This window comes from Bacillus sp. MYb209 (assembly GCF_002975175.1).
Taxonomy (GTDB): domain Bacteria; phylum Bacillota; class Bacilli; order Bacillales; family Bacillaceae_G; genus Bacillus_A.
This window is the reverse complement of sequence record NZ_PCNZ01000005.1, coordinates 1-55,807: the sequence shown is the minus strand read 5'-3', so window position 1 is coordinate 55,807 and position 55,807 is coordinate 1. Positions and strand designations below refer to the sequence as shown.

63 protein-coding genes and 4 pseudogenes (1 of these 67 cut by a window edge) are annotated in these 55,807 nt (G+C 36.1%); 37 read left to right on the top strand and 30 right to left on the bottom strand.

The annotated features are described in order from the left end of the window. Nucleotides 1-142: the start of an NAD(P)H-dependent oxidoreductase gene (locus tag CQZ94_RS11440; protein WP_105585492.1), read on the bottom strand. It extends 440 nt beyond the left edge of the window; 142 of the gene's 582 nt are visible here — the first part of the coding sequence; the start codon lies at nt 140-142; the stop codon falls past the left edge of the window. A gap of 288 nt (nt 143-430) precedes the next feature. On the opposite strand from CQZ94_RS11440, the gene CQZ94_RS11435 reads away from it, so the two are divergent. The 3 genes from CQZ94_RS11435 (at nt 431) to CQZ94_RS11420 (ending at nt 4,770) form a co-directional block, all read left to right on the top strand. Beyond that, on the top strand, nt 431-1,219 hold the full coding sequence (locus tag CQZ94_RS11435; RefSeq protein ID WP_105585491.1) for an ABC transporter ATP-binding protein: 789 nt from the start codon (nt 431-433) through the stop codon (nt 1,217-1,219). After that, nucleotides 1,203-3,776, top strand: coding sequence for an FtsX-like permease family protein (locus CQZ94_RS11430; protein ID WP_142395815.1), 2,574 nt, complete (start codon nt 1,203-1,205; stop codon nt 3,774-3,776). The genes CQZ94_RS11435 and CQZ94_RS11430 overlap by 17 nt, the downstream gene beginning before the upstream one ends. Nucleotides 3,777-4,290: 514 nt before the next feature. After that, nucleotides 4,291-4,770: a GNAT family N-acetyltransferase gene (locus CQZ94_RS11420; protein ID WP_105585489.1), complete on the top strand. Its 480-nt coding sequence runs from the start codon at nt 4,291-4,293 to the stop codon at nt 4,768-4,770. 19 nt (nt 4,771-4,789) lie between these two features. Here CQZ94_RS11420 and CQZ94_RS11415 read toward each other — a convergent pair whose 3' ends face one another. Beyond that, on the bottom strand, nt 4,790-5,281 hold the full coding sequence (locus CQZ94_RS11415; RefSeq protein WP_105585488.1) for a phosphatidylglycerophosphatase A family protein: 492 nt from the start codon (nt 5,279-5,281) through the stop codon (nt 4,790-4,792). Nucleotides 5,282-5,401: 120 nt separating this feature from the next. Here CQZ94_RS11415 and yutH point away from each other — a divergent pair, with 120 nt between their 5' ends. Then, nucleotides 5,402-6,403, top strand: coding sequence for a spore coat putative kinase YutH (gene yutH / locus CQZ94_RS11410; RefSeq protein ID WP_105585487.1), 1,002 nt, complete (start codon nt 5,402-5,404; stop codon nt 6,401-6,403). A 79-nt stretch (nt 6,404-6,482) separates the two neighbouring features. On the opposite strand, the gene CQZ94_RS11405 is transcribed toward yutH, so the two are convergent. Together CQZ94_RS11405 and CQZ94_RS11400 are read right to left on the bottom strand one after the other, a co-directional pair. After that, nucleotides 6,483-6,698 carry a carbonic anhydrase gene (locus CQZ94_RS11405; RefSeq protein WP_105585486.1) on the bottom strand — a complete coding sequence of 72 codons (216 nt, stop codon included), beginning with the start codon at nt 6,696-6,698 and terminating at the stop codon, nt 6,483-6,485. 325 nt (nt 6,699-7,023) lie between these two features. After that, on the bottom strand, nt 7,024-7,260 hold the full coding sequence (locus tag CQZ94_RS11400) for a NifU family protein (protein WP_000431179.1): 237 nt from the start codon (nt 7,258-7,260) through the stop codon (nt 7,024-7,026). 206 nt (nt 7,261-7,466) lie between these two features. Here CQZ94_RS11400 and CQZ94_RS11395 point away from each other — a divergent pair, with 206 nt between their 5' ends. From CQZ94_RS11395 to CQZ94_RS11385, 3 genes are all read left to right on the top strand, one after another. Beyond that, a complete protein-coding gene (locus tag CQZ94_RS11395) occupies nt 7,467-7,775 on the top strand; it encodes a YuzD family protein (protein WP_000248590.1) in 309 nt (102 codons plus the stop codon). A gap of 52 nt (nt 7,776-7,827) precedes the next feature. Next, nucleotides 7,828-8,622: a nucleotidyltransferase domain-containing protein gene (locus tag CQZ94_RS11390; protein ID WP_105585485.1), complete on the top strand. Its 795-nt coding sequence runs from the start codon at nt 7,828-7,830 to the stop codon at nt 8,620-8,622. Nucleotides 8,623-8,687: 65 nt separating this feature from the next. After that, the gene (locus CQZ94_RS11385; protein ID WP_105585484.1) at nt 8,688-9,356 is read left to right on the top strand and encodes a hypothetical protein; all 669 of its coding nucleotides are present in this window, start codon (nt 8,688-8,690) and stop codon (nt 9,354-9,356) included. Between the two features lie 68 nt (nt 9,357-9,424). Here CQZ94_RS11385 and CQZ94_RS30875 read toward each other — a convergent pair. Together CQZ94_RS30875 and CQZ94_RS11375 are read right to left on the bottom strand one after the other, a co-directional pair. Further along, nucleotides 9,425-9,793, bottom strand: a pseudogene (locus tag CQZ94_RS30875) (hypothetical protein). Next, a complete protein-coding gene (locus CQZ94_RS11375; RefSeq protein WP_105585482.1) occupies nt 9,780-10,250 on the bottom strand; it encodes an SMI1/KNR4 family protein in 471 nt (156 codons plus the stop codon). Before CQZ94_RS11375 ends, CQZ94_RS30875 begins: the two are co-directional and overlap by 14 nt. Before the next feature lie 89 nt (nt 10,251-10,339). Here CQZ94_RS11375 and CQZ94_RS11370 point away from each other — a divergent pair, with 89 nt between their 5' ends. The 4 genes from CQZ94_RS11370 (at nt 10,340) to phnA (ending at nt 12,892) form a co-directional block, all read left to right on the top strand. Beyond that, on the top strand, nt 10,340-10,567 hold the full coding sequence (locus CQZ94_RS11370) for a DUF7660 family protein (protein WP_105585481.1): 228 nt from the start codon (nt 10,340-10,342) through the stop codon (nt 10,565-10,567). Between the two features lie 214 nt (nt 10,568-10,781). Further along, nucleotides 10,782-11,168, top strand: a complete 387-nt coding sequence (locus CQZ94_RS11365; RefSeq protein WP_105585480.1) for a hypothetical protein — start codon at nt 10,782-10,784, stop codon at nt 11,166-11,168. Between the two features lie 339 nt (nt 11,169-11,507). Further along, nucleotides 11,508-12,302 (top strand): DUF2628 domain-containing protein, encoded by a 795-nt coding sequence (locus CQZ94_RS11360; RefSeq protein WP_105585479.1) that lies wholly within the window; start codon nt 11,508-11,510, stop codon nt 12,300-12,302. Between the two features lie 248 nt (nt 12,303-12,550). Next, a complete protein-coding gene (phnA, locus tag CQZ94_RS11355) occupies nt 12,551-12,892 on the top strand; it encodes an alkylphosphonate utilization operon protein PhnA (RefSeq protein WP_105585478.1) in 342 nt (113 codons plus the stop codon). A 114-nt stretch (nt 12,893-13,006) separates the two neighbouring features. Here phnA and CQZ94_RS11350 read toward each other — a convergent pair whose 3' ends face one another. The 4 genes from CQZ94_RS11350 to CQZ94_RS11335 form a co-directional block, all read right to left on the bottom strand. Continuing rightward, the gene (locus CQZ94_RS11350) at nt 13,007-13,801 is read right to left on the bottom strand and encodes an ABC transporter permease (protein WP_002089330.1); all 795 of its coding nucleotides are present in this window, start codon (nt 13,799-13,801) and stop codon (nt 13,007-13,009) included. Next, nucleotides 13,785-14,444, bottom strand: a complete 660-nt coding sequence (locus tag CQZ94_RS11345) for an ABC transporter ATP-binding protein (protein ID WP_105585477.1) — start codon at nt 14,442-14,444, stop codon at nt 13,785-13,787. Before CQZ94_RS11345 ends, CQZ94_RS11350 begins: the two co-directional genes overlap by 17 nt. Before the next feature lie 68 nt (nt 14,445-14,512). Further along, nucleotides 14,513-14,716, bottom strand: coding sequence for an aspartyl-phosphate phosphatase Spo0E family protein (locus CQZ94_RS11340; RefSeq protein WP_142395814.1), 204 nt, complete (start codon nt 14,714-14,716; stop codon nt 14,513-14,515). 237 nt (nt 14,717-14,953) lie between these two features. Continuing rightward, complete coding sequence (locus tag CQZ94_RS11335; RefSeq protein ID WP_105585476.1) at nt 14,954-16,024, bottom strand: NAD(P)/FAD-dependent oxidoreductase; 1,071 nt, start codon at nt 16,022-16,024, stop codon at nt 14,954-14,956. Between the two features lie 429 nt (nt 16,025-16,453). On the opposite strand from CQZ94_RS11335, the gene CQZ94_RS11330 reads away from it, so the two are divergent. The 3 genes from CQZ94_RS11330 (at nt 16,454) to CQZ94_RS11320 (ending at nt 18,331) form a co-directional block, all read left to right on the top strand. Further along, on the top strand, nt 16,454-16,693 hold the full coding sequence (locus CQZ94_RS11330) for a YuzB family protein (protein ID WP_000595025.1): 240 nt from the start codon (nt 16,454-16,456) through the stop codon (nt 16,691-16,693). Between the two features lie 376 nt (nt 16,694-17,069). After that, complete coding sequence (dapF, locus tag CQZ94_RS11325) at nt 17,070-17,936, top strand: diaminopimelate epimerase (RefSeq protein WP_002015893.1); 867 nt, start codon at nt 17,070-17,072, stop codon at nt 17,934-17,936. A gap of 41 nt (nt 17,937-17,977) precedes the next feature. Beyond that, on the top strand, nt 17,978-18,331 hold the full coding sequence (locus CQZ94_RS11320; RefSeq protein ID WP_105585475.1) for a HesB/IscA family protein: 354 nt from the start codon (nt 17,978-17,980) through the stop codon (nt 18,329-18,331). Between the two features lie 230 nt (nt 18,332-18,561). Here the strand turns inward: CQZ94_RS11320 and CQZ94_RS11315 are convergent. Both CQZ94_RS11315 and CQZ94_RS11310 read right to left on the bottom strand, forming a co-directional pair. Beyond that, nucleotides 18,562-18,648: pseudogene (locus CQZ94_RS11315) on the bottom strand (recombinase family protein); the annotation flags it as partial. Between the two features lie 141 nt (nt 18,649-18,789). Further along, nucleotides 18,790-19,353 carry a GNAT family N-acetyltransferase gene (locus CQZ94_RS11310; RefSeq protein WP_105585474.1) on the bottom strand — a complete coding sequence of 188 codons (564 nt, stop codon included), beginning with the start codon at nt 19,351-19,353 and terminating at the stop codon, nt 18,790-18,792. Between the two features lie 621 nt (nt 19,354-19,974). On the opposite strand from CQZ94_RS11310, the pseudogene CQZ94_RS31190 reads away from it, so the two are divergent. The 4 genes and pseudogenes from CQZ94_RS31190 to CQZ94_RS11295 all read left to right on the top strand — a co-directional run. Further along, nucleotides 19,975-20,060, top strand: a pseudogene (locus CQZ94_RS31190) (iron-sulfur cluster assembly accessory protein); the annotation flags it as partial. A 92-nt stretch (nt 20,061-20,152) separates the two neighbouring features. Continuing rightward, nucleotides 20,153-20,341 carry a hypothetical protein gene (locus tag CQZ94_RS31705; protein WP_105585473.1) on the top strand — a complete coding sequence of 63 codons (189 nt, stop codon included), beginning with the start codon at nt 20,153-20,155 and terminating at the stop codon, nt 20,339-20,341. Nucleotides 20,342-20,564: 223 nt separating this feature from the next. After that, nucleotides 20,565-20,648: pseudogene (locus CQZ94_RS32375) on the top strand (O-methyltransferase); the annotation flags it as partial. Between the two features lie 105 nt (nt 20,649-20,753). Then, nucleotides 20,754-21,107: a YxeA family protein gene (locus tag CQZ94_RS11295; RefSeq protein ID WP_002129712.1), complete on the top strand. Its 354-nt coding sequence runs from the start codon at nt 20,754-20,756 to the stop codon at nt 21,105-21,107. A gap of 30 nt (nt 21,108-21,137) precedes the next feature. Here CQZ94_RS11295 and CQZ94_RS11290 read toward each other — a convergent pair whose 3' ends face one another. Beyond that, entirely contained in the window at nt 21,138-21,599 is a 462-nt protein-coding gene (locus tag CQZ94_RS11290) for a 2-thiouracil desulfurase family protein (protein ID WP_105585472.1), read from the bottom strand. 80 nt (nt 21,600-21,679) lie between these two features. On the opposite strand from CQZ94_RS11290, the gene CQZ94_RS11285 reads away from it, so the two are divergent. Continuing rightward, nucleotides 21,680-22,561 (top strand): helix-turn-helix domain-containing protein, encoded by an 882-nt coding sequence (locus CQZ94_RS11285; RefSeq protein WP_105585471.1) that lies wholly within the window; start codon nt 21,680-21,682, stop codon nt 22,559-22,561. Nucleotides 22,562-22,577: 16 nt separating this feature from the next. Here CQZ94_RS11285 and CQZ94_RS11280 read toward each other — a convergent pair whose 3' ends face one another. The 3 genes from CQZ94_RS11280 to CQZ94_RS11265 all read right to left on the bottom strand — a co-directional run bounded on the left by CQZ94_RS11280 (nt 22,578) and on the right by CQZ94_RS11265 (nt 25,775). Then, nucleotides 22,578-23,825 carry an MFS transporter gene (locus CQZ94_RS11280; protein ID WP_105585470.1) on the bottom strand — a complete coding sequence of 416 codons (1,248 nt, stop codon included), beginning with the start codon at nt 23,823-23,825 and terminating at the stop codon, nt 22,578-22,580. Nucleotides 23,826-24,142: 317 nt separating this feature from the next. Next, nucleotides 24,143-24,619: a GyrI-like domain-containing protein gene (locus tag CQZ94_RS11270; protein WP_105585469.1), complete on the bottom strand. Its 477-nt coding sequence runs from the start codon at nt 24,617-24,619 to the stop codon at nt 24,143-24,145. Nucleotides 24,620-24,785: 166 nt separating this feature from the next. After that, nucleotides 24,786-25,775 (bottom strand): NAD(P)/FAD-dependent oxidoreductase, encoded by a 990-nt coding sequence (locus CQZ94_RS11265; protein ID WP_142395813.1) that lies wholly within the window; start codon nt 25,773-25,775, stop codon nt 24,786-24,788. A gap of 464 nt (nt 25,776-26,239) precedes the next feature. Between CQZ94_RS11265 and CQZ94_RS11260 the strand changes: the two genes are divergently transcribed. From CQZ94_RS11260 to CQZ94_RS11240, 5 genes are all read left to right on the top strand, one after another. Continuing rightward, entirely contained in the window at nt 26,240-27,448 is a 1,209-nt protein-coding gene (locus tag CQZ94_RS11260) for an NAD(P)/FAD-dependent oxidoreductase (protein WP_002112603.1), read from the top strand. Between the two features lie 119 nt (nt 27,449-27,567). After that, on the top strand, nt 27,568-28,074 hold the full coding sequence (locus CQZ94_RS11255) for an NUDIX hydrolase (RefSeq protein WP_105585467.1): 507 nt from the start codon (nt 27,568-27,570) through the stop codon (nt 28,072-28,074). Continuing rightward, the gene (locus tag CQZ94_RS11250) at nt 28,071-28,388 is read left to right on the top strand and encodes a YuiB family protein (protein ID WP_002089308.1); all 318 of its coding nucleotides are present in this window, start codon (nt 28,071-28,073) and stop codon (nt 28,386-28,388) included. Before CQZ94_RS11255 ends, CQZ94_RS11250 begins: the two co-directional genes overlap by 4 nt. A gap of 86 nt (nt 28,389-28,474) precedes the next feature. Beyond that, entirely contained in the window at nt 28,475-29,101 is a 627-nt protein-coding gene (locus CQZ94_RS11245; protein WP_142395812.1) for a 3D domain-containing protein, read from the top strand. Nucleotides 29,102-29,255: 154 nt separating this feature from the next. Beyond that, nucleotides 29,256-30,740, top strand: a complete 1,485-nt coding sequence (locus CQZ94_RS11240) for a leucyl aminopeptidase (protein WP_105585465.1) — start codon at nt 29,256-29,258, stop codon at nt 30,738-30,740. A 79-nt stretch (nt 30,741-30,819) separates the two neighbouring features. Here CQZ94_RS11240 and cdaS read toward each other — a convergent pair whose 3' ends face one another. After that, nucleotides 30,820-31,425, bottom strand: a complete 606-nt coding sequence (cdaS, locus tag CQZ94_RS11235) for a sporulation-specific diadenylate cyclase CdaS (RefSeq protein WP_105585464.1) — start codon at nt 31,423-31,425, stop codon at nt 30,820-30,822. Nucleotides 31,426-31,568: 143 nt separating this feature from the next. Here cdaS and CQZ94_RS11230 point away from each other — a divergent pair, with 143 nt between their 5' ends. Both CQZ94_RS11230 and galU read left to right on the top strand, forming a co-directional pair. Next, complete coding sequence (locus CQZ94_RS11230; protein ID WP_105585463.1) at nt 31,569-33,293, top strand: phospho-sugar mutase; 1,725 nt, start codon at nt 31,569-31,571, stop codon at nt 33,291-33,293. 152 nt (nt 33,294-33,445) lie between these two features. Further along, a complete protein-coding gene (gene galU, locus CQZ94_RS11225; RefSeq protein ID WP_105585462.1) occupies nt 33,446-34,333 on the top strand; it encodes a UTP--glucose-1-phosphate uridylyltransferase GalU in 888 nt (295 codons plus the stop codon). 137 nt (nt 34,334-34,470) lie between these two features. Here galU and CQZ94_RS11220 read toward each other — a convergent pair whose 3' ends face one another. The 3 genes from CQZ94_RS11220 to CQZ94_RS11210 form a co-directional block, all read right to left on the bottom strand. Beyond that, nucleotides 34,471-35,301 (bottom strand): MFS transporter, encoded by an 831-nt coding sequence (locus tag CQZ94_RS11220; protein ID WP_105585461.1) that lies wholly within the window; start codon nt 35,299-35,301, stop codon nt 34,471-34,473. 147 nt (nt 35,302-35,448) lie between these two features. After that, on the bottom strand, nt 35,449-36,042 hold the full coding sequence (locus CQZ94_RS11215) for a biotin transporter BioY (protein ID WP_105585460.1): 594 nt from the start codon (nt 36,040-36,042) through the stop codon (nt 35,449-35,451). A 50-nt stretch (nt 36,043-36,092) separates the two neighbouring features. Beyond that, a complete protein-coding gene (locus CQZ94_RS11210) occupies nt 36,093-36,836 on the bottom strand; it encodes a DUF3298 and DUF4163 domain-containing protein (RefSeq protein WP_105585459.1) in 744 nt (247 codons plus the stop codon). Between the two features lie 96 nt (nt 36,837-36,932). Between CQZ94_RS11210 and CQZ94_RS11205 the strand changes: the two genes are divergently transcribed. Beyond that, on the top strand, nt 36,933-37,316 hold the full coding sequence (locus tag CQZ94_RS11205; RefSeq protein ID WP_002145111.1) for a hotdog fold thioesterase: 384 nt from the start codon (nt 36,933-36,935) through the stop codon (nt 37,314-37,316). 191 nt (nt 37,317-37,507) lie between these two features. Here the strand turns inward: CQZ94_RS11205 and CQZ94_RS11195 are convergent, their stop codons facing one another. Together CQZ94_RS11195 and CQZ94_RS11185 are read right to left on the bottom strand one after the other, a co-directional pair. Further along, a complete protein-coding gene (locus CQZ94_RS11195; protein ID WP_105585458.1) occupies nt 37,508-38,884 on the bottom strand; it encodes a glycine--tRNA ligase in 1,377 nt (458 codons plus the stop codon). Between the two features lie 460 nt (nt 38,885-39,344). Further along, the gene (locus CQZ94_RS11185) at nt 39,345-40,058 is read right to left on the bottom strand and encodes a DNA alkylation repair protein (protein WP_105585457.1); all 714 of its coding nucleotides are present in this window, start codon (nt 40,056-40,058) and stop codon (nt 39,345-39,347) included. 118 nt (nt 40,059-40,176) lie between these two features. On the opposite strand from CQZ94_RS11185, the gene CQZ94_RS11180 reads away from it, so the two are divergent. Continuing rightward, a complete protein-coding gene (locus CQZ94_RS11180; RefSeq protein ID WP_105585456.1) occupies nt 40,177-40,644 on the top strand; it encodes a hypothetical protein in 468 nt (155 codons plus the stop codon). A gap of 66 nt (nt 40,645-40,710) precedes the next feature. Here CQZ94_RS11180 and CQZ94_RS11175 read toward each other — a convergent pair whose 3' ends face one another. Further along, nucleotides 40,711-42,036: an ArsB/NhaD family transporter gene (locus CQZ94_RS11175; protein ID WP_142395811.1), complete on the bottom strand. Its 1,326-nt coding sequence runs from the start codon at nt 42,034-42,036 to the stop codon at nt 40,711-40,713. A gap of 299 nt (nt 42,037-42,335) precedes the next feature. Here CQZ94_RS11175 and kapD point away from each other — a divergent pair, with 299 nt between their 5' ends. Next, nucleotides 42,336-42,959: a 3'-5' exonuclease KapD gene (gene kapD / locus CQZ94_RS11170; RefSeq protein WP_105585454.1), complete on the top strand. Its 624-nt coding sequence runs from the start codon at nt 42,336-42,338 to the stop codon at nt 42,957-42,959. Nucleotides 42,960-43,000: 41 nt separating this feature from the next. On the opposite strand, the gene kapB is transcribed toward kapD, so the two are convergent. Next, on the bottom strand, nt 43,001-43,384 hold the full coding sequence (kapB, locus tag CQZ94_RS11165; protein ID WP_105585453.1) for a kinase-associated lipoprotein KapB: 384 nt from the start codon (nt 43,382-43,384) through the stop codon (nt 43,001-43,003). A 171-nt stretch (nt 43,385-43,555) separates the two neighbouring features. Here kapB and CQZ94_RS31185 point away from each other — a divergent pair, with 171 nt between their 5' ends. Continuing rightward, complete coding sequence (locus CQZ94_RS31185; RefSeq protein WP_000982763.1) at nt 43,556-43,732, top strand: hypothetical protein; 177 nt, start codon at nt 43,556-43,558, stop codon at nt 43,730-43,732. A 68-nt stretch (nt 43,733-43,800) separates the two neighbouring features. Beyond that, nucleotides 43,801-44,340 carry a superoxide dismutase family protein gene (locus tag CQZ94_RS11160; protein ID WP_105585452.1) on the top strand — a complete coding sequence of 180 codons (540 nt, stop codon included), beginning with the start codon at nt 43,801-43,803 and terminating at the stop codon, nt 44,338-44,340. Between the two features lie 118 nt (nt 44,341-44,458). Here the strand turns inward: CQZ94_RS11160 and CQZ94_RS11155 are convergent, their stop codons facing one another. Then, nucleotides 44,459-45,610, bottom strand: coding sequence for a MalY/PatB family protein (locus CQZ94_RS11155; protein WP_105585451.1), 1,152 nt, complete (start codon nt 45,608-45,610; stop codon nt 44,459-44,461). 117 nt (nt 45,611-45,727) lie between these two features. Here CQZ94_RS11155 and CQZ94_RS11150 point away from each other — a divergent pair, with 117 nt between their 5' ends. Continuing rightward, nucleotides 45,728-45,979, top strand: a complete 252-nt coding sequence (locus CQZ94_RS11150; RefSeq protein WP_002015854.1) for a YugE family protein — start codon at nt 45,728-45,730, stop codon at nt 45,977-45,979. A 211-nt stretch (nt 45,980-46,190) separates the two neighbouring features. On the opposite strand, the gene CQZ94_RS11145 is transcribed toward CQZ94_RS11150, so the two are convergent. After that, the gene (locus CQZ94_RS11145) at nt 46,191-47,030 is read right to left on the bottom strand and encodes an alpha/beta fold hydrolase (protein ID WP_105585450.1); all 840 of its coding nucleotides are present in this window, start codon (nt 47,028-47,030) and stop codon (nt 46,191-46,193) included. A gap of 109 nt (nt 47,031-47,139) precedes the next feature. Beyond that, nucleotides 47,140-48,132, bottom strand: a complete 993-nt coding sequence (locus CQZ94_RS11140) for a 2-hydroxyacid dehydrogenase (protein ID WP_105585449.1) — start codon at nt 48,130-48,132, stop codon at nt 47,140-47,142. A 284-nt stretch (nt 48,133-48,416) separates the two neighbouring features. Here CQZ94_RS11140 and CQZ94_RS11135 point away from each other — a divergent pair, with 284 nt between their 5' ends. The 3 genes from CQZ94_RS11135 to yugI all read left to right on the top strand — a co-directional run bounded on the left by CQZ94_RS11135 (nt 48,417) and on the right by yugI (nt 50,698). Beyond that, nucleotides 48,417-48,914, top strand: a complete 498-nt coding sequence (locus CQZ94_RS11135) for an Lrp/AsnC family transcriptional regulator (protein WP_142395810.1) — start codon at nt 48,417-48,419, stop codon at nt 48,912-48,914. Beyond that, nucleotides 48,911-50,101 (top strand): aminotransferase, encoded by a 1,191-nt coding sequence (locus CQZ94_RS11130; protein ID WP_016096635.1) that lies wholly within the window; start codon nt 48,911-48,913, stop codon nt 50,099-50,101. Before CQZ94_RS11135 ends, CQZ94_RS11130 begins: the two co-directional genes overlap by 4 nt. 252 nt (nt 50,102-50,353) lie before the next feature. Continuing rightward, a complete protein-coding gene (yugI, locus tag CQZ94_RS11125; protein ID WP_105585447.1) occupies nt 50,354-50,698 on the top strand; it encodes a S1 domain-containing post-transcriptional regulator GSP13 in 345 nt (114 codons plus the stop codon). A 111-nt stretch (nt 50,699-50,809) separates the two neighbouring features. On the opposite strand, the gene CQZ94_RS11120 is transcribed toward yugI, so the two are convergent. Continuing rightward, nucleotides 50,810-51,043 carry a DUF378 domain-containing protein gene (locus CQZ94_RS11120; RefSeq protein WP_002034535.1) on the bottom strand — a complete coding sequence of 78 codons (234 nt, stop codon included), beginning with the start codon at nt 51,041-51,043 and terminating at the stop codon, nt 50,810-50,812. A 281-nt stretch (nt 51,044-51,324) separates the two neighbouring features. Here CQZ94_RS11120 and CQZ94_RS11110 point away from each other — a divergent pair, with 281 nt between their 5' ends. Together CQZ94_RS11110 and CQZ94_RS11105 are read left to right on the top strand one after the other, a co-directional pair. After that, nucleotides 51,325-52,677, top strand: a complete 1,353-nt coding sequence (locus CQZ94_RS11110) for a glucose-6-phosphate isomerase (protein WP_002015845.1) — start codon at nt 51,325-51,327, stop codon at nt 52,675-52,677. A 108-nt stretch (nt 52,678-52,785) separates the two neighbouring features. Further along, entirely contained in the window at nt 52,786-53,199 is a 414-nt protein-coding gene (locus tag CQZ94_RS11105) for a YugN-like family protein (protein ID WP_142395809.1), read from the top strand. On the opposite strand, the gene CQZ94_RS11100 is transcribed toward CQZ94_RS11105, so the two are convergent. Beyond that, nucleotides 53,186-54,181: an ion channel gene (locus CQZ94_RS11100; protein WP_105585445.1), complete on the bottom strand. Its 996-nt coding sequence runs from the start codon at nt 54,179-54,181 to the stop codon at nt 53,186-53,188. The genes CQZ94_RS11105 and CQZ94_RS11100 overlap by 14 nt on opposite strands. A gap of 379 nt (nt 54,182-54,560) precedes the next feature. After that, a complete protein-coding gene (locus CQZ94_RS11095; protein WP_105585444.1) occupies nt 54,561-55,241 on the bottom strand; it encodes an MgtC/SapB family protein in 681 nt (226 codons plus the stop codon). Nucleotides 55,242-55,807 lie beyond the last annotated feature (566 nt).

Below are 55,807 nucleotides of genomic sequence, written 5' to 3'. Positions count from 1 at the left end.
ATACTGGATTGAAGTTTAATTCATATAAGTCTCTAACGCGTACTTCATGCCCTTTTCCTTCTAATTCACTTTTTACAGTTTCTAAAATAGCATGGTTGAAGCTTTCTGTATTCGGATGTGCATAAACGATTACATGTTTCATTTTTCTTCCTCCTATTTGTGGATATGTGAATAGTTTTTATATATTTGTGTAACTATTATGGTTACTTTCGTTGCGAGAATCAACTTTTCTGACGTGAGAAATAAAGTGAAACTTTAATCGGTGGGGGTTTTGTCCATCCCGCACTGATTATTTGCTCACACTAATCGGGCACTTACTGCCGGTTAATATAAATGTTAGTATGTGACAAAAAAATACAAAATAGTAGGGATTTTGCATTTTCGAATAGAATATATAGATTGGCAAATAGAGAGAGAAGGGGATATCGGGATGAATATTATTGAAATTGAAAGGTTAGAAAAATCGTTTGATATTGGGGATAGCAAAGTAAAGATATTAAAAGGTATCAATCTTCAAATTCAAAAAGGGGATTTCGTTTGTATTATGGGGGCAAGTGGGTCGGGTAAAACGACCTTACTTCAGCTGTTAGGTGGATTAGATATTCCATCGTTAGGTAGTATTCGAGTTGATGGTACAGAGATTTCAACATTAAAAGAAAAAGAGCTCGCTTTGTTTAGAAGGCATAAAATCGGTTTTATTTTTCAACAGTTTAATTTGATTCCAGTGTTTAGTGCGGAGGAAAATGTAGGATTGCCTTTACTGTTAGATAATGTCTCGCAAAAGAAGGCGACTGTGACAGCAAATCGCTTATTAGATCTTGTTGGATTGAAGGGAAAAGAAAAGCATTTACCAGCACAGTTATCAGGTGGTCAACAGCAAAGGGTTGCAATTGCAAGGGCTTTTGCAAATGAGCCAGCTATTATATTAGCGGATGAACCAACAGGGGCATTAGATTCAGAAAATAGCAAAAATATAATCGCCGCCCTTCGCAATGCCTGTGATGAGTTAGGACAAACAGCTGTCATTGTAACGCATGATCCATTCGTAGCGGCCCATGCGGATAAAGTTGTTTTCTTATTAGATGGTGAAGTGATTTATGAACATGCTGAAAGTAAGGGATGGAAATTTCGAAATATCCCGCAGCAAGTAACTCACATTCAAGAAATTATGAATCATCACTTTAAAGTAGGAGGTAAAGGTGATGCGCTGGGTAATTAAGTATGCGGTGAAATCAATGAAACAAAATTGGTTAAGAAATATGTTGATTGCCCTTGGAGCAGCGTTAGGTGTTATGTTAGCGACTATGTTATTACTAGGGAATCAATCAGTTGAGCAAAGTGTGAAGGAACAAGTAGTAAGTCGTTATGGAGATTATAATTTGCAATTTGGATATATAAAGAATGATATGTATTTAAATAATGAAAGTTTAAAAGGGATAGATGGCTTAGAAAACGCTGAAAAAATATCAAAAGTACTTATACCGTATCCTTTACCACAGTATAAAGAGCTATCAGGGAAGCCGTCTTATTGGGGTGTTGAGCAAGATTCACCAGAAATGCGTTCTTATAAAGTTGCAGAAGGACGATATCCGAAAGAAGGTGCTGAAGTAGCACTGACAAAAGGGTATACAGACCGTGAAAATATACGTGTAGGAGATATGATCAAACTTCCGTTTCCACCGCATGGAGAAAAGACTGTTAAAGTTGTCGGGATTTTGAATCCACCTTTAATGGCGGCAATGGGGCATGGTTCTTATTTTCCAATTAATTGGCTTCAAAAAGAACTAAATCTACAAAATCAATTCAATCTCGTTCAAGTGAAAGCACTGGATGTAAATGTGAAAAGGGCAATTGCTCTTGATGTAAATAAGAAGATAGAAAATATAAAGGTAGATCAGCGTACTTATGTCGATAAGGCATTTGAACGACTAAATGTAATGAAGCCATTAATTTTTAGTTTAGGTGGTATTGCCTTATTTGTAGTAGCCCTTTTAATAATGGGAAGTTTCTTCTTATCTGTCAGAAGTCGATTTAAGCAATGGGCATTATTACGTGCACTTGGTAGTAATCCAAATCAAATTATATTAGTCGTTTTATTAGAGGCTTTATGTATTGGAGCAATTGGATCTCTAGCAGGAATTGTTCTTGGAGCGAGTACGCACACAATTGCGGCATCATTCATTAATAAATGGGTGAATATTGAGAGTGCAGGGAAAGAATCATTCTCGATTTCAGGTGAGATTTTACTCATTACGTTTTCACTAGGGATTGTTATGTCTGTCATAGGGGCTATTATACCAGCTTTCATGGTTAGAAAGATTCCCCCAGTTCAAGCACTTCGGCCCGGTCTTCCTAGTAATGAGAAAAAAGAAAAAAGATGGAGTACTTTTAGTTGTAGCATTTTAATTATTGGTACTGTTATTGGACTAGCAGGTAACGTATTAGAGGAGTATATCGGTTTTAATCCAAGTGCGATAGGAGCGCTGTTATTTGCAGTTGGTTTGTTATTTGCAATTCCGTTATTTATTCGTATGATAGCGCCATTTATTGCGAAACCTTTGCAAATGATATTTCGAATTGAAACGACGATTAGTAGCCGTAATGTAATTCGTTATCGGAATAAGGCAACGGTGTCAGTTGCTATACTAGCATTTGGTTTTATGTTAGCACTTGTTGGAACGATGTATGTAAACTCTATGTATGAAGGTACGAAGAAAGGATTACAAAAGCATTTACCAGCGGATTTAGTAATACGTGTACCGATGGAATCGCAAGAAATTGAAACTTTACCATTTAGTTGGATGGAGAAGGTTAAAAAAGTTGACGGTGTAGAAGCGAGTGTAGGGAATGCTGCTGATTTCACAGCAAAACTTGTAAATTATGACTTTAAGAAAGCAAATCAAGAATGGTATGAATATAGGAGGAAAAATAATTTTAATTATGACTCAATGGAAGTTGTAGGTAATGATATTGTAGCGTATCAGAAAGTAACAAAGGCAAAAGTGATTTCAGGACAAAATTTAAATAAGCCATTACAAGATGGTGAAGGAGTCGTTACGAAAGAAACGGCTAAAAATTTAGGGATTCAGTTACATGATACGATCGAAGTACAAGGGAAAGGAAAAGAAAAACAAACGATTAAAGTCGTTTCGATTATTGAGCAAGGATTAAGGCTAAGAGGATCAGATATTTTTGTAAATGAACAATGGGCCCGTGATAATTTTCACGTGCAAGGATATGAAGCGATTCAAATTATGACAAATTCTAATCAATCATTTGAAGCAATTAAGAAACAAGTAAAACAAATTACAAATAATAAAGAGAACGTAGAAGTTATTAATAGTTATGATCTATTGAAAGAGCAGGAGCAGTTATTATCGCAAATGATGATGTTAATTCGCTTGTTAGTTGTCATTATTTTCATTATTTCTGGTATAGGATTAATGAATGCGATTGTCGCAAGTTTACATGAAAGACGTGCTGAAATTAGTATGATTCGTGCGGTAGGAGCTATTCCGAAGCAAATGAGACGGATTGTTTTATTAGAGGGAACTTTACTCGGAGCGATAGCTGGTTGTATTGGCATTTTTGGCGGAATTTTGTTTAGTTATATTGTGTTATCAAGCTTAGAGTTAACGGTTATTATCGTTCCGTATAATCAAGTTTTCATATTGGCCCTAGCTAGTGTGATACTCGGAGCAGGTGCAGCAATGATTGCTTCATTACAATTAAGAAAGTTTAAATTGAGTGATACTTTAAAGGAGTTATCAGCATAAAAGATTACTATACCCCGCTCATACAAAGTACAAAGAAGACGAATAAAATGATAACAATACCGATACCAAAGTTAAATACAAGAGTACTATCCATATATGTAACCTCCTTGTTTGAAAGTAAAAAGCACTCTGGCTGGAGTGCTTTTTATTATCCGAATCTGTCGCAACGAACGCCGCAACGTATAGAAAGGGAATAATGTGTTTAAAGAGTTATATTAATTTATGCATTAACTTTGTAAATGAGCAGGTCCTGCTCAGGTATAGAAAAAAAGACACTCTTTCGAGTGTCTTTCATGATGACAAAATGTGCCAATTGCTTGAATTTGATAAGACGTTAATTTTCCGGTTAACGGTCTTTCTTAATCAAGAAGTGTAACAACAGCGATTCAAATAAATTTTAGCATTTTTTAAATGGGTGTGCGCATGCAATTATGCATATTGTAATTAGAGGGAAATTGAATGTGAAAAATGAATGAGTAAATATATATAGAATATTTGATGAGGAGCGAAAGGAATGGAAATTCATAAATTAACAGAAGAAGAAGCGAATGAGATAAATATGTGGACGTATGAGGAACCGTACAATTTATATAGTTTTTCAGGAGAGGCTGAAGTAATAGAAGAGTTACTAGATGGGACGTATTACGGTTGTTGCGGAGAGAATGGAGAATTCATCGGCTATTTTTGCTTTGGAGAAAATGCACAAGTGCCAGGGGGAAGAGATGCCAATTTATATGTGAGAGAAGATGTTGTAGATATCGGACTTGGAATGAAGCCGGATTTAACCGGGAAAGGGATGGGGGAAATATTTTTTCAAGCGGGAATAGCATTTGCTACTGAGGAATTGAATTCGAAAATGTTTCGACTGAGTGTAGCGACATTCAATAAGAGAGCGATTAGGCTATATAAAAACATTGGATTTCAAGTAGGACCTCTTTTTTTGAGCCGTGGAAGAGAGTTCATGCTTATGGAATATGAAAGGCCGTCAGTATGAAACTGACGGCCTAGATACGTTACTCTGAATGCTCAGCACGGTGCGCTAAACGGCTTGAAGCAGCGGCAGCGATTCCGCCAACGATATCATCAAGGAATGTGTGCACCTTTCCAGTTGATTTATCATTTAAGTATTCTAAAATACCTGGTTTTAATTTATCGATATATCCAAAGTTCGTGAAACCGATAGAACCGTACACGTTAACGATTGAAAGTGCGATGACTTCATCGATTCCATATAGTCCTTCATCGCGTTTTACGATATCTTGTAACGGCTCACTTAACATTCCTTTTTCAGCAAGGACATCAAGTTCAATGCCTGTAATAAGTGCGTTTTGTACTTCTCGTTTTGATAGTACACGCTCAACGTTATAGCGACATTCTGACATCTCTAAATTTGAATGGTATTTCTTTTGAAGAAAATGAACAAGTTCAGCAATATCGTCAATTGTTACACCGCGTTCTTGTAATAGTTGTAATGCTCTTTCTTGTAGTTGATTTGACTCTTTCATGTTTATCACCTTTTTTTCTTTTTAGTATTTGTATACGTTTCGTTGCTTTATCATGTGCATAGGAATGAAAGGCGAGCACAAGCTCATATATATAAAGAAAAACCATAGGTGGCGACTGCGATGATTCAGCATATTTATGAGCATTATCACATACATGTTAAAGAATTAATCCCCCTTGGCCCCTATAAAAGCTTTTGGATTCGCAATAAAATTTATGTACTTGTTCCAATTGGAGAAATGGAGGAAGAAGTACTTGTAGAGATGAAAAAGCTCAGTGATTATATGAATCAGCAAGGGGATATAACTGTTGCGACTTTCGTTCCGACTATACACGGCTACCATGTAAGTGAGATAGAAGAAAAAAATTACTGCTTATTAAAAGGTATGCGTATGTTAGAGCGACATGCTACATCATTAGGAAGCGAGCTTTCTATATTCCATAAACGTGGCGCATTCTTTCCAGAAGAAGTTGAGCAATTAAGCCGCATTGGTGAATGGAAAGCATTATGGGAAAAAAGGCTCGACCAATTAGAAAGGTTTTGGCAATCGCAAGTGATGAACCATCCTTCAGACGTATTCGATCAATTGTTTATTGAATCCTTCCCGTATTACTTAGGAGTTGCAGAAAATGCAATTCAATATGTTGTCGATACAGAAATGGATGATACACCGCAAATAACTGACGCAGCAACAATTTGCCAAGAACGATTTACACCTTTATTATGGCATCAAACGAAGCGCTTAAAACTTCCTTTTGATTGGGTATATGATCACCCAAGTAGGGATATAGCAGAATGTATTCGCTATATGATGATAGAAAAAAAGACAGATTGGGAGCAAACGGTAGTTCAATTCATTACAGATTATGAACGTAATTATTCGCTCTCTTCATTTGGTTGGCGCTTATTATTCGCAAGGCTTCTGTTCCCGCTTCACTACTTTGAAACGGTTGAACGATATTATCAAACAGGAAACGAAGAACAAAAAGGCATATATAGAGCTCGTTTAGAAATCATTTTACATGATGTGAAGCGCACTGAGCAATTTATGAATCATTTTTACGAGTCATTTCGTTTACCTATTGATAAGTTAGGCATTAGGAAATTAGATTGGCTATCTTAAAAGTATAAAAAAGAGGCCAATTGAGGTCTCTTTTTTATACCACAATAGATACCCGTGTCTATCTTTATATAATAAGAAGCTATGCTCCTACTTTTTGATCTGTACATATAGTTAAAATAATGTGGTGTCTTTCAATTTTTTCATTTACCTTTTTTAATAATTCTTGTTGTATTTCTTTAAATAAAAATTGATAGCTCGTATTCCATGTCGGTATAACGGGTGAAAGAATTAATAAATATTCTTTTTTCTGTTCTAATTCTTGAATTGTTACAAAAGTACTCCCTATTTTTGGCATACGTCGTCCCCCTATGTTTTTCGCTTTATATGTGTGAACGATTCACTATATATTAATTATTGCATTTCTTGAGAAGGATTTCCAATTTTGTTTTATGATGTTAATAGTGTAGGGGAGTATGTATTGTTTGCGTACAAAAAAAGAGACCAAATTTGGTCTCTTTTTTAGAAGTAGCTTTGAACGAGCCGCTTCTGCTTTTAGATAATGTTTAGCTCCAGCGGCTAGAACAGTCGGCCATTTCGCGCCTTCCTGTGAGGCAAAAAGCGCCTTCTATGCGAAAGAACCTTAGCCAATCAGAGCTGAACGAGCCACCGCCGCTTTTAATTTAAAATACTTGTTCTACTTCAATAACGCCTGGTACTTCTTCAAGTAGTGCGCGTTCGATACCAGCTTTTAGTGTGATTGTAGAACTTGGGCAGCTTCCACATGCACCCATAAGGCGTAGTTTTACGATACCTTCTTCAATATCTACTAATTCAACGTCACCGCCATCACGAAGTAAGAACGGACGTAATTTATCTAATACTTCTAGTACTTGTTCTTGCATATTTGGGTTTTCCATTTTTATCGACTCCTTTCATCAGTTTTATTATAATCAAGATAGAGGGGAAAATCTATTTTTTCTCTTCTTGTTTTATTGTCGAAATATTGTATCATGTTTACAACGTGTTTTTTCAGTATAGGGGTATAGAATAAATTTGTAAAATGATGTGCTTATGCAATAAGACATCTGAATATACTGTTAGAACGAGAAGTGGGGGAGAAAAAATGGTTAATGTTCAAGTGTATGGGACGAAAGTAATTTGTGCGAGCTGCGTTGGAATGCCATCTTCAACAGAAACGTTTGAGTGGTTACAAGCGGCGATTGGTCGTAAATATGAAGGACAAGAAAATAAATTTAATTTTGAGTATATTGATTTTCAAGAAGAACAAGAAGATGAGGATAAAAAAGCATTCGCAGAGCGAGTAGTGGAGGAAGATTTATTTTATCCAGTCGTTCTTGTGAATGGAGAAATTGTTGGAGAAGGAAATCCTCGTTTGAAGGATGTTTACGAAGAAATCGAGAAATATTTATAAAGCATGAAGCCTTTGCGAATTTGCAGAGGCTTTTTTTAATGGAGGGATAGATGTGGAGAGTGGAATAAAACATGCTTTACCAGAAGAAGTAAAGCAATTAATGGGGCAGTACATAGTAGAATTAAAAGAAATCTTCTTAGATAAAAAAATAGTCGGGGTATATATTTACGGATCAATCGCGCTAGGAGCATTTCATATAGAAACGAGCGATGTTGACTTTGTTACGGTAATAAGTGATTCCGTGAATGAAGTTGAAAAACAGCAAATTATAGAACTGCATAAAAAAATTAGGAAAAGTACGTTAGGTAAAAGAATGGACGGTATGTATATTCCGCTTGCTGACTTAGGGAAATACAATCATGAAATGAATGAGTACGTGTATTGTGCAGATGGTAAGGCTAATATTGGTCATTGGGATATTAACGCGGTCACATGGTGGACATTGAAAAACCAAGGCATTACAGTTATCGGGAAAGAAGCAGAAGACCTTCCCTTTCAAATAGAATGGGACGATGTAGTAAATACAATGAAATATAACGTAGAACATTACTGGAGTGAAAAAGTGAAGCGTCCCTATTTATTTTTCATAGAAGAATGGGTGGAATCAGCTGTCGTTACGATGGGACGTATTTTATATACGCTAGATTATAAAACAATCGTTTCAAAAGATAGAGGATTGCAATATATGTTGGAACTTTACTCTCATGAGTGGGAGCCTTTATTCAGAGAAGTAGAGCGAATGCGGCATAATCCAGAAGAAAAGCGAAGGCTCTCTAGTTGGAGACGGGCTGATATGACGAAGAGGTACTTACTTCATTTAATTGAGACGTGTAGAGAGAAATGGTAGAAAAGGCTTTACACGTACTGTGTAGGGGAAAGATAATAGAAAAAATATGTGCATAGGAGAAGAGAATGGGAAAATATAAATTACATATAGATAAAGAGCAACTATGGAAAGGATGCATTTTAAAGTCAATTGCAGATGCAATTTTTGTAGCACATGCTCCTGATTTTTTACATGAAAGTTCATGGGATGGATTTAACTATAGTATGCAAGATAGTCAAGGCGGACGAGGGACGATTACTTTTCATCCGAAATACACGATCGTATGTCTTCAAGATGTGAATAGTGAGAGAATTGAAGAGTGGATTGATGCGGCAAATTATTTTGAAGGGGCACCTTCGGAAGTGATAGAAATTGCTAAAGAAGAAGCACTTCAATACGTATTAGAAGAAGTAGAAGGCGAAACAGTTCCTTTCATTACAACAGCATTTTGGATTGATGATAACGGTGCATATTCAATCGATTCATTTGAAGAGATGGAAGAACACGGTGGATTCTTATTAGAAATCCCATTACTTGATACGGAATCAGCAATTGAAAGATTGGAAGAAGAGTATGAACTGACAGAGGAACAAATAGAGCTTTTACAATTAGTATATGAGAGAAAAATCCAAAATCCAAACGAGGAAATTATGTTGTCTAAAGAAGAGGTAGCGATGATTGGAACGGATGGTAGCGAAGGGTTGGAAGTGAGTAAGGAGTCATTTGAAGAAATGAATATTACTTGGGCGTTGTAGGAGAGGTATAAAAGGCGACTAAGTATATAGAACTGTGATAAAGGACTAGTAGAAAGCACAATGTAAAATTACATTGCGTTTTCTATTAGTTTTCTCATATACATATCAATTTCATGAAAGAATACTGTTTCTCTTTCCTCATTATTAAGATGCACAGAGCAATATAAATATTGCTGTAAGTAGTGATTAGCTTGTTCGTACTGTTTTAAGTTGTAGAGAGGTAATCTGGAATATGGATAGTTTCATGTGAAACATTATGCAATAGATTGTTCTTTTTGATGTTTATAGGTTCTATTCTTGTTTGTAGAATACAATCGAATATTGAAATGTATGTCTTTTTTTTCTTAAACCCAAGTGATTTTAAAGCAGCGTGTAAATTTATAATGAAATCTTGCACCAGTGTGTACTCCTTTAGAGAGAGGTTTACTCTTCATCATAATCGTACGTAGTTAAGTTTTGTAAGAAGCTTTCAAAGTTAGGTGCTAATTCAATAATTTCCTCCAATTCATTATCGATAAATATAACTGAAGGATTTTTAGCTACATTTCGATAATCTAATGCAATCCACGTATGTCCGTCACCAGATAAAAGCACGATATTCTCAGGCATGTCCCATTCCTGAATTAAATATTGGCTATCTAAAATGCTAGATTCATTTTCATTAAAAGAAATGCCATATAAGCCGGAAACATTAACGTGATCGTCTGCCCAAGAATTTGGCTCTGAAGTAGGGTGAGCATCTAATCGAAGAGTTCCTCCATTTTGTTCTTTTAGAAGATTTATGTACGATTCTGGGAGCTTTACGTTCAGTACTTCTTCTGCTTTTTTTATTAGTTCGTCGTTAATAGGGGCTAATTTTAAATAGTCATCTTCTGTCCAAACTGTAGACTTCATATTTGGTCACCTCAAGTAATAGTTTTAGGAATCTTATTTCATATATTATAGTTAGTTTAAATGACGAGCAATAGAAAGAGGAACAAAATATGGATATATCTGAATACCTTGATCACGTAAATTCTAAAGAAGACTTGTTGAAGTTTCTTGTATATCTTCAAAAGGATTTTAAAGAGAATAAAGATGAATGGGAGAATATAGAGGTAGAGACTTATTTAGAGGCATTAAATGGTTGGTTAGGTGATTGTGAAGGTGCTTATATAAATCAAGGGGAGAAGCTTCCAGAAAATATACCGTGGAAGTTTATCCCGCATTAACGGGCAGTAGGACTCCCACCTCAAAATTCGGCGAATGTGAGGGAGTTAGGTGGGAGATCAACTGCCCGTAAAAGCCCGATTGGTTCAACTAATAATCAGTGGGGATGAACAAAACCCCCACTGATTAAAGTTTCACTTTATTGCCCAAATGTTGCTTGCAGCAGCTTATTATGAATAAAGTTAGATTTTTTAAAGATAGAATGGAGAAAATATTATGATTAACCATAATAAAATTAAACAACTTTTAGTATATGTAGATCGTGCTGGGGATAATGAAATTGAGTTAGAGTATGAATTTGAACCAATGACAATAGAATTATTTAATAGTGAAGAAATAGAAGAAGGGCAACTTGGTTATAGTTTTGACAATGAAGGGCAAAGCTTAGTTGGGAATGAAGAAGGAGATTGGCAAGAAGGATGGATTGTAATTGGGATAGATTCGTATCTTGGGGACCCAATCTTTGTAGATAGTAATGATGAGAATTGTCCAGTTTATACCGCTATGCACGGTGAGGGAGATTGGGAGCCGGAATGTATAGCGGAACGTATAGAAGATGTTATTGAGAAAGTGAAGGGTAATTTGGAGCAGTTGTGTAAGTAGAAATATGTTTGAAATAGTAGAAAGCTAATTTGTGAAGTTTCCTAAGTCGAGATTTTAGGTTTGGTCATATCACAATAGTAATTTATATAATAGGAGGAGGGTGTGTCAAAATGATTTTGGGACATCCTTTTTTGCGAATACACAAGATGTTTAACATAGTGTATTAAATGCCTTATATATGAGTATTCTAATATATTTAATAGTAAAATGGAATAAGAAACGGGTAATTGTCGGAATGTATTCGATTTTCGTTCATTTTTATGAAATATAACTATTTTTTGTTAGATTCCTTCTTTTTATAGATATACAATAAAGTTATATAGAAATAAGAGAAGGATGATGTACGTGAGGGACACAGTTTTACAAGAAACAATTTCTCCACAAGAATTACATAAAGTTGTTCAAAAGAATACAGCTTATTATGACTTTAAATGGGGCAAAGTAAAAAATCCAGGAAAAGAGAATACATGGAATTGGGTAGCCTTTTTCTTCCCATCTTTTTGGTTAGCTCATCGTAAAATGTATAAGTTATTTATTATACTTACATTATTGTCGGTACCTAGTATATTGGTAACTCCTTTTATAGACATTCCAGATGGAATTTATTTATCATTTAGTTTAGTTCTTCAATTAGGAATTATGATATTTACTGGATGGCAAGGAAACCGTTTATATTATAAGCACGCTGTTCGTATTTTACATAAGGCAGAAGATATGCCTGATCATGAGAAGGCGTATTACTTACAATCAAAGGGTGGCGCTAGTTTTGTTGGTATGATTGGTTTACAAGTTATAGTGGGGATAGTGTTTGGCGGTGCTATGTTCGGACTCTCCCTTTTACCAACTGAGCCGAATATTAAAAATGTTGTTCGTTCAAGTGATGAAGGATTTACTTTAGAGGTTATGACTGATAATCCAACTTGGAAGTTTGTAAAGAAAGAAAAGGATTATGACGTAGTAGAGTTTACTGGTTATGACTATACAGAGAAGAAAAACGTAAAAATTAAATTTGCTGTTTATTTCAGTGAAGATTATTTTGAATGGCAAGAAGTATATGAAAATAATAAGAAGTTAAGTGAAGAAGAATTAGAAGAGTATCAAATTTACATTGAAGAAAATAGTTGGGGTTTCTAGAGAGAACTCGTTAATTTTGAAAAGAAGGACCTTGTGAAGGTTCTTCTTTTATTTATTGGGGAAGACATAAAAAACGGCATACTAATTGAAATTTTGTAAAATACAATAAAAAATGAGAATTTGAGGTAGGCTTGTCAATAACGTGAGACTATGGCAGTATAAAGAAATGCTATACAAATTTTATTTATCGACATGTAAAAATTCGATTTGATTTTTACGTATAAATAATGAACGGAGGAAATGAATTTATGGCTACTTTACCAAATTGTCCAAAATGTAATTCAGAATATGCGTATGAGGATGGCGTTCTTTTCGTATGTCCAGAATGTGCTCATGAGTGGGGCAAAGAAGCGGAAGCTGAAAATAATGACGGTGCAAAAGTTGTAAAAGATGCGAACGGAAACGTTCTTCAAGATGGCGATGCTGTTACTGTAATTAAAGATTTAAAAGTAAAAGGAACTTCTTCAGTTGTAAAGATTGGTACGAAAGTAAAGAGTATTCGTCTAGTCGAGGGAGATCACGATATTGATTGTAAAATTGACGGTTTCGGAGCTATGAAGTTAAAATCACAGTTCGTTAAGAAGGCGTAAGTAAAAGAGGAGGCGAGTAGCCTCCTCTTTTTATTGTCAATTTTTTTCGGTAAATCGATATTTCGTATAGAATCGTTGATATAATTTCATTTACCTCGGCGCGCAACACTTAGTTTATGATTGTACTTCAACTTCTTTCAACTGACACCTTTTATTAAAGAACGTTTTATACCCAAGCTGTAAGAAGATAATAACAGAGAAAGCTGTACTTCCAGAAATACCAAGTATAATCGCAATTTGATATTGAATAGCTGTAAATGGTGATACACCGGATAAAATTTGACCAGTCATCATGCCCGGAAGACTTATAATCCCCATTCCGACCATAGAATTGATTGTTGGTAAAATAGCAGAATCAAAAGCGTCCCGTATGAGCGGGGCAGCTGCTTGTTTTGGAGTTGCCCCGAGCATAAGTGCACCTTCGATATGATCTCTTTGTGATTTCATACTGTTTAAAAAGGTGTTTGCCCCGAGGCAAATACCTGTCATAGCATTACCGATTAACATGCCGGCAATAGGAACGATATATTGCGGAGCATACCAAGGATCGTGTCCGATAATGACAAAGATAAATAAGAGTAGTGGCCCAATTGACCCAGCAATCATGGAAATGGCAGCAACTCTTTTTAATTCTTTTGACATAGGAAGATTTATTCGTTTATAAATGTTGAAAATCGCAAATGTAGTAATAGAAGTAATGAGAGCTATTGTATAAAACGGATTACTATTTTCAAATATGTATGTAAGAACATATGCAACTAGTACAAGTTGAATCGTCATACGTAATGTAGCAATTGTAATTTGTTTCTCACGCGGTATTCCTTTTAATTTCACAAGCCCGATTAAAATAAGGATGAAAATATATGCAGCTGCAAGTTGCCAAATTTGTAGTTCAATAACGCCCTTCAATTGATAGCACTTCCTTTCTAGTTGCACCGTTTGTTTTACTAATTTCAATAATATCATCTGCAATTTCTTCTGGAAGTTGTTGTGAGTGTGTAATGAAGATAACTGTTTTTTTCTTTTCTCTTGCGAGTATAGTAAATTGTTTCATAACGCGGCGTTCTGTATCACCATCTAGTGCCGAAGTTGGTTCATCTAATAAATAGACGGGCGGATCCATTAGTATAATGCGAGCGAAAGCGAGTCTTTGTTTTTCACCACCTGATAAAGAGGAGGCGTTATCTTCTAATTTTTTATCTAGGCTAACAGTCGTTAATGCGTCCCGCAGGGCATCGTCATTTGGAAATGGCTTTTCAGAAAATCGAAGTCCCATTAATAAATTATCTTTAATTGTTCCATCAAAAATAGGCGGAGTTTGTCCGAGCATGACAACTTCACGGCGTAATTGAATGGGAGGATAATCTAAAATAGATTTTCCGTTATATTCAATTGTACCAGATGTTGGTGATTGTAAATCGTTTAACATACGAAGTAATGTGCTTTTTCCGCTACCACTTTCACCGATAATACAAGTTATTTTTTCTTGTTGAATTTGTAAGTAAGGAATGTGTAGAATATCCTTATATATGATGTCTTTTAATATAAACATAAATTGCTCCTTTCTGATTCTAGTTATATCGTATCAAAAAGAGAGAAAAATAGAAAAATAAAATCTATTTAGAAGGAACATCTTTTTTCTTTGTTTGCAGGATTAGATCGTCTTGAGACGGAAGTATTTAGCTTCGTTAATAAGTTTAGCAAACGATCTAAGTCTTGACTAAGAGAAATGACTTTATCGTGAGAAAATCCATATTTTTCAACGAGGTGGATTAATTCTTTCTTTTTCACTTCTATTCGATTATTTAGTTTTGTTAAGTTCATAAGTGAAATGAAATGCCTCCTATTATGTGTAGTATTTATAGCATAAAAAATAAGACCGAACGCATTCGGTCCTAAAGAAAATAATAAAATGAAATAACTCTTACATATAGCATACACTTTTCATCGGTAGTTTTTAATATTAAAATGGAAAAATTTTGTGAATCTATATTGAGAAAGTTATTTTTTAAAAAAATGAATAGAAAAAGGCTGTCTACTATGTAGACAGCCTTTAAAGTATTAACCGTTATGATATTTGTACATCCAAAGAAGACCGGATTTTAATAATCTCGGTACACGTCCCATTAATGGTTGGTTTGCTAGTAAACCAAATCCGTGTTTTTTGCCGAGAGAACCGAGAACACCTTTTAATTTAATAACAGGCAGTTCATCAGGAAGTGGTTCATTATTCCAACGTTTTAATAATATTTGGACAATTTGCTCTCCTTGACCTTCAGCAAGTTGAGCAGATGGTGCGTGTGGAAGTGCTGCACAATCTCCTACGACATAAACGTGCTCGTTATTTGGAATATTGTGATATTTTGTTAAAACAACCCGTCCGCTACCATCTTGTTCAACTGGAAGGTTTCGAACAATTTCATTTGCTTGAATACCAGCTGTCCATACGATTGCATCACATTCAAGTGGTTCATCATGGTTGTATACAATATTTGGTTCCACTTTGGTAATATTAGAGTTTCGTATAATGGTAACGTTATGTTTTATAAACCATTCTTCTACATATCTACTTAATTTCTCTGGATATGGGAATAAAATTCTATCTTTTCTATCAAATAAATAGATTTTTAAATCAGAACGGCTCTCACGAAGTTCACTTGCTACTTCAACGCCACTTAAGCCAGCTCCAACGACAGCTACTGTTGCATTTGGTTCTAAGCTATTTAATTGTTCATATGTCTTACGTGTTTGTTCAATTGATTGTAGGCTATGTGTATATTCCTTCGCCCCAGGAACGTTATGATATTTATCTTCACAGCCAAGTCCGATAATTAAATCATCATATTGGATTGTTTCACCTCCATCGAGATGAACGGCTTTCGTTTCAAGATCAATATTTGTGATTGTGCCGTATTGAATATTAAGACGTGGGTGCTCAGGAAACGGTATGCGAATATGTGTTTCTGAAATTGTACCCGCCACTAATGCATAATATTCAGTTTTGAAGCAATGATATGGTACTTTGTCGATTAATGTCACTTGTACATCATCTGGAAGTTGGTTGCTTGGAAGTAGCCGCTGCAGAATTCTCATTCCACCGTAGCCACCACCCAGTATTACGAGGTGTTTCATGATGGATTACCCCTTTTCTGTTGAAATATCCCCTAATCATACAATTTTATATTAATAAAATATTTCGACTTTACTCAATCAAATTATATCGAATTTGTGAACAAATAACAATGCATGAATGAATACTCTGTTGTACAATAAGAAGAAAAGTAAAGTAAACTGTTTTCATTTTCTAGTTACTATTTACTATTTCATTATGAGTAGAATGTTATATAAAGAAGACTATCTATTGTGAAGTGAAATAGTGAAGTAACTAAATAGTTTAGAATATATAACGAAAACAACAAGAAACAGCTTAGTTTTCTTCTTATAAATAAAGTGGAATGGTAACAAGTAGAGAGGGTTACTTATCCGTTTCGCAAATTAGGTATGCACTTCATACTTGCTAAAGTAAATGGTAAATTGTTTAGAGATACAGGGGGGAGAGTTTTGATTAAACCATTAATCGAATTTTGTGTAGGTAACCTTGCAAGCGGTTCGCAAGCGGCTTTAGAAAAATTAGAAAAAGATCCTAATTTAGACGTAATGGAATATGGTTGTTTAGGATATTGTGGTATCTGTTTTGAAGGTCCATTTGCACTTGTAAATGGTGAAGTTGTACAAGGTGCAACAGTAGAAGAACTTGTAAATAATGTATATGATTATTTGGATGAAAATCCAATGTTTTAAAGCGTTGCAAACAGGCAACGTTTTTCTTTTTTTCATTTATCCCGCTATTTGTGGGCAGTAAGACTCCCACCTCAAAATTCAGCTGAAGCAAAGAAGTTAGGTGGGAGTCGGGCTGCCCGTAAAAGCCCGATTGGTGAAGGCTAATAATCAGTGGGGGATGAACAACCCCCCCACTGATTAAAGTTTCACTTTATTAGGAGTGTTTATTTCGAAAAAAAAAGGCCCTTTTAGAAGGGCTTTTTTCTTACACGATTTGTGTAAGAACGGCTTATTGCCAAAACACTGTCAAATATGAGAAACGGGGGACATTCATATTGTGTTCTAAAAGCATGCATTTTATACTTGAAATAATAAATTATTTTTGGAGTGAATAAAAATGAGCCAATTTTCTTTTACAAAAATGCATGGTCTTGGAAATAGTTATATATATGTAAATATGTTTGAGGAACAAATTAGAGAAGAAGATTTAGCAATTGTAGCGGAAAAGGTTTCAAATATTAATACTGGTATTGGTGCAGATGGAATGATTTTAATTTGTCCTTCTGACGTGGCACCAGTAAAAATGCGCATGTTTAATAACGATGGTTCAGAAGGAAAGAGCTGTGGAAATGGTTTACGCTGCGTAGCGAAATATGCGTATGAGCATAAACTAGTAGAAGGTAAAGTTTTCACAATTGAAACGTTAGCTGGTATTGTTACGGCAGAAGTAACGGTAGAAGATGACAAAGTTACATTAGCGAAAATCGACATGGGAGCACCTCGTTTAACACGTGAAGAGATACCGATGCTTGGTGAAGGAGAAACACCGTTTATTCGTGAAAACTTCTTATACAATAATCACCGTTATGCATTTACAGCTGTTTCAATGGGGAATCCACATGCGGTTATTTTTGTTGATGATGTAGAAAAAGCGCCTCTTACAACGTTAGGACCAGTTCTTGAGACACATGAAATGTTCCCAGAGCGAGTGAATGTTGAATTCATCGAGATTTTGAATGATGAAGAGATGAATTTCCGCGTTTGGGAACGTGGATCTGGTGTAACACAAGCTTGCGGGACAGGAGCATGCGCAGCTGTCGTTGCGGCAATTTTAAATGGAAAAATGGAACACGGTAAAGAAATTACAGTTCACTTAGCAGGCGGCGACTTAATGATCGCATGGACAGAAGAAGGAAATGTATTAATGAAAGGACCTGCGGAAATAATTTGTCGCGGAGTGTATGAGTACAAGATAGAAGCGTAAAGATGTATAATAGAATGAGAACAGAAAGGATGGTGTATTTCATGATTGAAGTAACAGAACAAGCAGCTTTTCAAATTAAAGATATGTTAAAAGATGCTGAAGATGGAGAGAAGTACGTGCGCCTTGCTGTACATGGCGGCGGATGTAGTGGTCTTTCTTACGGCTTAGGTTTTGAAGTAGAACCAAACGAAGACGACACAGTTCTTGAGTTTTTCGGTGTTGAATTTGTTATCGATAAAGAAAGTGCTCCGATTGTTAAAGGAGTGAAAGTTGACTATAAGCAATCTATGCTTGGTGGCGGATTCACAATCGATAATCCAAACGCAATTGCATCATGTGGATGCGGATCATCTTTCCGTACATCGTCGAATGCTGGTAAGCCGGAAGAGTGCTAAGTTTTTTTATTCCGTTAGTCTAGGCGGAAACTGAATCGGAGAGTTACGGATTATACGGTTTAGACCGCAGGAAAACAAGTATCTTTTGGGAGATAAACGACCCTAAAACGTTCAATATACGGTTGTGGAAGATGACCTTCTTAGCGATGGATTCTAATCGTTAGGGAGGTCTTTTCTTTTGCCGTAAAAAAAGAAAAAGAGTATTACAAAGATGGTGAATGCTAGCCCCAAATATCCGCAACTGCCAACAGTGTTTGAATAAAGAAGCGCCCCATCATCGTATTTTCTAGTAGTCCTACGTTTAATGCATGAATTTTAATCCTTTTTGCGTAGTTCATTATGACACCGTTCGTTATAAAAAATCAAAAAAGCCGTCTTCCAAATTTGGAAACCGACTTTTAGATATGTTGTACAACGATCGCATGCTTTAGTTGTACAAGGAATTTTCAAATTTTAATCTAATTTATCTTTGCATAGATGCAGGTATCAGTTAGTTTGTTACCGTCAGCTGAAAGATCTTCATTACGTAATATCCCTTCAAGCTCAAAACCTAGTTTTTCAGGGATCGTACGACTTTTAGTGTTATTAGATTCACATCGTATTTCAATTCTTCTAAATTTGAATAACTGAAATCCAAGGTTTGTTAACGCACTTACTGCTTCTGTCATATATCCATTGCCACTAAATTGCGTGTTAATCCAGTAGCCAATTTCACATTTAGAAATCTTCCAATTAATTCCGTGAAGGCTAGCAGTTCCAATAAAATCATTAGTCCCCTTATGATAGATAAGATAGCGAAAGCTTTCTCTTTTCAAAAAATCTATATGCGCATTTCTTAGGATAATTTCTGTTTCTTCAACAGTAGGAATTGACTGGAATAAAAGCAACCATTGCTTTAACTCATTAATTGAATCCTTAATAGCTTGGTATACTACATTCCCTTCACCAGCTTGAAGTGGTGCTCGAAGAATTAGTCTGTCTGTTTCTATTTGTAACGGAACATCTAATAAAATAGGATGCATATAATTTCTCCTCTCGAAAACTTTAAATTATGACAGAATGAAACTTATATAATAAAAAAACTTTCACCCAAAAGAAATAATTCTTGAGGAAGAGAGTTGCAATTTCTATAATGAATGAATTAAAAAATACCTTATCTCACTAATAGGAAATCCCGTTACAGCATCACTATAAGTTATTATAGAACCGTGCGAAGTACAGGAATACAGTAAAGCTTATTTCCTATAAAGGAACCTACCAAAAATGAGTAAACAATAAATATATATTCAATTAATTACTTAGAAATCCCTTTTCACATATTGAAAACTAAACTGCCAGTTGATACCAAAAAATAGCTAACGAAGTAGCCTAAGGTTGTTCAACTCATGCATGCGTTAGTTGAATAAAGAATTATTATTTTTCATCTATTGGCTTCCAATTTCTTTATTTACACCACGAATATCATGGGAAACCACCTGAACTTCAGCATCATTCCACTTACAAATTGGACATGTTTCCTAATTATTACGTTCTTTTAATGTTTTATAACCGCAACAAGGACAGGTTTGATTATTTATCATATACTCCTAATTTTTTATGCTTTATTTTATCATTTTTTAATCTGCCTTAAACTAAACGCATAATTTACAATTGATAATCCAAATGCAATCGCATCATGTGGTCATCTTTCCATACAGCATCGAATGCTGGTGAGCCAAAAGAGTGCTAAGTTTTTAGCCGAAATAGAAAAAGGTCTTTTATTTTGCTTTAATTGTTCTCTTTCTTACAGCTATAATTGAAGGGTAGAAAGAGGAGGGATATATGCTGGAAGATATTTTTGAATTTGTAGTGAAGTACGTGATAGGTCCTATTTTTAGATGTATAAGATACCTTGTGATAGATATTATAATAGAATGCATAATAGAAGGTGTAATAAATGGTATAAGGAAATTGCGTGATAAAATTCGTGATAAGTGGCGAAACTGGCGCGAAAGACATTATTGGCGGTAATGGATACATAGAAATATTGGTAGTAAAGAGATAGAAGATAAAAAGCCTTAAGAGAGATGAATTATAAAATTCATTTCCCTTAAGGCTTTTTATTTTGAAATTTTGTATACAAAGGGAGATTTGAAATGAGAAAAGATAAGTTCATGAAGGAAGGTCACCATCGTGGTGATCATCATAAAGGAAGAGATAGGTTACATCATTGCGAGAGAGCAATTGCCTTTTTAAAATGGTAGCAACTCATCCGAAATTAGAATCTGTACTCATTCCAATTGGTGACGGGATGACTGTTTCTAGAGTGAAGAAATAATTATTATCTTACAAAAGTGTAATGTTCATGTCATGTTTTTGAATTTCTTCTTTAGAGCTTAGGCTTTAAGATAACAATATAAGAAAAACACATGAGGTGAAGGAAATGAAAAGATATATTGCACTTTTTAGTATTTTAGTTGTATTTGCAAGTCTATTAGTTGGCTGTGATTTAAACCGTATGGGTAAAGATGAGTACTACGTTCAAATTACTACTGATGGAATCGAAAAGAATGAAAAAGCTGATAATGGTCAGCCGCACAAATCATTCGAGTATAAGTTACCTGGATTTGATAAGGATGGTAAAGAAAAAGAAATGGAATTTACCGCTGTGAAAAACCTTCGTAAAGAAGCATTCCTACGCGTATTCCATTCTGATAAAAAGGGCGTAACAGCTTGGGAAGAAGTGAAAAAGGACGAGCTTCCAGCGAAGGTGAAAGAAAAATTAGGTGTGAAATAAAGAATGAAGAAAAGGAATTGACGATCATGGTCAATTCCTTTTTTTGTTTTCGAATTCTTCTTCAGAAATTACTGTAAATCCATGTCTCCGGAATAGCGCTGTTGTTACGCCATATCCAGTTTGTTTATTTCCGTTAAATTCGCCAGTATAAATAGTAGAACTACCACATGAAGGACTGCGTTCTTTCAAAATGATATATTCTGGGTTTAAATCTTTTATTTGTTCTAATGCTTTATAAGCACCACGCACGAAAGCCTCCGTGACGTCTTGTCCTTCTTTCGTCATCACTTTTGCTTTTCCATCTAAAACGTCATCGCCATTACCACCGATAATTTCAGCAGAAGGGCGTGGTGTAGGTAAACCGCCCAATACTTCGGGGCAAACGAGGATGGTGTCTTCCTTTTGTAATAACTCTTCTATTTTTGAAACGAGATTATCGTTGCCGTCATAACGACAAGCAATGCCACCTAAACAAGCGCTAATTACAATCATATTTTCATCTCCAATAAAAAAATATTAAATATCACGCCAATTTCTCTTCCTGTTTCTTACCTATAAATGAGGTGATAAAAATGGGAAGCTTATATAATTTAATGAAACCATATAGTGAATTTCGAAGTAAAGAAGAGTTTAATACATATCAAAAACAAGTTTTTAAATGTTATCAGTTTCAACTAAATAAGACTGATTCTTTAGTTATTCATTTTTTAGGGAAATATGCGGTTAATGAGAAGAACGAAACAGTTGGTGTTGCTTGTCCGTTAATGGAGACAATTGCGACGAATATTGGAAAGAGTATTCGGACGGTACGTCGCTCGATTGCGAAGCTAGAGGAGCTTGGAATTGTAAAGCGTGTTGCGACAAAAGAAAGATATAAGCGCGGCGGATATAGTGCAAACTTATATGTATTTCTTACATCTGCGATTGACCGCATGGATGACCGTATGAAAATGTCCGCATGTGAAAGTGGGGGGCACGCAACTGGCTGTAGTGGAAATGAGCAAAAAAATGAGGGGGAAACAATTCTTTCTAAAAACATTCCACAAATAAAAGAGAAAAGAAAAGTAACGTACGAGCTTGATGAAACGTATTGTCGTCATGATATACCGAAGCCTTTTATATACGCACTTATACCGATGACGAGTCATCCGAAGAAGCTTAATACACTGTGGAGTAAAGTGGAGCTTGCTTACAAAAAAAGCGGATTACTAGAGCAAGGTGTTTTATTAGACCAGATTTTAGCTGATGAAGAAGTGTATGGAAATTTAATTCGGCGGGCTAAAAGTGTTGTGAGAGCGTATAAGTACGGAGAAATTCGTAAAGATGTCGGAGCACTATTGTATAGTACGATGCGAGATTTATTTTTAGAAATTGGATTAGAGTGGGGAGCGGCATTAAGGAGAAGTAAGGGAATACCGTTATTCGATCCATTTAAAAAAGAGTCATGCGTATAATACATGACTCTAAGAGCTAATCGAACTTTCTTACAACTGGGACACGAATTGCTACAAATAGTACAAAGACGATAACGGCGATTGCACCGCTTTTCATAACCGTTACAATTGGAATGCCTATCCCAAGTGCAAGCGATGTAAATGCGTAAGAGAGCGGAATGAATCCCATTGATGAAAGCATGAGTAAACTCATAACGCGTCCCATCATCTCTTCTTTTACCGTCGATTGGATCATTGCCATAAGTGGAACGATAGCCATCGCGATTGTAATACCGTAAAACATTCCGGCTAATAACGCTTGCCAAAGTACAGTGCTAAAGTTGATGGATAGGAAGAATACACCAGACAGTAGCATCATGATAATGCAAAATAGACCACGTCTGCGGTTAATGTTTTTTAATCCGACAATGACAGCTCCTATCGCCATCCCGCCGCCAACAGCAGCTTCTAAGTAACTAAACTGAAGTGAATCACCGTGCAGAACGTTTTTGACGAAGAGCGGGAAGCCTACTTGCATTGGGCCGATTAAAAATAAGTTTAAAAAGGCGCTACATATAAGGAAAGTTGAAAGAAATGGTGATTCTTTTACATATGAAATTCCCTCTTTAATAGAAGTAAACATGCCTTTATCTGTTTCATTTTTTTCGGGTATTGTAAATTGTATTTTTTGAACGAGTATTGCAGCGATAATGAGTAGCAGGATTGTAATTGAAAAAATTGTTTCATAGTTCGTAAATTTAATGAGAATACCGCCAAGTACAGGGCCTAAAATAACCGATCCTTGGTTTGTCATTTGTGTAAGTGAATTTGCTTGTGTTAAACGGCTTTTTTCTACAAGTTCAGGCAGAATAGATCCATCTGCTGACCAGAAGAAAGCGTCAGCAAGTCCGAAGAACAAAGCGAACAAAGCAAATGTATATAGTGTTACATCACCGACGATGAACCAGGTGAGAATGGTTGCGACAAGAATAGCGCGAATAATATTAGAGTAAAACATAATGTTTTTTTTCGGGAATTTATCAGCTAATGCTCCGCCGATAATCATAAAGATGAGCCTTGGAACACTAAGAGCCACGAAAACAATACCGAGTGAAGCCTCAAGGTTTAATGTTTTTGCTATGTACCATGTTTGTGAAAAAGTAAAAAAGGCTAAAGCAAAACTTGAAAAGAGCGTAGCTGCCCAAAGAAAAAGGAAGTTCGTATTTTTTAATAACGGTTTTCCGCTTCCTTCTAAAGCAGATTTATTTTGTTGTAGTTCCTCCATATTGCTTCCTTTCTATGTACCGATTTTAGACTAAAAAACCTATTAACAATCATTTTGTCCCGCGTTAACGGGCAGTAAAACTCCCACCTCAAAATTTGGCTCGAGCAAAGAAGTTAGGTGGGAGACCAACTGCCCGTAAACGCCCGATTGGTGAGGGCTAATACTCAGTGGGGGATGAACAAAACCCCCACTGAGTATAGTTTCACTTTATACAGTTTCTAATATTTCTATACTGCACTTTCTCATTGTAGACAATAATAATGAATTTGCACAGTGGCTATTTCACGACAAAAAAAGATGCCAAAGGGCATCTTTTTTTAAGCTAGTGCAATATAAATATCCAATTGTACGTTATTTGGATCAAGTGCTCTTTCGTCATAAAGCTCAAAGTCTGTTGTAAAAGCACGTTTGTTTTCTTTCGACCATTGCCAAATATATTCCCAAGTTTCACAAACGACTTCAGACACAGGACCTTTTCTCGTTGTAAATACTGCATACGTTGCGGCAGGTATTGTTAAGGCTGTCATATTTTCAGGAACATCGTCTAATGAAGAAACGGACATGCCGATAGTAAATTGATATGTACCAGTTTCATCTGATTCGTAGTTTGAATAGAAGGCGAATGTTTCTTTTGTTTGTTGATGTGGAATTTGATGCATGATTTGTTCTTGGAAGTAGCGATTCCAAAGCATTGGAATCCTTCCTTCAGTCGATGCTTCTTTTTCGTTTGTCGTCGTAATAGAGACACCGATTGCTTGGAAAGCTTCTTTTTTTACGATAATAGGTTCTTTCATTAATAAAACCTCCCTTTATTAAATGAAACGTACGTTCTGTTTTTATTGTAACATATTTTGGAAGGAAGTAATATTTTTTATCAAATTGCAATGTATTTTAGTTAGGAAAAGGAGAGAGTATGAAAAGAACTCCTCTCATGTAAAAGGAGTTCTTTTCATTTCTATATTAAAACATACTTGAGCTATGCATTGGTTGAAGTTTTGCGTTTGGATCGAAGTAAGCTTTTGCATTGTTTACTGCTGTCGGTGCTTCACCAAAGCCGCAAGCAATGAGTTTTACTTTTCCTTCATATGTACAAATGTCACCAGCAGCGTAAATACCAGGAATATTTGTTTCCATTTTTGAGTTCACGAGGATGCTGTTCTTTTGAATATCTAAGCCCCAATTTTTAATTGGACCAAGCGAAGAAACGAAGCCGTAGTTTACGATTACGTCATCAACATCGATGATAACTTTTTCTTCTGTTTTTACGTGCTGAAGGACAACTTGTTCAATCGTATCATCACCGATGAGTTCAACTGGAACGTAAGGTGTGCTTACTTCTGCACGGGAATTCAGTAAGCTTTCTACGCTATGTTCATGTGCACGGAATTTATCACGGCGATGAACAATTGTAACTTTGTCCGCAATCGGTTCTAACATCATTGTCCAATCTACTGCTGAGTCACCGCCGCCGAATACAACGACGCGTTTTCCAGCAAATTTATTCATATCATCAACGAAATAATGCAAGTTTTTCTTTTCGTATTTTGCCCCGCCTTCTAATTCTAAGCGGCGTGGTTGGAAAGCACCATTACCAGCAGTAATAATGACAGATTTAGAGTAGTGAGTTTGTTTATTTGTAACAAGTTTAAATATACCGTCAGCTTGTTTTTCAAGCGTATCAACAGCTTCTTCTAGGCAAACAGTTGGATCGAACTTTTTCATTTGTTCTTTTAAGTTATCAACTAACTCTTGTGCACGCACTTTTGGGAATCCAGCTACATCATAAATATATTTTTCGGGATATAGTGCGGATAATTGCCCTCCAAGTTGAGGTAAGCTTTCAATAATTTTTACACTTGCTTGTCTCATTCCGCCATAAAATGCAGTGAATAGTCCTGTTGGGCCACCACCAATAATCGTTATGTCGTAAACTTTTTGATTTTCTGTCATTTTCATTCCCCCTATAGATGATGGAATTTTAATATTGATTTCATATATTGTTCATATGTACATGAAAATTCTGCAAATGATGACACTTTCAAATAAATGATAGCATATTTCAGTTAATAATACTTCTGAAAACGACTGAATAATAAGTAAGTTTGCACATAGATGTTTTAGAATCGTATAAAATATAGCGAAAGGAAAATACATGAAAAAAAGGCTAAAAAACCCTTGAAAACGCTATGTTATTTTAAAATATTGATAATTCTCTAGGTGCTTGAATTATGGAATAAAACCGACTAATATAGGGAAGTATTATGTTAAATTTCTATGACAAATTTCGTACGATTTTTTGACTGCGTTTTGTTATGATATAGAATGTGATAAATTCCACATTCTTGACAAATAGATTTTTTAGTACTTGGTATTATTTTTTATTACTATTATATAAAGAAAAGGGTTGTGATTTAGTGAAGACTCCAAAAATCGTAGTTTTAGGTGCAGGTTATGGCGGGATGATTACGACTGTTCGTCTGCAAAAAACATTATCTGTAAGTGAAGCTGAAATTACGTTAGTAAACAACAACAGCTATCACTACCAAGCAACTTGGTTACATGAGAGTGCAGCTGGTACATTACAAGATGATAAAATCTGTCTAGATATTCAAGACGTTATTGATACAAATAAAGTGAACTTTGTACAAGATACAGTAGTAGAGATTAAAGCTGCTGAAAAACGTATTATCTTAAAAAATGGTGAATTAGAGTATGATTACTTAGTAATCGGTCTTGGTTTCGAATCAGAAACGTTCGGAATTAAAGGATTAAAAGAGCATGCATTCTCAATCACTAACATTAATGCAACTCGTCAAATTCGTGAGCATATGGAAGAAAAATTCGCTCAATATGCGACTGAAAAACGCGATGAGTTAGTAACAATCGTTGTTGGTGGCGCTGGGTTTACTGGTATCGAGTACGTAGGTGAGCTTGCAAACCGTATTCCTGAACTTTGCAAAGAGTACGATGTTCCACGTGAAAAAGCACGTATCATCTGTGTAGAAGCTGCTCCAACAGCACTTCCGGGTTTCGATCCAGCATTAGTAGAGTACGCTGTAAAACAACTTGAGAAAAAAGGTGTAGAATTCCGCATCGGTACAGCAATTAAGGAAGCAACTGAAGAAGGTATTATCGTTGCAAACGGTGATGATGCAGAACTTCTTAAATCTGAAACTGTAGTTTGGGCTGCAGGTGTTCGTGGTAACGGTATTGTGGAAGAGTCTGGATTTGAAGCAATGCGCGGACGCATTAAAGTGGATGAGTACATGCACGCTCCGGGTCATGAAGATGTATTCATGGTTGGTGACGCAGCGTTAATCATCAATGAGGAGATTAACCGTCCATACCCACCAACAGCACAGATTGCAATTCAAGAAGGTTATAACATTGCACACAATTTAACTGTGTTAGTTCGCGGCAAAGGCGAAATGAAAAAGTTCGCATTTGATAATAAAGGATCTGTATGTTCATTAGGTCATGACGATGCAATGGGCGTTGTTATGGGTAAAAAGTTGACAGGTTGGAAAGCTTCATTCATGAAGAAAGTAATCGATAACCGTTACTTATTCCTACTAGGCGGACCTTTATTAGTTCTTAAAAAAGGTAAATTGAAGTTCTTTTAATATATAGTAGAAAAAGCAGAAACGGCTATGAGCTGTTTCTGCTTTTTTTGTATTGAAAATATAGTATAATATATAAAAAAGAAAGAATATTCTGTCCGTTTGGTGGAGGAGGTTATATCATGGGGAAGCGAGGGAAAGTGTGGTTAGCTGTCAGTGGCTTAGTAGCTACAGAAGATGGGAGATGGCTATTCGTTAAGAAAAAATACGGTGGATTGAAAGGGCAATGGTCTTTACCTGCTGGTTTTGTTAATGAAGGTGAGACTGTTGATGAAGCTGTGAAACGTGAAATTTTGGAAGAGACAGGAATTGTTGCTCATGTAAAGGGGATTATTGGTATTCGCTCGGGTGTTATTCATAATGAAATTAGTGATAATATGATTATTTTTCTTTTAGAGCCAGAGGGAGAAGACGTTATCGTACAGGAGAAAGAATTGTCGGAAGTAGCTTTTTTACATCCAGAAAATATTGCAGATGATCAAAATACTTCTGTACTCATCAAATATTTATTAGAAGGAAGAGCAGAGTCGTATTTTGAAATGGACAAAACATTAAATCCAGGAGAGCAATTTGGTTATACGGCTTATCATGTGTTTACGGCGTATGCGAAGGAGAGGGAGAAGAAGTGAGTATACCGGTACTACTTATTTCAATGATGTTGTTCTTTATTTTATTTTTTGGAATTGGATTTTTACTCAACATGATTTTGCGAGCTACGTGGGTAATGGTTATTGTGTATCCGATTATTTGTATGCTTATTATTAATAAAGCGAGTGTATGGGACTATTTTTCAAAGCCAAAAGAAACATTTTCTTCATTTGGGACGAGTGTATCGCATTTAGGACATGCAGATGTGTTTATTCTATCTACTGGATTAGTAGGTGCTGCTTTAGCAGGAATCATAATTAAAAAACTTCGGAAAAGTGGATATCAAATGTTTTAATCTCCAATCAATTTGGAGATTATTTTTTTGCATATTCCTTCATCGTATAGGGAATGATTAACGATGAAGGAGTGTGGAATATAAAAATGTTAAAACGATATTGTATTCGCATTATGATGACTTGTTTACTTGCATTCGCATTATGCGTAACATGGAAGGCTTTCACAGGAGTTTCTTTATTAGAGATTATAAAATCATATGAAGAAACAAGTGCAAAAGAAGTACATGCAGCAGAAATTGAGAAAAAAATTGCTCCGAGTAAAGAAGTGATAAATGCTTTAGAACAGGCAAATGACTGGTCTAAATATCGCGTTATAGAAATGACTGCAACTGGCTATACATCAGGTATAGAGTCAACTGGAAAGAGGCCGGGGCATCCAGAGTATGGCATTACATATTCAGGTGTTAAAGCAAAAAGGGATTTATATTCCACAATCGCTGCTGACTTGCGCGTATTCCCGCTTGGGACAATTCTATTCGTGCCAGGTTACGGATATGGTGTTGTAACTGATAAGGGCGGTGCTATAAAAGGAAATCGTCTCGATTTATATTATGATACGGTGAAAGATGTTTATAGCCAATGGGGTAAGAAAAAAGTAAATGTGTATATAGTGAAAATAGGAAATGGTAAGTTTTCGGAAGAAGAGTTAACGATGTTAAATCAAGACGAAACGATGCAAGTGTTTCGTGGACAATATTTAAAACAAAGATAGTCTAGTGGTAATAACGCTAGACTTTTTTTTGTCTTATTTCACCATAGAAGATATTGGAGATAGCATCTTTATATGAAACGATAGAATTTAGAATTGTCGCATTTTATCGAAAATAAAGTTATAATAGACATAGAGAAATTTAGGGGGTCTGAACATGTTTCAAGTACAAAAAGAATTAGCAAGTCATGAAGCGGTAATTGTTGCCTTATTTGAAGAAGATAAAACGAATAGCTTTGTACAAGAACTGGATAAAGCGTTTGAAGGACAGTTACAAGTTTTATTAGAAGAAAAAGAACTTTCAACTAAGAAGAAAGCCATTTCAAAAGTACATAGCTTAGGAAAAACAAATGTTAAACGTTATTATTTTGTTGGTTTAGGTAAGAAAGAGTCATATACAACAGAAACGTTACGTGCGGCTCTTAGTAAAGCTTTTAAATCATTACAATCAGCAAAAGTAAAAGACGCAGCAATCTTACTTGACTCTTTCGTAACAGATAAATTAGACACGATTGATGTAGCTCATATTGCATCGGAAGTATATTGCCTTGGTACATACGGATTACAAACATATAAAACGGATGAAAAAGAAAGAGTAGAGTTAGAAAAACTGATTGCTATTACAGCAGAAGATGCACAAGAAATTGAAGCAGCATTAACAGTAGGATACGTACATGGACGTGCAACGAATTCAGCTCGTACACTTGTAAATATGCCGCCAAATGTATTAACAGCGACAAAGCTTGCTGAATATGCAGTTGAATTAGCGGAAAAATACGATATGGATTATAAGGTTCTTGAGAAAGAAGAGATGGAAGAGCTTGGTATGGGTGCATTACTTGCAGTAAACCAAGGATCTACTGAACCGCCTAAAATGATCGCTCTTATTTATAAAGGAAAAGAAGAGTGGAAAGATGTAATTGGATTTGTTGGAAAAGGGATTACATATGATACTGGCGGCTATTCTTTAAAACCACGTGAAGGCATGGTTGGTATGAAAGGTGATATGGGCGGTGCTGCAGCTGTTCTTGGCGCGATGGAGATCATCGGTGAACTTCGCCCTGAGCAAAATGTAATTGCTGTTATTCCATCAACTGACAACGTTGTAAGTGGTACAGCATTTAAGCCAGATGATGTTATTACATCTATGAGCGGAAAAACAATTGAAGTATTAAATACAGATGCAGAAGGTCGCCTAGCGTTAGCTGACGGTATTACGTATGCGAAGAAACTTGGTGCAAATTACTTAGTTGATGTTGCAACATTAACAGGCGGTGTAATTGTTGCACTTGGAAATCATACAACAGGCGCAATGACAAATAATGAAGAATTGTTTGAACAAGTGTTAGAGGCTTCTATGGAAACGGATGAGCCAATTTGGCAATTGCCGATTTTTGAACGTGATAAAGAACGTGTCAAAAACAGTAAATTTGCTGATTTAAATAACTCACCAGGCCGTGAAGGACATGCGGTTATGGCTGGGACATTCCTTGGTGAATTTGCAGAAGAAACACCATGGGTACACTTAGACATCGCTGGAACATCTGAAACAACAGGTGCACATGATTTAGGACCATCTGGAGCAACAGGTGCAATGGTGCGTACACTTGCAACACTTGTTGAGCGTTTCGGAGAAGAATAAAGAATGCAAAAAAAGTTGTCTGGAAAGGTCATCACATAATGAACCTTTCCGGAGCAGCTTTTTTTATTTTATAGGTATTCTATAAAGAAATTGTATATAACGTCCCACTTAAAGCGAATGAAGTACGCCCTGTTTCCTCAGAGACAACTAATATAAGTGAATCGCTTTTCTCTGATAAGCCAATTGCAGCCCTGTGACGTGTTCCTAGCTCAGGATTGATTTCTATACTTTTTGTTAATGGAAGAATATTAGCTGCTGAGACAATATGATTATTTTTAATGAGAACGGCTCCGTCATGAAGAGGGTTCCCTGGATAAAAAATCGATTCAAGTAGTGGCGCGGTTAAGTGTGCGTTTAATGTCGTTCCAGTTTGAATGAAAGAATCAAGAGCGTCACTTCGTTCCACAATAATAAGAGCACCGTGTTTTCGAGCGCTTAAATGTTGGACAGCTGTAGTGATGAAATGTGAACTTTCCGTATAAGGTGATAAATATGCTTGAATATAATATGTAGCTGCTAACGTCTGTACATTTGTTAACATATGATGAATATCTTCCATTTTACATAAAATACATTCATCTTCTTTATCGATTGCATGCTTCATGTTTGATAATTCTTTTTCAGCAATTTCAATCATCTGCTTTGTTTTTATTTTGAGCTCTTCTGACAAGCCCCATTCTTGCATAATCCTCATTCCCTTTGGTGGAGTATTTAACCATAGTGTATACAAATATTTATAGTAAAATCCTGCTAGATTTTAAAAAATATTGAGATGCAGGTTGTTTTTTTCATATAATGAAGGTACGACAGGCGAGAGGAGATGGAAGTATGAATTGGAAACAAGAATTTAGTCGCTGGCTTTCATATGCAGAATTAGACACAGAATTAAAAGAACAGCTAGAAAACATGAAGCAAGATGAGAAGAAAATCGAGGATAGCTTTTATAAAAATCTAGAGTTCGGCACAGGTGGTATGCGTGGTGAACTTGGTGCTGGTACGAACCGTTTAAACGTATATACAGTTCGTAAAGCAACAAAAGGATTAGCTAGGTTTATTGAAAAATTAGGTGAAGAAGCGAAAAAACGTGGTGTTGTTGTCGCGTATGATTCTCGTCATAAATCACCTGAATTCGCAATGGAAGTAGCTGCTACACTTGGTGCACATGGTATTACAACATATGTATTTGAAAGCTTACGTCCAACACCAGTGCTTTCTTTCGCAGTTCGTCATTTACATACAGCAAGTGGAATCGTTCTTACGGCAAGCCATAATCCGCCCGAATATAACGGTTATAAAGTATATGGTGAAGATGGCGGCCAGTTGCCTCCAAAAGAAGCTGATGAGTTAATTAGCTACGTAAATGCAGTAAAAGATGAATTAACAGTTGAAGTTGCTGATGTTGAGCAATTAAAAGCTGACGGTTTATTACATATAATTGGACAAGAAGTAGATGATGCATATGCGGCAGAATTGAACAATGTCATTATTAATAAAGAGATGGTGAAAGAAGTAGGAAAAGATTTGAAAATCGTCTTTACACCATTACATGGAACATCAAATATTTCGGTACGCCGTGGTTTAGAAGAAGTTGGATTTACAGATGTAACAGTTGTAAAAGAGCAAGAGTTACCAGATCCAAACTTCTCTACAGTAAAATCACCAAATCCAGAAGAGCATGCAGCGTTTGAGTATGCAATTCGCGACGGTGAAAAAGTAGGCGCTGATGTGTTAATCGCAACAGATCCTGATGCAGACCGTCTAGGTGTAGCAGTTCGCAATCATGATGGTGAGTTCCAAGTGTTAACTGGTAACCAAACAGGTGCGTTAATGCTTGATTACTTATTATCACAAAAGAAGGAAAACGGAATGCTTCCAGAAAACGGTGTTGTTTTAAAAACAATCGTAACGTCTGAAATCGGCCGTACAATCGCAAAAGCATACGGTTTAGATACAGTTGATACGTTAACTGGATTTAAATTTATCGGTGAAAAAATTAAACAGTATGAAGAAAGCGGACAATATGAATTCCAATTCGGTTATGAGGAAAGCTATGGTTATTTAATCCGTCCATTCTGCCGTGATAAAGATGCGGTGCAATCAGTCCTATTTGCATGTGAAGTAGCTGCGTACTACAAATCACAAGGTAAAACGTTATATGATGGTCTGTTAGAAGTATTTAAGAAGTACGGTTTCTTCCGTGAGGACCTTGTATCGTTAACGTTAAAAGGAAAAGATGGTGCCGAACAGATTCAAAAGATGATGGCAACATTCCGTGAAAATCCTCCGAAAGAAGTAGCTGGTTTAACAGTCGTTGCAGTTGAGGATTATAAGGAAAGCATCATTACAACGTTACAAGATGGAAATAAGGAAGAGATTCACTTACCGAAATCAAATGTGTTAAAATATCAATTAGAAGATGGTTCTTGGTTCTGCTTACGTCCATCTGGAACAGAGCCAAAAATTAAATTCTACTTTGGTGTACAAGATGATTCCTTACAAAATAGTGAACAAAAGTTACTTACTATTAAAGAAGATATTATGAATCGTTTATAATAGAATAGAGTGCTACAGATAGGAAAAGGGGAGAACGGAGAACGGCCTCCTCTTTTCTTGTAGTTTTGTTTGATGTAGAGGATTATTACGAGCTAATGTTATAAATTTGCACTTTACTAAGAGAATTAAAATGAAAAGCGAGGGTATTTGTCATGAAAAAAGTGAGAAAAGCAATTATCCCGGCAGCGGGATTAGGAACACGCTTTTTACCAGCAACGAAAGCAATGCCAAAAGAAATGCTTCCAATTGTAGATAAACCAACAATTCAATACATCGTAGAAGAAGCAGTAAAATCAGGCATCGAAGATATTATTATCGTTACTGGTAAAGGAAAGCGCTCTATCGAAGATCATTTTGATAACGCATTTGAATTAGAGCAAAACTTATTAGAGAAGAAAAAGTATGAGTTACTTGAAAAAGTACAAGCTTCTTCTAAAATGGTAGATATCCATTACATTCGTCAAAAAGAACCAAAAGGATTAGGACATGCTGTTTGGTGCGCGCGTAAATTCATTGGTGATGAGCCGTTTGCAGTATTATTAGGCGATGATATCGTTCAAGCTGAAAAACCATGTTTACGTCAATTAATGGACGAGTATGACAAAACACTTTCTTCTGTTATTGGTGTACAAACTGTTCCTGAAGCAGAAACACATCGCTATGGAATTATTGATCCGTTAGAGCAAGAGGGACGTCGTTATCAAGTTCGTAATTTCGTTGAAAAACCAACGCAAGGTACTGCGCCTTCAAACTTAGCGATTATGGGACGTTACATTTTAACTCCTGAAATCTTTATGTTCTTGGAACAGCAACAAGTTGGAGCGGGTGGCGAAATTCAGTTAACGGATGCAATTCAAAACTTAAATGAAATTCAACGTGTATTTGCATATGATTTCGAAGGAAAGCGTTATGACGTTGGTGAAAAATTAGGATTTGTTCAAACAACAATTGAAATGGCATTGCAGCACGAAGAATTACGTGATGATATGCTAGTAATGATGAAGAAAATTTTAGAAGAGCAAATGAAGCAAGAGTCTTAATATATAGGTTTTCATTTTGTGGCATAATCCCTTGTTGGATTGGCAGTAGAGATATGTAATTTACTGCTTAATCTAACAAGGGATTTTTTTGTGAAAAAGACACTCTGGAGAGAGTGTCTTTAATTAGAACTTAAGTTTTAATCGGTGGGTTTCAGTTCATTAGCTTTTGATTTAATATCATCAGTAATAGCGATATTAATATTTCCAGCTGCTTTTTTGTATTCCTGAATTAATGCATTAACATTTTGATTAAATGAAATCAAACTACCACTTGGAGATTGAGCTTGTTCATTAAGTGCAGTTACAATACCATAGATTTTTTTATATTCTTCATAGATTTCTTTATACTTATTTGGCTGTTCTTTTGCAGCCTCAGAGACTAACCTTAAATCTTTTCCCATGCTGTTATAAAATACATCTACAGCTACAACCATTCCATCAATTTCTTTTTTCTTAGATCTAAGTGCAGTATTGAAATCATTTCGACTATCTATTGCGTTTGACCATGTAGTTGAATACTCGGATAACACATATGACGCAGAGTATTCGAAAGTCTCTATTTTGTTATAAAAAGATGCTGCAGCTTTTAAGTAATCAGTTTCTTTTTTCTTTTGAGCTTGAATAGCCTGATATTCTTCCTCCATATTCGTTACTGATGATATAGTAAAGAGAAGAACAATGATTGATATAACTGATGTAAGAAATAGTATTATTGATGTTATAAAGGTTCTTTTTGCTGGTACTTTTCGGATTTTTTTAATGAACCCGATGACAATAAAGATTAAAGTCGCGCATAAACTAATTATAGCAAGAATTAAAAAGAAAAATGCTAGACCATTTCCAAGCGCATATTTCATTCCTAATTCGCTATTTCCATATAATGTATAACCGCTAATTATACTTATTATAAAGAGTAAAGAAAGTACTCCTACACCTATTTTAATAAGTGTGTTTTTTGATAGTTTCACTGATTTTCCTCCAAAAATTGTTTTTATTAGATGTATAAAATGTAATATTTACCGAACTAGCATAGCAAAATTTATTTCTAATCTGTGTCGGATGTTGTCGAAAATAAAAAAAGAGTTATTCCAGTATACTGAAATAACTCTTTTTTATTATGAAATCGTCGAATGAGAATGCTGATAAGCGGAACGACGTACAGCATAGTATATGCGAGGTGCGATAATAGCGCCGATAATTGTAAACGCAATATCCTTTACTGCAAACCACATCATAATCATCCAAGCAGCTTTATAACTCATATTACCACCCATGAAAATATTGACTGCCCCGTACATATAAGTAGTACCGATAATATACGTTAAAATGATTCCGACGAAAGAAGCAATTGCAAAGGTGCTGAATGTTGGTCGTTCTTTTTGTTCTACTAGTTTTCCTGATACGTAAGCAACGATAATAAATGCGATAATAAAACCACCAGTAGGATCTAAAAGTGCTCCAAATCCAGCTTTGAAGTTAGCGAAGATTGGCGCACCTGCTACTCCAACAAGCATGTAAACAGTCATTGATAATGCCCCAAGTCTACTTCCAAGAAGAAGGCCTGCTAAAATTGCGAAAAATGGTTGCATAGACAATGGAACGCCCGCTATTTGTAGGAATGGTGCCCAAGATACAATATTTGCACCAATGGCCATAAGAGCGACGAACATGGCAGCTAATGCTAAATCTAGAACATGAAATCTTTTCATAATGTTAACCTCCTGTTGCGCTTTGGTTAACATTATCGTAGCGAAAATATTTACTTGTTGTCAATCAAAATATTTTGATAAGAAGGCTTTAAATAGTCTCTAAGCAATGTGTATGGAATACGAAATTGCGGGATTCCGCTTGAATAAGGAGCAATTTCATATAAAGGGAAATAAATCACAAGATTATCCGGTTCTAAAAAATAGTGAAAATTTTTTGTGCTCGTTACTTTTTCGACTGCATCAGGAAAATAAATGCTTTCATTTTGTTCAATTTGTCTTACAATCTCTGTGCGAATTATTTCTTTATATTTATCCTCTTGTTGAAATAAATCGTCTAAGTGTAATAATTTTTTTTCGTTTAAATCAAATGTATTTGCCTTCCACGTATAAAGTCCGTGCGCTCCGCCTGTATATTGATAGTAATTCACATATAGACTTAGGAAAGGTGGTTTGTTTAAAGCTACTTTATAGTCAACATTTGCAACGTATGGATGAAAAGGTGTGCTAGATCCTTCTGTTTCTTTATAATATTTATTCGCTTCTTTTTCTAATTTACTTTTAAATTTAGCAGTAGAGTTTTTGTAATAGGAATTCAGCTTATTTTGAAATTTCGAATCAGAAAAGTTGTGAAAGGAAGGCCTATTAATTTGATATTCTATATAAGGTTTCTTACCTTTTTGCGTTACAGTCTTAACATTGATTGTCAGGTTGGATGCTTTGGCTGCTATTGCACAATTTGGTACAATAGTGAGCAAGGAGAACATAAGCAGTAGTATACAAAATTTCTGTTTCATTTAGGTGAAACCTCCTTATATAAGTGTTATAGGTAGTTTGAAATTAAATAGGTAAAATTATACATTTAATTTGAAGTGAGAGAGGTTGAAAACGATATGTCAAAAACTTTAATGGATTCGCTTGGAATTGAGTTGTTAGAAATGACAGAGGATAAGGTGGTTGCTACAATGCCTGTTGATGAACGTACGCATCAGCCGTTTGGATTTTTACATGGCGGTGCATCTGTTGCATTAGCAGAAACTGTGGCAAGCGTTGGTTCATACAATTTAATTGATCAAGAGAAATGTATTTGTTTTGGATTAGAAATTAATGCAAATCATATTCGCTCAAAGCAAGATGGAATTGTAACAGCAATCGGAACACCGATACATAGAGGACAATCGACAATGGTTTGGGATATTCGCATCATTGATGAAAATGATGATTTACTATGCATATCAAGATGTACAGTAGCAATTAAAGAAAAACGTGAAAAATAGAAAAGAGGCGGCTCTTATGAGCTGCCTCTTTTTTTATCCCGCGTTAACGGGCAGTAAAACTCCCACCTCAAAATTCGGCTTGAGCAAAGAAGTTAGGTGGGAGATCAACTGCCCGTAAACGCCCGATTGGTTCAACTAATAATCAGTGGGGGATGAACAAAACCCCCACTGATTAAAGTTTCACTTTATAATTAGAACTGGATTTTCTTCTCTAAGAAACCTTTTAATTCGCTAATTGGCATACGAACTTGTTCCATTGTGTCACGGTCACGTACTGTAACAGCTTTGTCTTCAACTGAGTCGAAGTCGTATGTGATACAGAATGGTGTACCGATTTCGTCTTGACGACGGTAACGTTTACCGATAGAACCAGTTTCGTCAAAGTCTACCACGAAGTCTTTAGCTAGTTCTGCGAATACTTCAGTAGCACCTTCAGATAGCTTTTTAGATAATGGTAAGATCGCTGCTTTGTATGGTGCTAAAGCAGGGTGGAAACGAAGAACTGTACGAGAATCGTTTTCTAATTGCTCTTCTTCATATGCATCACATAAGAATGCTAATGTTACACGGTCTGCACCTAGAGATGGCTCGATACAGTATGGCACGTAACGCTCATTCGTTTGTGGATCAATATAGTTAAAGTCTTCGTTAGAGTGTTCCATGTGACGTTTTAAATCGAAGTCTGTACGAGATGCTACGCCCCAAAGTTCGCCCCAACCGAATGGGAATTTGAACTCAATATCAGTTGTTGCGTTACTGTAGTGAGATAATTCTTCTTCACCGTGGTCACGAAGACGCATGCTTTCTTCAGTCATACCAAGTGAAAGTAACCAGTTTTTACAAGTTTCACGCCAGAATGCGAACCACTCTAAATCTTCACCAGGTTTACAGAAGAATTCAAGTTCCATTTGTTCGAATTCACGTGTACGGAATGTGAAGTTACCTGGTGTAATTTCGTTACGGAAACTTTTACCGATTTGGCCAATACCAAATGGAAGTTTCTTACGCATAGAGCGTTGTACGTTTTTAAAGTTTACGAAAATACCTTGTGCTGTTTCAGGACGAAGGAAGATTTCGTTTGTGCTAGACTCTGTAACACCTTGGAATGTTTTGAACATTAAGTTGAACTGACGAATTTCTGTGAATTCTTGACTACCACAATCTGGGCATTTTACTTCATGTTCTTTCATTAAATCAGCCATTTGGTCGAAAGTAAGACCGTCAACGACCATTTCGATGCCTTTTGCATCTAATGCATCTTCAATTAATTTGTCAGCACGGTGACGAGCTTTACATTTTTTACAGTCGATCATTGGATCGTTAAAGTTACCAACGTGACCAGAAGCGATCCAAGCTTTTGGATTCATTAAAATAGCAGCATCTAAACCAACGTTGTATGGAGATTCTTGAATGAATTTTTTCCACCAAGCTCTTTTAACGTTATTTTTTAATTCGATTCCAAGTGGACCGTAATCCCAAGTGTTTGCAAGACCACCGTAAATTTCAGAACCAGGGAAAACGAAACCGCGATGTTTCGCTAAGTTTACAACTTGTTCCATTGAATACATAATAAAATCCTCCTTTTGAAAGTTAACGTATTTGCGATGACGTGATGGGTAATTTGGAAACGAGGCATCTCCGCTAGCTCCAGCGGCTAAAATGTTCGGTGGCTTCGCTTCTTCCGCCGAGGCCAAAAGCGCCTCTATGTCAGAAGCTCCATCCCCCTCACATTCTGAGCGAGCCGCTTGCGCTTTTAAATTAAGCACAAAAAAGCTCGTCCCTAGGCAATCATGCCTAGGGACGAGCTTGTATATACCCGCGGTTCCACCCTAGTTGATGTGCATTTCGCACATCCACTTTCATCACGTATTGCTCGAGACTGCCGTTTCCTTGCGGCTTCAGGCTTTCACTATCCCTGAATCGCTTTTTGTGCAAGTACTTATAAGTCCGTCATCGCTACTTATATTAATAATAATGAACATATTCTAACACGTTCTTTTTTAAATCACAATAGAGGAGCGTGCCTATCTATGATAGAGTCTCGCCTATTTTTTCGTTATTTATTCCGTAATTTTGCTTAATGTGCTTAATTGCTTCGCGTTTACTTAATGGAGCGAGCTCGTTAGTTTGAACGTATTCCCAAACTACATCTGGCTTTGTTTTTGCATATTCGCGAAGGACCCAGCCGATTGCTTTTTGAATGAAAAATTCTTTTGAGGAATGTAGTTGTCCGATAATCCAGAAAAGGAGTTCTTCATCCATTTTTTGTTTATATTTCAGCTGGAATAAAATAGCGGCACGTTGTAACCATATGTTTTCTGATGCAATCCACTTTGGAATATATGCAGAAATTAATTCTGGATGTTTTAAAAAGATAGCACCTAAAAATGTAGGGACGATGCTATCAACAGAGTCCCACCAAGATTTTGTGACAATAAGTTCTTCTAGAAATGGGATATGAGTTTCGTTTATGTGTTTTTTATATTTTTGCATGATATCGAGTGCAGCCGCTTGAAATTCACGTTCTGGTAAGTCCCAAAGCTCACGTATGATGATTTGGAAGTCCTTTTTATCTGGGAGAGTATGTATTTGAATGACGTCTTTCAATAATTGTCTTCTCTCGGGAGTTTGAATGCCGAGAAACGGGAAGTGATTTTTCATATAACGTGCCATCGGTTCTGCTTTTTCGGGATTTTGATGAGCTGTAAAATGCTCTTGTAATGCCTTTACAAATGGATGCATAGGTATGTGCTCCTCTCTTATTATCTTTCCTCTCTTATTATACAAAGAGTTTGGTTGAATTTTAAAACATAACTTGCACTGTAATGAAATATGTTGAGAAGAGAGAGGAGAGGATAAGATGGAAGATCAAGGCGTACTAGCAGGTTTCTTTGCTCTTAGTTTTGCATTTATTCTTGTTATATTAATTTGGGCCATTATTTCGTATTTGTTAACGGCTTTTGCACTTTATACGATGGCGAAAAATGATGGTGCAACAGATGGCGTTCTTGCGTTTATTCCTTTTATAAATAGTAAGACATGGGGTGACTTAGCGAAAGATAAATTGCCGGATTTCTTGAAAGAAGAAGCAGGGTGGAAAGTATTCGGTATATATGTCGCATGCTTTATTTTTAATTATGTACCAATTATAAGTCTGCTAGCAGCGGCTGTGTCGATTGTGCTGTCTATTTATCTCATTTACGCTATTTTGGACAGATATGGAATGAATGCGATATTATTTACGATTATTCATGTAATCACATTTTCGGTTTTCTTGCCGATTCATTTATTCATTATTCGAAATGAGCCGATGAGGTATAACGAGTAACTTTTCCAAAAATCGGTACTGAATGAGACATAAAAAAGCGCCCTGCTAAGCAGGGCGCTTTTTCTACTACATAAGGTAACGTAAGTAAATGTAAATGTGAGAAATGATTAATGAAACGATCATAATTGGGAAGCCGACTTTAAGGAATTCCATGTAGCTGAATTTATGTCCTTCACGACTTGCGATTCCGGCTACGATTACGTTAGCGGAAGCCCCGATTAATGTTCCGTTTCCACCTAAGCAAGCACCTAATGCTAATGCCCACCATAGTACGTCGATTTGTGCGTCAGAAGGTGATAAACCTAGCCCAACTGCCATATCGTTAATAAGTGGGATCATTGTTGCAACGAATGGAATGTTATCAATTGTTGCAGAGGCGATACCAGATACCCATAGAATAAGGATAGATGCGTGAGAAATATCTCCGCCTGTTATTCCAACTACTTTTTGAGCTAACATTTTGATAAGCCCGATATCGATAAGTCCTCCAACGAGTACGAATAGTCCCGCGAAGAAGAAAATTGTTACCCACTCTACACTTGCGAATACCTCTTCAATTTCATGTTCTTTCACACCAATTAACATAAGGACAGTAGCTCCAGTTAAAGCGATGATAGCTGCATCAATATGGAAAATAGAATGAGTCATGAAACCTAAAATAGTAAATCCAAGTACGGTTAAAGATTTCTTCATTAATACTGGATCTTTAATGTATTGTTTTTCATCTAAGCTCATTAACTTTTTAATTTGTACAGGATCAGCAATTAATTGCTTACGGTATATGAAGTAAAGAATTGTTGCTGTAACAGCAATAATGATGATTACGATAGGTGCTAAGTTGAATAAGAAAGCATTGAAATCTAAATGCTTATTTGCAGAACCAATCATAATATTTGGTGGATCACCAATTAGTGTTGCTGTTCCTCCGATATTTGAAAAAATAATTTCAGAAAGTAAATATGGAACAGGATTTACTTGCAAGATGCGCGTAATAGATAAAGTAACTGGAACAACAAGAAGTACTGTTGTAACGTTATCTAAAAATGCGGAGCCAAGCGCGGTAAGTAAGGAAAGTGAAATTAAAATTTTAATTGGATTTCCTTGTGCTTGTTTAGCTGCTTTAATGGCAACGTATTGGAATACCCCAGACTTACTTGTAATGTTCACTAGGATCATCATACCGATGAGTAGCGTAATTGTTCCCCATTCAATATGTTTCGTAAATGCGTTGTGTAAGTCGACGACACCCACAATTACCATGAGTGCTGCACCAAGAAGTGCGATGACAGCGCGATTAATTTTTTCAGAAATAATAATGGCATATGTAATTAAAAAGACTGCGATAGCAAAATAATACTGCCAGTTTGCGAGCTCTTGCGTTGTCTCGTGCAAAACTCTCATCTCCTTTCGTTTCCTTTTCTTTTCTCTTCTTAGTGTGTCAAAAATGTTCTAGAAGAAACACACATAACGTCATTATAAAGTAGAAAAATGGCAGATGTAAATGAAAGGGGGTATTTTGTCATATTTTCTGCATAGCTCATTTTTTCTTATTTTTAAAAATATTTGCGGGTATTTGACATATATATAAGATACATCCAATCTGAATATTTAAAATGAAATTAGCATTCGAGCTTGTTCGTGTAGGAGTGTCAAATAGAAAGGAATGACAAAAATGATAAGGAAGGGATCGTATGGATGAACAACGATTTTTGTTTTTAGACTTTGAGTTTACGATGCCCCAGCATAGAAAAAAGCCAAAAGGTTTTTTCCCAGAAATTATTGAGGTCGGACTCGTTTCAGTTGTTGGTTGTAAGGTGGAAGATACGTATTCATCGCATGTTAGACCGAAAACATTTCCGTCTTTAACGGATCGATGTAAAAAATTTTTAGGAATTAAACAGGAAGTAGTGGACAAAGGAATTTTTTTTCATGAACTTGTTGAGAAACTTGGAGAATATGAAAAGAGGTGTAAACCGACAATTGTAACGTGGGGAAATATGGATATGAAAGTCTTAAAGCAAAACTGCGAAATGGCGGGAGTAGAGTTTCCATTCTTTGGACAGTGTCGTGATTTATCGCTTGAGTATAAGAAGTTTTTTGGAGAGAGAAATCAAACAGGGCTGTGGAAAGCAATTGAGGCATATGGAAAAGCAGGAACAGGAAAGCATCATTGTGCGCTTGATGATGCGATGACGACATATAATATTTTTAAGTTAGTAGAAAAAGATAAAGAGTATTTAGTCAAACCAGCACCTCCGACATTAGGGGAACTTGTTGATTTTTCGAAAGTGTTAAAGAAAGTGAGTACACAGTAACGACCAAATTGCAAAACATGTAATTTGGTCGTTTTGTTTTTTTAAAGTTTGTAATCTTGCTTCAAGTGCTGAAGTGTTTCTAGACTACGCCCCGCAAAAGGTGAATCATCTTCAGAAAATGAATTCATTTGAGTTTCTAATGCTAATTTTAGTGACTCTGTATAATCCGGAATTTCTCCTTCATATTTCTTCACCATTTGCTCTGGAATGTTCGTCTGTTCACGAAAAGCTAAAGCGCGTCTTTCATGGAAGAATGGTACGTCAGCTTGTTTTACATTATGTAAATCACCTTGCACTGGATGTTTTAAAACAGCTAATACTTTTACGACGTAACTGCCAGGACGGCTATTTGTAATTTCGCCGATGTATTTTCCAGTTTTATAAATACCAGTAACGATTTCACCAATTTCAAATGTTTCTCTCATATTTTTCACCTCAAGTTTATAGTAAGGAAAGTATAAGAAGGAGTCAAAGAAATCAGTTGATTTTTGAATGTCCTTGAGAATATGACAGGCTTCAACTATAATTTAAAATGATATAACAGAAAATTCTGATGTTAATTATTTTCATAAATTCCCTGATAAGGAGTGTTCTATATGATGCCTTTATATTTTCCTGAAGATAAAACGGAGTATATTATTCCAGGTATTGTTTGCGTTCTATTTATCATCGGTGCGGTTGCTACGTGGCGTATGTTTATTCGTGTATCAAAACGAGAAGCAGAGCGATTACAGAAAGTAGAAGAAAAGCTTTTAGCTGAAAAGAAACAGTAGTTCATTTCTGTATGTTTCCTTCTATGCTCGGACAATCTAAGGGCAGAAAGTATTTTGGAGGGAATTGAATGAAGAGACAGCTTTTTTTCAGTTGTTGTTTATTATTTCTAATGGCGGGTTGTGACCAAGGGAAGCCGAAAGAAATTGATGTGAAATTACATAATGCTTCAGGTGATGAAGTTGGGACTGCAAAAGTAGTTCAGCAAACAAGTGGAGTGAAAATTAAGATTAAAGCGGAGGGCTTTACACCAGGAACGCACGGGATACATGTGCATGAAATCGGAGAATGTAAAGCGCCTCGTTTCGAATCATCTGGGAATCATTTTAATCCGGATAATAAAGAACATGGGCTCTTGAATCCGAAAGGTGCGGAAAATGGTGATTTACCGAATATAGTGGCAGACGGTTCGGGAAAGATTAAAGCAGAAATCGATGCTCCGCATATAACGCTTGAAGAAGGAAAAACGACGATTCATAGAAAAGATGGAGCGTCTATTATTATTACAGAAAACGCTGATGATGGTATGACACAACCAACGGGTAAATCTGGTGGCCGAATTGCTTGCGGTGTTATCGTAAAAAAAGTGTCGGATATGAAGAAAAAATAGAAGCTACCGTGAATAGTAGATTTTGTTGTAAAACCGCATGATAGTAAGTGGAATTATATCGATTTATCGAAAAAAAGGAGGCTGTCCCAAAATTATTTTGGGACAGCCTCCTTTTTTATTATGAGAATGTATGGTGTAGTCTGTTTAAAATTTCTTCTAAAACAGATTTAGGACAGCCAATGTTAATTCGGATATGGGCTTCTCCACCTGTTCCGTATTTCTCACCAGGCTCAACGATGATTTTACCTTTCTCTTCAAGCAATGCTGTTCGTTCATCTTGAGAAAGGTCCAAGTGGGAACAATCAATCCACAGTAAAAAACTACCTTCTGGTTTAATTACAGAAAGAGCTGGTATGTGATTTTGAATATACTCACAAGCAAATTGAGCGTTATCTTCAACGTACAATCGAATTTCATTTAGCCAATCATTACATTCTGTATAGGCACTTTGCATTGCTGTATAAGCAAATGTATTTAATCCGTGGAATCCTTGTCTATATTGGATAGACATAAAGGCATTACGGAGATTTTCATTCGGAATAATAATGATCGATGCTTGTAATCCAGCGATATTAAATGTTTTGCTTGGAGCCATACAAGTAATAGTGCGTGCTGCTAATTCTTCAGATAAAGAAGCAAACGGTGTATGAGTATGGTCTCTATAAATAATATCGGCGTGAATTTCATCCGCGACAACGGTTACATTATATTGCGTACATAACGTGCCGAGTTTTGTTAGCTCCTCTTTTGTCCAAATGCGTCCGATAGGATTGTGAGGGCTGCAAAGAAGCATTAGTTTTACACCCTGTTTAAATTGAGTTTCTAGATGCTCGAAGTCTATCTTATATATGCCATTTTGTTTAAACAAGGGACTCTCACATAATTGTCTATTATTTGTTTTGACCATTTCAAAAAATGGTGGATAAATAGGAGGTTGTACGAGTACGGCTTCTCCTTCTTTCGTTATAGCTTGTATGCTCGTACTAAGAGCTGGAACGATACCTGCGCTAAATACAATCCATTCTTTTTGTATTTCCCAATTGTATTGGCTTTTCGTCCAATTACAAATGATATCCCCAATATTTTCAGGAGGAAGTGTATAGCCGAAAATAGGATGTTCTGTGCGTTTTTGTAATGCAGTTTGAATTGGTTTTGGTACTTCAAAATCCATATCGGCAATCCAAGCGTGGATGAGCTCTTCATTTTTATATGTATCCCATTTTGTACTATGTGTTCCGCGACGATTTACCGTTTTATGAAATAGTTGCATATGTTTGCTCCTTTCTTCTGTCAAACTGTTAAGTTATGAAAATTCTCACTCTTCTTATAGAATAGCTGATGTGATACGATAAAGAAAAGCATTAAAAAGTGAAAAGGCGGGAAGCAGATGGGTGCATATGACAAAATGATTGAGGTTGTGAAAAATTGGGATCCGTTTCAAATGGGACCGGAGTTTTATGAAACAGAAGCGAGCGATGTTGTAAACGTCGTAAGTGTGTTTGATGATCCGAAATACATCGCAAAGAAGATTCAACATATATACTTTATGTCTTTTGAAGAAGTACCTGCACTTGAAAAATGCGAAAAATTAGCAGTAGAGTTACTCGTACTAAAAGAAGGCGGAAGTTGTTCATTATAGGCTGTCGGAATTTACGACAGCCTTTTTGTTTATTTTCGTTCGGATTGATTAAAGCTTCACTTTATCCCGTTTTAACGAGCAGTAAGACTCCCGCCTCAAAATTCGGTTGAAGCAAAGAAGATAGGAGGGAAACCAAACTGCCCGTAAAAGCCGGATTGGTGAAGGCTAATAATCCACGGGGATAGGAACCACCACGGTTTAAGGCTTCACTTTATTGCGTCGCAAACGCAATAATTTCTTCATAAACATGATCGGGCTTTTCTTCAGGGAGTAAGTGCCCTGTATTTTCGTAAGAAATGAAAGTTGAATTAGGTAGGTCCTTATGGAGACGGTGTCCTACATGTACAGGGACGACGCGATCTTTTTCACCCCAAATGAGTAATACTGGGGTTTCGATTTTTTGTAATTCAGTTGAAGATAAGTCACCTTCACGGTCTCTTATCATTCGAGTTAAAGCAGGGAATATACGATCATCATAAAAAGGAGCAGCATAGCCTTCCATCATTTCATTGTCAATTAATGAATGGTCATGAACGACATTCATTAAGTTATGAATGATGCCCCTTCGAATAATCCAGTTCTTCACGTATAAGTGGAAGAACGGTAAATAAGAGGAGTACAGTAAAGGTAAGTTTGCGCGTGCTAAATAACTAGAGCTACATAGTAAAATTGTCTTTGAAATTAATTCAGGGCGTAAACGGTTTACAAAGAGTGAAATTTGTCCGCCCATAGAATGACCAACTAATACAATATTCGAGAGAGATAAATGTTCGATTAAATCGATAATAATAGCTGCTAAATTGTGATAAGAATATTTAAAGAGATGAGATTTATCACTTTTTCCGAATGGTGGTAAATCAAGGGCAATTACTGTACCTTTCTTTGTTAGTAAAGGAATGAGTCGTCGATAGCTAAATGAGGAAGAGAGGAAGCCGTGAACGAGTACGAAAGTAGGTCGCTCTTTTTTAGTATTATGTTCATACAATTCGTAATGAATAGTAGTCCCGCGAGTGGAAAAAGTGAAGTAAGGGCATTTGCATTCATGGTTCATTTTTTGTCACTCCATTGATTTTTGTTCATATCATCTCCAGGCAAGAAAAAAATATGTTAACAAAAAAAGGCAAGATGACGATGTCATCTTGCCTTTCGCGTATTTATAATTACCCAAGCACAATATTAGGTGGTGTTTTTCCTTGTAATCCTGCCACTAAATTTTCAGCAGCTGTCATAGCCATTTGCTGCCGAGTTTTTAATGTTGCAGATCCGATGTGCGGTAAAGTTACAACGTTTTGTAATGATAAGAGCGGATTCTCTTTTTGAATCGGCTCTTGTGTAAATGTGTCGATGCCGGCTGCAAATATTTTCTTTTCTGTTAACGCATGAATTAATGCAATTTCATCTACTGTTTTCCCGCGAGAAGCATTAATGAAAATTGCTGTTTCTTTCATTAGTGAAAATTCCTTTTCACCGATAAGATGATAGGTTTCATCTGTTAATGGAGTAAGAAGAATAATAAAATCAGATTGTTGGATTAGAGTTTGTAAATCACAATATGTAGCATCAAATTTTTGTTCAGCTTCTTCTTTACGGCGACGGTTATAGTAAAGGACATTCATATCAAAGCCGAATTTCGCTCGTTTTGCGACAGCTTCTCCAATTCTTCCCATTCCGATAATACCGATCGTACTATGATGTACATCTAGTCCGAAGTGTTCTTTTCCGATTTCAGCGTTCCATTCACCATTTTTTACATAGGAATTGAGTTCGCAAACACGGCGACCAGCAGATAACATAAGAGCGAAAACGAGATCGGCTACTGTATCATCTAACACATATGGAGTATTTGTTCCGATAACATTTTGTTTTTCCATCGCTTTTAAATCAAAGTTATCATGGCCAACAGAAATGTTACTTACTACTTTTAAATTAGGAGCAGCCTGCAATAACTCTTCATTTATAGTAGATCCGAAATTTAATAACCCATCTTTATCTTTTATTTTTTCCAATAGAACATCACGAGGTACTTTCTCGTCTTGATCCCATTTTTCAAAATCACAGTGTTCTGATAAATAGTTTTCTACAAATGTTGGAACTGGTTCGGCAATATATACTTTTGGTTTCACGGTTCCATCCCCTTTCCTCTTTACCCGGATTGGTGTGTGCTAATAATCAGCGGGTATGAAGCTCCCACTGATTAAAGTTTCATTGGGGCAGTAAGACCCCCACCTCCAAAAACGGCTGAAACAAAGAGGTTAGGTGGGAGTCCGGGTTGCCCGTAAAAGCCCGATTGGTGAAGGCTAATAATCAGTGGGGATGAATCCTCCCACTGATTAAAGTTTCACTTTATTTTGACATAATTCTCAAAAAAAATCTTCTTTTCAAACCGGAAAGAGTATTTGTATAATTTAGACACAAACTAAAAGGAAGGATGATTTATATGGTGACAGAGAAAGAATTGGAATTATTAGCTTGTCTTGAAAAGAATAGTCGTTTATCTGTAGATACATTAGCGAAGTTGTTAAATATAGAAGTAGAAGAAGCGAAAAAAATGGTTGCGAAATTAGAAAGTGAAAAGATTATCGTGGACTATGTAACACATATCGATTGGACAAAAGTGAAAGAACATACTGGTTTAACGGCGATGATTGATGTGAAAGTTACACCGAAGCGTGGTGTGGGTTTTGATGCAGTAGCTGAACAAATTTATCGCTATTCAGAAGTGAAATCCGTTTATTTAATGTCTGGAACATATGACCTTTCCATTACATTAGAAGGGAAGACGATGGGAGAAGTAGCAATGTTTGTTTCTGAGAGATTAGCAACAATTGAATCTGTCGTTTCAACGACAACTCATTTTATTTTGAAGAAGTATAAACATGAGGGGATTATTTATGAAAAGACAGATGATGATAAGAGAATTGTGGTGACACCGTGAAGCAATTTGACCTATCTAGAGTAGCAGAATCTTTACAACCGTCCGGTATACGAAAGTTTTTTGATTTAGCGGCAAGTATGAAAGGTGTTATTTCACTTGGAGTGGGGGAGCCGGACTTTGTTACCCCTTGGAATGTAAGGCAAGCATGTATTCGTTCTTTAGAACAAGGATATACGTCATATACAGCAAATGCAGGATTATTGGAGCTCCGTCAAGAAATAGCAAAGTATCTAAAGAAACAATTTGCAGTATCTTATGATCCGAATGATGAAATCATTGTTACAGTTGGAGCGAGTCAAGCGCTAGATGTAGCGATGCGCGCTATTGTAAATCCTGATGATGAAATACTTATTATTGAACCAAGCTTCGTTTCGTATGCACCGCTTGTTACGTTAGCGGGCGGGGTCCCAGTTCCAGTAGCGACTTCATTAGAAGATGAATTTAAAGTACAGCCAAATCAAATTGAAGCAGCTATTACAACGAAAACAAAGGCAATATTACTTTGTTCCCCCAATAACCCAACAGGCGCAATGTTAAATAAATCCGAATTAGAAAAGCTAGCAGTTATTGTTGAGAAGTATAATTTAATCGTGTTATCTGATGAAATTTATGCAGAGCTCGTATACGACGAAGCATATACGAGTTTCGCGAGTATTAAAAATATGCGTGACCATACGATTTTAATTTCAGGGTTTTCAAAAGGGTTTGCCATGACGGGATGGCGTCTTGGGATGATTGCAGCCCCTGTGCAATTTTCAGAATTAATGCTCAAAATCCACCAGTATTCAATGATGTGTGCACCGACGATGTCTCAATTTGCAGCGCTTGAAGCATTACGCGGGGGAAATGATGAAGTAATTCGAATGAGAGATAGCTATAAAAAACGTCGTAACTTTATGACGACATCTTTCAATGAAATGGGCTTAACATGTCATGTGCCAGGCGGGGCATTTTATGTCTTCCCTTCTATAGCTTCAACTGGACTATCTTCAGCAGAATTTGCAGAACAGTTATTATTAGAAGAAAAAGTGGCTGTTGTTCCTGGAAATGTGTTTGGCGGGAGTGGTGAAGGATTTATTCGTTGTTCATATGCAACATCGCTTGAGCAACTTATGGAAGCAATGAAGAGAATGGAACGGTTCATAGAGAATAAAAAAAGGACAAAACATAATACGTTTTGTCCATAAAAGGGGGGGAATACTAGAAAGCCATGTGTTAGTATTCTATCCTAATATTGGAGAATTATACGTATTATAGGAAATTTTTTCATGAATTTTGAATGAGCTCTATCATAGTGGTATAATTTACTAATATAAGGTGGGAGTATCCTCGGGGTTTTACTTAGGATACTTACCACTAATCGGATATTTAACAATAAATACATCTGCTTTGCTATTTACAATTGTAGAGAAAATGGTAAACGTATGGGAGTGTTTCACATGTCAGAACAATATACAACGGGAGTGGTTGTAACAGGGAAAGTAACTGGAATTCAAGATTACGGTGCATTTGTAGCTTTGGATGCAGAAACACAAGGACTTGTGCATATATCTGAAATCACAAATGGTTATGTAAAAGACATTCATGACTTTTTGAAGGTCGGAGATACAGTAGAAGTAAAGGTACTTTCAATTGATGAAGAGCACAGGAAAATGAGTTTATCGTTAAAAGCTGCGAAAAGAAAACAAGGAAGGGTTCTTATACTGAATCCATCTGATAAAGGGTTCAATACGCTGCGAGAAAAGCTAGCAGAATGGATTGAAGAATCGGAGGTAATAAAGTAAAAGAGGAACGCATATGAGCGTTCCTCTTTTACTGTGACTTATGATATATATATTTGCAAATATGATTGCATGCAATCATATTCGTATGTCGGAGGCGAAAAGACATACTGACTATTGAATTTCATGTGTTTCTGGGTGAGTACCAAGATTCTCGGATGGTTTAAATAGTAAGCCGAGATTGATAAGCCCAGAAATACCAACGATGCCGTAAATAATACGTGCAAGAGCTGAGTTCTGTCCACCGAAAATAGCCGCTACTAAGTCAAACTGGAAGAACCCAATAAGTCCCCAGTTAACAGCGCCGATTACAGTGAAGACTAATGCGATACGTTGTAGAGTACTCATGAAAAGTCCCCCTTAATGTGAAACGTGAGCAAGCAAGGAGTTAATAAGAAAATTTAACTCCTTTATAGAATGGTATAGTTTTGTTGTTTTTATACATGAAAAATGTACGAAAAATGATGTATATACATCTATACCGAAAAATGCGAATTTTTATGCAAAAAATGAACTTTTTCTAAAAAATAAATAATGGTTACGTTTACAATTATTGAATCGCTTGATTTACAACTTTAGTTTCGCTAAAGTGAATACAGAAATACATATACATAATTGGAGGGAAAAAGATGAGTACACATGTAACGTTCGACTATTCTAAAGCGTTATCCTTCATCGGTGAAAATGAACTAACTTATTTACGTGATGCAGTAAAAGTAACACATCATGCAATCCACGAAAAAACTGGAGCTGGGAACGATTTCCTTGGGTGGGTAGAGCTTCCGCTTCAATATGATAAAGAAGAATTTGCTCGCATTCAAAAATGCGCAGAAAAAATTAAAAATGACTCTGACATTTTACTTGTTGTAGGTATTGGTGGTTCTTACCTAGGAGCACGCGCAGCAATCGAAATGTTAAACCATTCTTTCTATAACACGCTTTCTAAAGAACAACGTAAAACTCCACAAGTGCTATTTGTTGGACAAAACATTAGCTCCACTTACATGAAAGATTTAATGGACGTACTAGAAGGTAAAGACTTTTCTATTAACGTTATTTCCAAATCAGGTACAACAACAGAGCCTGCAATCGCATTCCGTATTTTCCGTAAATTATTAGAAGAAAAGTATGGAAAAGAAGAAGCACGCAAACGTATTTATGCGACTACAGATAAAGCGCGCGGTGCTTTAAAAACATTATCTGATAATGAAGGCTACGAAACGTTCGTTATTCCAGATGATGTTGGCGGTCGTTTCTCTGTATTAACACCAGTAGGTTTATTACCAATCGCTGTAAGTGGCCTAAACATTGAAGAGATGATGAAAGGTGCAGCTGCTGGTCATAATGACTTCGCGAAATCAGAACTTGAAGAAAACCCAGCTTACCAATACGCAGTAGTTCGTAATGCCCTATACAATAAAGGGAAAACAATTGAAATGCTTGTTAACTATGAGCCAGCACTGCACTACTTCTCTGAGTGGTGGAAACAGTTATTTGGTGAAAGTGAAGGAAAAGATCAAAAAGGTATTTTCCCATCTTCAGCAAACTTCTCAACTGACTTACACTCATTAGGTCAATACATTCAAGAAGGCCGTCGTGACCTATTCGAAACAGTTCTTAAAGTAGGTAAATCTACACACGAACTAAAAATCGAATTAGATGACAACGATTTAGATGGATTAAACTATCTTGCTGGTGAAACTATAGACTTCGTAAACACAAAAGCATACGAAGGTACATTACTTGCACATAGCGATGGCGGAGTACCAAACTTAATCGTAAACATTCCAGAACTAAACGAGTACACATTCGGTTACCTTGTATACTTCTTCGAAAAAGCATGTGCGATGAGTGGCTACCTATTAGGCGTAAATCCATTTGACCAACCAGGAGTAGAAGCGTACAAGAAAAATATGTTTGCTCTACTTGGAAAACCAGGATTTGAAGAGTTAAAAGCAGAATTAGAAGAGCGTTTAAAATAATAAAAAGCGATCGGGTCTCCGATCGCTTTTTATTATTTTACTGAAAAGTACATCGGTATATTCAAACTAGAATGGGTATGCTAAAGGAAAAGTCTAGGAGGGATGGGCTTGATTCCGATTCAATCAAATTTAGAAGGACGTACATATGCGTTATATAAGTTAGAAGAGGTTATGAAACCACTTGGATATAGTATTGGTGGCAATTGGGATTATGATAAAGGATGTTTTGATTATAAAATCGACGAAGAAGATGGCTATCAATTTTTACGAGTACCATTTACAGCGGTGGATGGAGAACTAGATGTGCCTGAGGTAGTAGTCCGTCTTGAAACGCCGTATATTCTTTCGCATGTATATCAAGACGAACTAGATGATAATGTTAATACTTTAACAGCTGGAACGAGTGGATTTGATCAATTTGCTGAGCCGAAAGATCCCGATGGAGACGTGAAAAGAAAATATATCAGTATTGGTAAAGTACTAGTACAAGAACTAGAAAGTCATTTTTTTAATGGTGAATAACAATGAGTATGTCGCTTTCGATGAGAATGAAAGAATGAACTGGATTGATCATATATTGTTCGTCGCGCTTTACACCTAGTAAGAGAATGTTTTGCTTTAAAAGAGTATAGCTACAATTTGCAAAGGATTGTCCTATACAGGACGGGGAAATCTCCATCAGTTGTAATTTGTTATCAGAGATTTCATCGTAAAGTGAGAATAGTACACCTGAAATGGAAGGGAATAAAAGAGAAGCGGTAAATACATAGCTCGTTAATTTATTTCCTTCTATAATTTCTGATACGCCAGCTCTCGTTGCATTTTGGATTTGTTCAGAAGTAAGAAGTTCAGCGATGCAGTGAATGTTTGGATTAAGTCCTTTTGCAGTTAAAATATTTAAAATGGACTGTGTATCTGCTAAGCTTTCGTTCTTCTCTTTATCCGCTGTTATTAATATAGTGTGAGCTGTTGTAATGTTAGCTTTTAATAAAGTTTGATCGTGATGCGGACAACCTTTTATAAATTCTAAATGATGAAATGGCTTTGGCAGTAAAGAAAGTGTTTCATCAATTAAAATGATATCAAGGTTCGGTTGTAATATGTGCATTTGTTTTACAACATGTTTTGCACGTTCATTCCAGCCAACGATAATCATATGACCATTAGAGGTAGCAGCTGCTTCTCCTTTAATTTTCATATATTGTTTATTAATCATGTCGGTAGCGAATAGAACCATATAATAAGAACAAAATCCAGTTCCTAATAAAATAATGCCTATACCAATAAGTTTTCCTATCGTTGTATGAGGGGCAAAATCGCCGTATCCAACGGTGAAAATGGTAACGATTGACCACCAAACCCCGTCGAACCATGTGGTGAAGTGAGCTGGCTCTAATATATGTATAAGAAAGCCGGAGAAGGCAGTAAGTACAATAATAAAACAAATTAAACGAAAAATAATGGAATCACGAAATGTATCTACTAAATTCGGACGGGATTTCAAGTTCCTATTCCTCCTTACTTTTCAGGACTACATTCATTGTTACCATTATAGAAAAAAGAAAAACTCTCTAATTAAAAAGAGAGTTTTTCTGTAACTACTCAGTCCCCCTATGAAAAAACGCCAGAAAAGCATTTTTTTAAATGGTTGAGATGGACTGGCTATGTATAGGAGCGGTCAGTGCCTTTTCCTGCCACGCGCAAAGTTTTAAAACAAAGAAGGGTAGCGAGGTGTAGGTCCATTTTTATCTCCATGGCAGTAATCTATATGCTGAAAAATGAAAAAATATATAGGCAATAAGGTACGTATTTTCGCTGGAATAATACTCCTTACCAAAATGCTAAATGAAATGTACGGCTGAGTAGTTACGTTTTTCTTTATGTTACATACTCTCCACTTCAGTTTGTTGAACACTTTCAAGATGCTGAAGAGCATAATAAACATCGGCAGTATGTCTTTTTTGATCGATAGACAATTTAAGATGTAAGTAGTGAGCGCCGTTTTCTAATGTTTTGAGCTTCATATTTTTAACCTTTATATCCATCTCTTTTATTTCTTCAATTACAATGGGGATATTGTCCATATTTCGTACAACGAGTTTAACTGCGATATCACGTTGACGAAATGATCTAGGGCCGACGAATTTCATAGTTAATGGGATAAGTTCTACACTAATCATAAGGAAACACATCCCGAAAATCGCCTCGATATAGAAGCCGGCTCCAACGGCAATGCCAATACCAGAAGCACCCCAAATCATAGCAGCAGTCGTTAGTCCCGCAATACTATCGTTTCCTCTTCGTAAAATTACACCGGCACCTAAAAAGCCGATTCCTGATACGATTTGAGCGGCAAGTCGAAGTGGATCCATATTCATATGATCGGTATGTGGTAAGTTATAAGCTGCTTTAATAGAAACAATAGTCAGGAGGCAACTAATAATAGAAATAACTAAACAAGTTTTTAAACCGAGTGGTTTACGTTTTAATTCGCGCTCTAAACCGATAGCGAATCCTAAAATAGCCGAGAGACCTAATTTTATTAATAAGTCGGTGTAGTCCATGTATATTCCTCCTTGTATGATATGGTATATGAATAAAACATTTATCCCGCATTAACGGGCAGTAAGCCCTCGCCTCAAAATTCGCCGAATGCGAGAAAGTTAGGTGGGAGACAACTGCCCGTAAATGCCCGATTGGTTCAACTAATAATCAGTGGGGGATGAACACCCCCCACTGATTAAAGTTTCACTTTATATAGAAAGAAACGCTTTTTGGCAGAGTGACTTTATATAGAATATATGTAGGAATTACTTAGAAATGAAAGAGATATTTCGTTTAAGTATATGATATTAAAAAAGAAATGTAGTTGGTTTAAAAAAAGTTTTCAAAAGGTGTTGCATTTCGTTTTTTCACATGATATATTAATAACCGTCGCTGATGCGGAAACGCAGAAAACGACAAAAAAGAAATTGAAAAACTTAGTTGACATCGAAAAACGAAGATGTTAACATAAGGAAGTCGCAAATGAGCGACCAAGTAGTTCTTTGAAAACTGAACGAAACAAACAACGTGAACGTCAATTTTTATTTTTAGATGCTAGACAAACTAACTTTATTGGAGAGTTTGA

Excerpts from the sequence above, each read along its gene's own strand:
- CQZ94_RS11205 (WP_002145111.1), top strand. The coding sequence starts at position 36,933 with ATGTCAAAAACTTTAATGGATTCGCTTGGAATTGAGTTGTTAGAAATG.
- CQZ94_RS11145 (WP_105585450.1), bottom strand. The coding sequence starts at position 47,030 with ATGAACCATGAATGCAAATGCCCTTACTTCACTTTTTCCACTCGCGGG.
- CQZ94_RS11405 (WP_105585486.1), bottom strand. The coding sequence starts at position 6,698 with ATGCCAAAAATAGGGAGTACTTTTGTAACAATTCAAGAATTAGAACAG.
- CQZ94_RS11150 (WP_002015854.1), top strand. The coding sequence starts at position 45,728 with ATGGGTGCATATGACAAAATGATTGAGGTTGTGAAAAATTGGGATCCG.
- yugI (WP_105585447.1), top strand. The coding sequence starts at position 50,354 with ATGTCAGAACAATATACAACGGGAGTGGTTGTAACAGGGAAAGTAACT.
- dapF (WP_002015893.1), top strand. The coding sequence starts at position 17,070 with ATGAGCCAATTTTCTTTTACAAAAATGCATGGTCTTGGAAATAGTTAT.
- CQZ94_RS11375 (WP_105585482.1), bottom strand. The coding sequence starts at position 10,250 with ATGAAGTCTACAGTTTGGACAGAAGATGACTATTTAAAATTAGCCCCT.
- CQZ94_RS11420 (WP_105585489.1), top strand. The coding sequence starts at position 4,291 with ATGGAAATTCATAAATTAACAGAAGAAGAAGCGAATGAGATAAATATG.
- CQZ94_RS11230 (WP_105585463.1), top strand. The coding sequence starts at position 31,569 with ATGAATTGGAAACAAGAATTTAGTCGCTGGCTTTCATATGCAGAATTA.
- CQZ94_RS11135 (WP_142395810.1), top strand. The coding sequence starts at position 48,417 with ATGGTGACAGAGAAAGAATTGGAATTATTAGCTTGTCTTGAAAAGAAT.
- CQZ94_RS31705 (WP_105585473.1), top strand. The coding sequence starts at position 20,153 with ATGCTGGAAGATATTTTTGAATTTGTAGTGAAGTACGTGATAGGTCCT.
- CQZ94_RS11110 (WP_002015845.1), top strand. The coding sequence starts at position 51,325 with ATGAGTACACATGTAACGTTCGACTATTCTAAAGCGTTATCCTTCATC.
- CQZ94_RS11290 (WP_105585472.1), bottom strand. The coding sequence starts at position 21,599 with ATGATTGTAATTAGCGCTTGTTTAGGTGGCATTGCTTGTCGTTATGAC.
- CQZ94_RS11185 (WP_105585457.1), bottom strand. The coding sequence starts at position 40,058 with ATGCATCCATTTGTAAAGGCATTACAAGAGCATTTTACAGCTCATCAA.
- galU (WP_105585462.1), top strand. The coding sequence starts at position 33,446 with ATGAAAAAAGTGAGAAAAGCAATTATCCCGGCAGCGGGATTAGGAACA.
- CQZ94_RS11270 (WP_105585469.1), bottom strand. The coding sequence starts at position 24,619 with ATGAAAGAACCTATTATCGTAAAAAAAGAAGCTTTCCAAGCAATCGGT.
- CQZ94_RS11320 (WP_105585475.1), top strand. The coding sequence starts at position 17,978 with ATGATTGAAGTAACAGAACAAGCAGCTTTTCAAATTAAAGATATGTTA.
- kapD (WP_105585454.1), top strand. The coding sequence starts at position 42,336 with ATGGATGAACAACGATTTTTGTTTTTAGACTTTGAGTTTACGATGCCC.
- CQZ94_RS11430 (WP_142395815.1), top strand. The coding sequence starts at position 1,203 with ATGCGCTGGGTAATTAAGTATGCGGTGAAATCAATGAAACAAAATTGG.
- CQZ94_RS11285 (WP_105585471.1), top strand. The coding sequence starts at position 21,680 with ATGGGAAGCTTATATAATTTAATGAAACCATATAGTGAATTTCGAAGT.
- CQZ94_RS11400 (WP_000431179.1), bottom strand. The coding sequence starts at position 7,260 with ATGGAAAACCCAAATATGCAAGAACAAGTACTAGAAGTATTAGATAAA.
- CQZ94_RS11395 (WP_000248590.1), top strand. The coding sequence starts at position 7,467 with ATGGTTAATGTTCAAGTGTATGGGACGAAAGTAATTTGTGCGAGCTGC.
- CQZ94_RS11295 (WP_002129712.1), top strand. The coding sequence starts at position 20,754 with ATGAAAAGATATATTGCACTTTTTAGTATTTTAGTTGTATTTGCAAGT.
- CQZ94_RS11370 (WP_105585481.1), top strand. The coding sequence starts at position 10,340 with ATGGATATATCTGAATACCTTGATCACGTAAATTCTAAAGAAGACTTG.
- CQZ94_RS11310 (WP_105585474.1), bottom strand. The coding sequence starts at position 19,353 with ATGCATCCTATTTTATTAGATGTTCCGTTACAAATAGAAACAGACAGA.
- CQZ94_RS11415 (WP_105585488.1), bottom strand. The coding sequence starts at position 5,281 with ATGAAAGAGTCAAATCAACTACAAGAAAGAGCATTACAACTATTACAA.
- CQZ94_RS11280 (WP_105585470.1), bottom strand. The coding sequence starts at position 23,825 with ATGGAGGAACTACAACAAAATAAATCTGCTTTAGAAGGAAGCGGAAAA.
- CQZ94_RS11265 (WP_142395813.1), bottom strand. The coding sequence starts at position 25,775 with ATGACAGAAAATCAAAAAGTTTACGACATAACGATTATTGGTGGTGGC.
- phnA (WP_105585478.1), top strand. The coding sequence starts at position 12,551 with ATGGCTACTTTACCAAATTGTCCAAAATGTAATTCAGAATATGCGTAT.
- yutH (WP_105585487.1), top strand. The coding sequence starts at position 5,402 with ATGATTCAGCATATTTATGAGCATTATCACATACATGTTAAAGAATTA.
- CQZ94_RS11245 (WP_142395812.1), top strand. The coding sequence starts at position 28,475 with ATGTTAAAACGATATTGTATTCGCATTATGATGACTTGTTTACTTGCA.
- CQZ94_RS11365 (WP_105585480.1), top strand. The coding sequence starts at position 10,782 with ATGATTAACCATAATAAAATTAAACAACTTTTAGTATATGTAGATCGT.
- CQZ94_RS11335 (WP_105585476.1), bottom strand. The coding sequence starts at position 16,024 with ATGAAACACCTCGTAATACTGGGTGGTGGCTACGGTGGAATGAGAATT.
- CQZ94_RS11180 (WP_105585456.1), top strand. The coding sequence starts at position 40,177 with ATGGAAGATCAAGGCGTACTAGCAGGTTTCTTTGCTCTTAGTTTTGCA.
- CQZ94_RS11255 (WP_105585467.1), top strand. The coding sequence starts at position 27,568 with ATGGGGAAGCGAGGGAAAGTGTGGTTAGCTGTCAGTGGCTTAGTAGCT.
- CQZ94_RS11120 (WP_002034535.1), bottom strand. The coding sequence starts at position 51,043 with ATGAGTACTCTACAACGTATCGCATTAGTCTTCACTGTAATCGGCGCT.
- CQZ94_RS11210 (WP_105585459.1), bottom strand. The coding sequence starts at position 36,836 with ATGAAACAGAAATTTTGTATACTACTGCTTATGTTCTCCTTGCTCACT.
- CQZ94_RS11195 (WP_105585458.1), bottom strand. The coding sequence starts at position 38,884 with ATGTATTCAATGGAACAAGTTGTAAACTTAGCGAAACATCGCGGTTTC.
- CQZ94_RS11215 (WP_105585460.1), bottom strand. The coding sequence starts at position 36,042 with ATGAAAAGATTTCATGTTCTAGATTTAGCATTAGCTGCCATGTTCGTC.
- CQZ94_RS31185 (WP_000982763.1), top strand. The coding sequence starts at position 43,556 with ATGATGCCTTTATATTTTCCTGAAGATAAAACGGAGTATATTATTCCA.
- CQZ94_RS11240 (WP_105585465.1), top strand. The coding sequence starts at position 29,256 with ATGTTTCAAGTACAAAAAGAATTAGCAAGTCATGAAGCGGTAATTGTT.
- CQZ94_RS11435 (WP_105585491.1), top strand. The coding sequence starts at position 431 with ATGAATATTATTGAAATTGAAAGGTTAGAAAAATCGTTTGATATTGGG.
- CQZ94_RS11385 (WP_105585484.1), top strand. The coding sequence starts at position 8,688 with ATGGGAAAATATAAATTACATATAGATAAAGAGCAACTATGGAAAGGA.
- CQZ94_RS11345 (WP_105585477.1), bottom strand. The coding sequence starts at position 14,444 with ATGTTTATATTAAAAGACATCATATATAAGGATATTCTACACATTCCT.
- CQZ94_RS11155 (WP_105585451.1), bottom strand. The coding sequence starts at position 45,610 with ATGCAACTATTTCATAAAACGGTAAATCGTCGCGGAACACATAGTACA.
- CQZ94_RS11340 (WP_142395814.1), bottom strand. The coding sequence starts at position 14,716 with ATGAACTTAACAAAACTAAATAATCGAATAGAAGTGAAAAAGAAAGAA.
- CQZ94_RS11160 (WP_105585452.1), top strand. The coding sequence starts at position 43,801 with ATGAAGAGACAGCTTTTTTTCAGTTGTTGTTTATTATTTCTAATGGCG.
- kapB (WP_105585453.1), bottom strand. The coding sequence starts at position 43,384 with ATGAGAGAAACATTTGAAATTGGTGAAATCGTTACTGGTATTTATAAA.
- cdaS (WP_105585464.1), bottom strand. The coding sequence starts at position 31,425 with ATGCAAGAATGGGGCTTGTCAGAAGAGCTCAAAATAAAAACAAAGCAG.
- CQZ94_RS11095 (WP_105585444.1), bottom strand. The coding sequence starts at position 55,241 with ATGGACTACACCGACTTATTAATAAAATTAGGTCTCTCGGCTATTTTA.
- CQZ94_RS11360 (WP_105585479.1), top strand. The coding sequence starts at position 11,508 with ATGTACGTGAGGGACACAGTTTTACAAGAAACAATTTCTCCACAAGAA.